The sequence below is a fragment of the Uliginosibacterium paludis genome (assembly GCF_039631355.1).
Taxonomy (GTDB): Bacteria; Pseudomonadota; Gammaproteobacteria; order Burkholderiales; family Rhodocyclaceae; genus Uliginosibacterium; species Uliginosibacterium paludis.
Window position 1 is genome coordinate 566,318 of the sequence record NZ_JBDIVF010000003.1, and the last position, 54,454, is coordinate 620,771.

Sequence of the window (54,454 nt, forward strand, 5' to 3'; positions counted from 1 at the left end):
AACGTTTTGGTGAATACAGCCTGAAACTCAAACGCAAACCAGAACCGTGGATTGAGGATGCTACGTTCCAGCAGGCTGCCGCGTCGGTGCAAGAAATGAGACGACCAACACGGAAGGCATGAGCATGAAGATCCCCGCTCCTGACTTTGCTATCACGCCTTATGGTGATGTCGATGCCGCAGCGCTCACGCGTCTGCGGCAGGATTTCGATACGGCGCTGTTGTTGGAGCTCGTAGAACGCTTGACGCCTGTTGCACAACGCTTCAAGGCGCTTGGCGGTCTTAGAGATGACATGCTCCGCTTGCATCGCATGGCTCACACCGTGCTCAATGGCGCCAATTTGAGCGAGCCGGCCTCTGAAGATTTGTGGGAAGTCGCTGCGGAACTCATTGATGAGCTGCGGCAAACGGCCGAGACCTGTCTGGAGATCGCTTCAGCGCTGCAGCCCTTGGCAGATCTGCAGCCGAATCAGGAGTGAGCTTGCCCTGACAAAGCCTGCTCGATACGCTGCTGTCCAAAGGAGTCTGCCGTGTCGATGTAGCGCATGGCTGACTTCATATCCCTCCAGCCAACATACTCCATCAGGCTTCTCACATCCCAGCCGTTGTCATTGGCCCAAGTTGCGAAGCCTCGGCGTAAGGAATGGCTGCTGAAATCTCCTGAGGACAACAATCCGGCCTGCTCCAGGATGCTGCGTAGCAGCGGCGTAATACTGTTGGCGTGCAGGCCTTGGGCACTGATGTGGCCCCAGCGATTCACCCCACGAAAAACTGGTCCATCCTCAATCTCGGCCAAGTCTGTCCATGCAGTGTAGGCCGTGACAGGACACAGACGGGACAAGGCCGGGACTTTGAAGTGCTGCCCGGCCAACTGACGATCAGCCTTTGTGCGTGGCAAGAAACAGGTCATGCCTTGCCCAGGAACGAGTTCGACGTTTTGTGCTTCCAGACTGATCAGTTCATCGCTGCGGAACCCCCGCCAGAAACCCAGCAGCAGCAAAGCCTTGTTTCGCGTGAAACGTAGTCGTTCCGCTGGATCGCACGTAAGCATGGCCGTGTCCAGCCAGGCTACGGTGTGGGTCAATTGGTCAATCTGCAGCGGCACGGCCTGCTGTGGCTTTGCAGGATGCAGTGCCGAAATCCCCTTCAAGGTCTTGCGTACCAACGGAGTCTTGGTCGGATCAGCGAATCCCTGATCCTGATGCCAGTGTGACAAGGCCGCCAGACGGTGGCGTAACGTGGCAATGGACAGCTGTTCGGCATGCTGGGCCAAATAGCGGGCAATACCATCGGCGCTCGCGGGTAGAAACCCGCCCCATTCAACCTCGAAATGACGCAAGGCTGATGCATAACTGCGACGCGTATTGGCACGCGTTGCTGCCAGCACATAGACGTCGACATCGTTCATGGGGCTCTCGTAATAAAGACATGCTTAGCGTAACTTTGGCATGAATCTATTTCGAGAGCCACCAAGCCCAAATGAATGCCGGCGATAAGCACTTCATGGCAGCTCAAAATCGCTGACCCGCATGACGCTTGGCGGAGCAGCCAGAGCTGAGAAAACACTCCTCATAAGATGTTATTTCGGGCTTTCTTTCCGCAAGCCATATTGCTTGACCAGGCCATAGATCGCCGGAATTACGCACAGCGTCAGCAGGGTCGAGGAGATCATGCCTCCGACCATGGGCGCTGCAATGCGGCTCATGACTTCCGAACCAGTGCCCGTGCTCCACATGATCGGGAGCAAGCCCGCCATGATGGCCACGACCGTCATCATCTTCGGGCGAACGCGTTCCACGGCGCCTTCCATGATGGCTCCGTAGAGGTCGGGCAGCGTGGGTGTTTGTCCTTGAGCCAGACGCTTGGCGCGGACTTCCTCCCAAGCATGGTCAAGGTAGATCAGCATGATCACGCCAGTTTCAGCGGCCACACCAGCAAGCGCGATGAACCCTACAGCCACAGCCACGCTCATGTTGTAGCCCAGTGCCCACATTAGCCATACGCCACCCACCAGGGCGAAAGGCACCGAGAGCATCACGATCAGTGTTTCGGTCAGGCGTTTGAAGTTCAGGTAGAGCAGCAAGAAGATGAGCAGCAGGGTTACCGGTACGACTACTTTCATCTTGGCAATGGCGCGCTCCATGGATTCGAACTGCCCGCTCCAGGTGGCGTAGTAGCCGGCCGGGAACTGGACCTGTTCAGCTACCGCCTTGCGAGCTTCATTGACATAGGAGCCGATGTCCCGATCACGAATGTCGACATAGATGTAGGCAGACAACAGCGCGTTTTCGGTACGAATACCGGGGGCGCCTTTAGCCACCTCTACCTTGGCCAGCTGGCCAAGCGGAATCATGGCACCGTCCATGGTGGGAACCAGTACATTGGTGGCAATCGACTGCGGATCGGATCGCAATTCGCGCGGATAGCGCACGGTAACGCCGAAGCGCTCACGCCCCTCCACTGTTGTTGTCACCATTTCTCCGCCCAGGGCTGTGGCAATGACATCCTGCACCGCGCCCACACTCAAGCCATAGCGTGCCAGCTGCTGCCGGTCGGGTTCGATGTTCAGGTAGAACCCGCCGGTAATGCGTTCAGCAAAGGCACTGGTGGTGCCGGGAACGGTCTTGACGACGGCCTCGATCTCCTTGGCCAGACGCTCCATTTCATTCAGGTCTTTGCCGAAAACCTTGATCCCGATGGGGGTACGGATACCCGTAGACAACATGTCGATGCGCGCCTTGATCGGCATGGTCCAGGCATTTGAAACCCCGGGGAATTGCAATGCCTTGTCCAGCTCGGCGATCAGTTTGTCGGTCGTCAGCCCTTCACGCCACTCCGACTCTGGCTTGAGATTGATGACGGTCTCGAACATCTCTGTTGGCGCTGGATCTGTCGCAGTGTTGGCGCGTCCCGCCTTGCCATACACGGAAGCAACCTCCGGGAAGCTCTTGATGATCTTGTTCTGCGTCTGCATCAACTCGGCGGCTTTGGTAATCGACATGCCCGGCAAAGAGGCCGGCATGTACAGCAAGGTGCCTTCGTTGAGGGTGGGCATGAATTCACTGCCCAGCTTTGAGGCGGGCCAGATGGTTGCCAGGAGCGCCAGGGTGGCGATGGCGATGGTTGTTTTCTTCCAGCGCATCACCAGCGCGATGACCGGGCGATAGATCCAGATCAGGAAGCGATTCACCGGATTTTTTGACTCCGGCATGATGTGCCCGCGAACGAACAGCATCATCAGCACAGGCACCAGGGTCACGGAAAGAAAGGCAGCGCCCGCCATGGCAAAGGTCTTTGTGTAGGCCAGCGGCGAGAACAAACGTCCTTCCTGAGACTCCAGCGTGAACACGGGCAGGAACGATACGGTGATGATCAGGAGCGAGAAAAATAGTGCCGGACCGACTTCCTTGCAGGCCGCAATCAAAGCTTCCGCACGGGACTCGCCGGGCTTGAGCCGTTCGATATGTTTGTGCGCGTTTTCGATCATCACGATGGCCGCATCGATCATCGCGCCAATGGCAATCGCGATGCCGCCAAGACTCATGATGTTGGAGTTCATGCCCAGCAAGCGCATCGCTAGAAACGCAATCAGAACGCCCACCGGCAGCATGAAAATCGCGACAAGTGCCGAGCGGACGTGGAGCAGGAACACTATGCAGACCAGCGCAACAATGATGCTCTCCTCTACCAGCGTTGCTTTGAGCGTTTCGATGGCACGATGGATCAGGTCGGAGCGGTCATACACGCTTTGAACGCTGACCCCCTCCGGTAGCCCGCTGGAGACTTCGGAAATTTTCTGTTTGATGTTGTGAATGACCTCCAGGGCGTTCTGCCCATAGCGAGACATGGCGATGCCAGAGACGACTTCACCTTCGCCGTTGAGTTCGGTAACGCCCCGGCGCTCGTCAGGCACCAGCTCGACGCGCGCGATGTCGCGGATCAGAACTGGGGTTCCTTTTTCACTCTTGACGACCAGGTTTTCGATGTCGGAAATGCCACGCAGGTAGCCTTTGCCCCGAATCATGTATTCGGTTTCGGCCATTTCAACTACCCGACCACCGACATCCCGGTTGGATTCCCTGATTACCTTGGTAATGGTTTCCAGCGGAATACCGTATGAGCGCAGCCGGACAGGATCTACGGTGACCTGGTAGGTCTGAACGAAACCACCGATAGAGGCTACCTCCGCCACGCCGGGGGCCTTGGCGAGCTGGTAACGCAAATACCAGTCCTGAATCGTGCGCAGTTCAGCCAGTGACTTGTTTTTACCTTCCAGTGCGTACTGATATACCCAGCCTACGCCCGTGGCGTCAGGCCCGAGTTGCGGGGAAACATCTTTGGGCAGACGGCCGGAAGCAAAATTGAGATATTCCAGCACACGGGAGCGTGCCCAGTAGATGTCCGTACCGTCTTCGAAGATCACGTAGACAAAGGACGCCCCGAAGAAGGAGAAGCCCCGAACCACCTTGGATTTCGGCACCGACAGCATGGCGCTGGTCAGCGGATAGGTCACCTGATCCTCGACCACTTGCGGCGCTTGGCCGGGGTATTCGGTATACACGATGACCTGAACGTCGGAGAGGTCAGGCAAGGCGTCCAGTGGGGTTTTGAGGACAGCCCAGGCGCCCGCCACGATGATGAACAAAGTGCCCAGCAATACCAGGAAGCGATTGCGTGCCGACCAGTCGATAATGGATGAAAGCATGCTTGCCTCGCCTTAGTGAGCGCTATGGGAATTGCTGGGGGTCGCCTGAGGGCGCTTGGCTTGCGCCTTCATTCCGGTAATGACGTATTCCCCCGGCGCGCGCTCCACGAACTCAAAACTCACGCCTTGGCCTGTCTTCAAGCCTTGGGCAAGCGCTGTATTGGCAAGCTTGAATTCCATGCTCATAGCCGGCCACTTGAGCGAAGCAATCGCATCATGTTTGAGCATCACAGTCGCATTCGCCGGGTCCATCGACTCGATTTCGCCGACGGCCTGATGGACAACGGCTTTGGTTTGTCCGGTCGGCTTGGCTGCGTCAGCAGGGGCGTTCACCGCACCAGGCGCCGCGGCTCCGTGCGCTGCATGACCAAAACCACCAACAGCCGCCTTGAGGTTGCTTTCTGCGTCGATCAAGAAGTTCGCTGCAACCACGACTTCTTCGTTCGCTTGCACGCCTTCGAGCACCTGAATGTATTGCTCGCCTCTGAGCCCCAGCTTTACTTCGCGGGGCTCAAAGCGTCCTTCAGCACGCTGTACAAGTACGAGCGCCCGCTTCCCGCTGTCGATCACCGCGCTGTTGGGCACTGTCAGCACGGGCGTACCTGCGCCCGTGCTGACCTCTACCTGGGCAAACATGGCGGGCTTGAGCAGCAATTGTGGGTTGCTCAGCTCCACCCGGACCGGGATGGTGCGGGTTTCTGCATTCAAGCTGGGATAGATGTAGGACACAGTCCCCTGGAAACGCTTGTCCGGGTAAGCCGGGATGCTCACGGACGCCTTGCTGCCAAGCTTGAGCTGGCCGATATCCTGCTCAAACACATCGGCAATGACCCATACCGAAGACAGGTCGGTAATCTGGTAGAGCGACTCGCCCGGCTCGAAGCGCATGCCCTGGATGGCTTTCTTCTCCGAAACGATGCCCGACACCGGGGAGCGGAAGGTCAAGGTACGGCGGCTCTCTTGCTGACTGGCCAGTGACTTGATCTGCTCTGCCGAAATATCCCAGTTTTTCAGGCGTGTGAGGCTGGCGTCAGCCAGTGACTGCATCCCGCGCCGGGTCTCTTCGTTTCCCCCCTGGAGGGCCTGCACGCCTTGCGCGGCAATCGCGTATTCACGCTGTGCCGATACCAACTCAGGGCTATACACCTCAAACAAGGGCTGTCCTCGGCTGACCGCTTGCCCTGTCACATTGACATGCAGTTTCTCGACGTAGCCCTCGAACTTGGGGGAAATGGAGAAAGTCTTGCGTTCATCCGCTTCCACCCGGCCTGCCGCGCGTAGCTGTCGATCCAGCGCACGCATCGCAGCCGCTTCGGTGCGCACGCCCAATTTCTGGACTTTCTCTGTGCTGATCTTCAGTTCAGTGGAAGATCCCGCCGGCTCTTCCCCGTCATAAACCGGGATGTAATCCATACCCATAGGGTCTTTTTTGGGGACGGGAGATGTATCCGGCAGCCCCATGGGGTTGCGGTAATACAGGATCTTGCGCTGAGCCGTGGCGGACGTGCCTGCGGCAGTCTGGCCGATTTCTGCTGCGGGTTGCCCGTGTCCGGCAGGGCGAGCCCCCAGCCAATACCCCGCCCCCAAGGCGGCGAGCGTCAAAGTGGCAACACCAAACGTAAGCGTGCGATTCATAGTGCTTCCCCAATCAGTTTCTCGATATTGGTCAGTCTGAGGTGCTGCTCTGCCTGTGCTTTCAGCATCGAAACGCGGGCTTGGGTGATCTGGCGCTGCGCGTCCAGCAGTGTGGCGAAATCCACCTTGCCGTTTTCATAACCCGCCAATGCGGACTTGAAGGAGAGTTCGGACTGCGGCAGTACGCTGCCGCGCACCAGCGCTTCAGAACGCTCGGCGGTTTCATAAGCACTCAGATTCTCGGCCAGCTCACCAAACAAACGCTGGGTAGCCGCTTCCTGCCGAGCCCGCGCTGCGGCCAGCATGGCGTTCGCCTCGCGCTCCTGGCTGCGACGTGCGCCTTGTTGCAGCGGGATATTGACCTGCAGCATCAGCTCCCATTCATTGATCCGGTTGCCGGATTGAATGGGGGAAACCCCGAGACTGATGTCGGGGTAACGATTTTTGTATGTCAGCTCCCGGTTCTGCTCAGCGGCTGTGATGCGATGACTTTCGACAGCAACCTGCGGATTGTTGCTGCGCAGTCGCTCGATCAACTCGCCCATATTGAGCTTGTCGCGGCCTGGAATGGCGGGCAATTCCTCCGGGGCCTCCAGAGGGGACGCTGTTGGCCGGTTGAGTACTGCGTTGAGTTTGGCGCTGAGGGCGCGCCGCTCCCCGCTGACGCCAATGAGTTCGGCCCGCATGGCGTTCTGTTCAAGCTGAGCGCGAATCACATCCTGCTGCGGCGTCAGTCCTCCGGCGTAACGCGCCTGGGCGATTTTCTCCAGTTGCGACATCAGCGCCAGTTGCTCTTGCAGGAGGCGCTCGTTGCTGTCCAGAAAATAACGCTGGAGAAAAGTCTGCCGGATCAGCGCGGAAAGCTCGGTCCAGTTGCTTTGCACCAAGCCCTCAGCCGCGCGAGCCTCAGCCGTTGCCACACCCGTGCGCAGATCACGCTTGCCGTACCAGGGGAAGTCCTGCATGAGCAGGTAGCGGGTGCTGCCAACCCGGGAAGGATCGAGCGTCGGATTCTGCTCACCCATCTTGGTAATGTCGCGCAACTCGACTTGCAGTTTTGGATCAGGCAAGGCGCCTGCGGAGCCGATCCGTTCTGCGGCAGCTTCCGCCTCATGACGCATGGCGGAATATTCAACATTGTGGGATTTCGCGTACTCAAGCAAACCGTGCAGGTCCGCGCCGACCGGTTTTTCTTGAGCCTGCACATTGAATGCCAGCGCTTGCCAGAACAGCACAATCAGCAAGGCCAGAGGGCGAACAGGAAATGAGTGTTTCACGCCATGCTCCACTTGATTCAGTGCTTGGCAAAAACGGAGGTACTGCCATCCGCTTTGACCAGCAGCGAGTTATAGGGAATGGATTGAGACCCCTCCATGCCGGGCGAACCGGGGGGCATCGACGGAACGGCCAAACCGAGTGCGGCCGGCTTTTCGGCCAACAGACGCTTGATATCCTCGGCAGGGATATGACCTTCAAGCACATATTTTCCCACTTGGGCGGTATGACATGAAGCCACCGAAGTGGGCATGCGCAGACGTTCTCGCTGTGCGATGACATCCTTGACTTCCGTGACCTTCATCTTGAATCCAGCCTGGCGCATGTGTTCGACCCATTTGCCACAGCAGCCACAGTAAGGACTCTTGAAAACCTCAACTGTTTCGCCGGCAGCCTGGGCCGGCAAACTGCCGATCAAACTCATCGTGGCCAGTGCGGCAAGTAGCAATTTGCGAGCGCCTGTGTTTCTGATTGCGTTTGTCATGGTGAACTTCCTTTGAAAGTGATGGGCTCATCATGCGCGGCACTCTCTGTCAGCAAGCTGTCCTGAAGATTACGGACTTGTAAGGAAGTAGCTGAATGAATCGATGTTGACGGACGTCAAACCAAAGAACTTGCGACAGAGAGAAAGAATGCAAAAAAGGCCTGCGAAACATCCCGCAGGCCTCCATCAATCCTTTTTTCAATGGATGTGTTTCAGGTGTTGCCAGAGCTCGCGCGTTGATAAAGCATCGTGCGGCTCACTTTTCCATCCGTGCCGAAATCCACGTCGAAACGCTGCGTCCAGTCATCCGTATCGTAGGTCCAGGTTGTCGTGCCATTGAGCCAGACTGGCTTGCTGGCAGGTTTGCCCAGCGCATGTTCGACCTCCGCCGCGCTCACGCCAGATTTCACCACGGGCAGTTGAGTGAGTCTGATGGTCGGCGCGGGCGTTCCATCCTTGGCAAACAGTGCGGGGCTTGTTGCGAGAAAACCGGTGGCTACCAAAGCGGCAACACTTGAACGGATGAGGGTTGAGGCATTCATAATGATCTCCTATGGATATTGGGGAGGCTTGTGGGCAAATGCCCTCAAGCACACGATCAGTATGGAGTTCATGAACTGACGATGCGGTGACCCGCGCATTACATTCATGTCACTTCGTCATGCGGTGACGAAATACTTTTCAACGCTCACCCGAAGCTGGGCGCTCAATGCGTCTCCCGTCAGACAGGCCGTCTGCTCGTGCCACGCTTTAGCATCCTGCTCGAAGACAGCGACGATGTCAGGATCAAAATGCGTACCGGCATCTTGTGTGATGATCGCCAGGGCGGCATCAAAGTCCATGGCGGCTTTATAAGGGCGCTCGGAAGTAAGCGCATCAAACACGTCCACGACAGCAAAAATTCTCGCCAGGATCGGGATGTCGTTTCCGGAGAGTCCATCCGGATAGCCACTGCCATCAAAATGCTCATGGTGGGATCGAATGACTGCTGAAGCCCCTGTCAGCCAAGGGTTGCCGGCCACGATTTCAAGACCTAGCAGAGGATGGCGTTTCATGACCTCGAACTCTTCCGAATTCAGCTTCCCGCGCTTAAGCAGGATGGCGTCAGGAATTCCGATTTTCCCGACATCGTGCAGAAACGAGCCCACGATCAGATCCGCCATCCTGACGTAGGGCAGACCCAGTTTTTCAGCAAGTGCCACGGCATAAAGCGTGACTCGGTAATTATGCAGATCGGTATCGGAATCCCGCTTTGCCGTAGCGCTTCCCAGTGCGTGCAGCAGAGACAGATTGGCATCCAGAATACGCCGGGATTGCTGGGCCGCTTGCTTCAGCAAGGTCAGGAATATCGGGAACAGCAGCACCGAGGTGCCGAAGACAGCGGCTATAGCCAGTAAAACACTGCGCCATATTTCCCGCTCCAGTTTTGAAGCATCGAAGTGATAAACCCCCTCCACATACCCTGAGAGAGTTCCGTCCAAGCCTGGCAAGGGCAAGACAATCAGGATTTGACGTTCGTTGCCGGCACCGACCCAACGTGCCACCCGCTCTCGCTGAGCCGGCCATGAATGGGCTTGCAAGGAAACCGTTCTTTGCGCAGAAGACGAGGCCGCTGCCCAGGATTCGTAAAGCAGCAATTTCTGGCTGCTTAATACGCGAACCCCGAGCAATTTTTCCGGATCAAGCAAGCGCTCAATCTCCGGGTGACTCGTCGTGGAAGGCGCCAGCAGCGCGGCCTGCATCGAGGGCGATTCAAAGTGCCTCACCCCTTCGAGAGCCCGCTCCAAGGCGGCCTGTTCGCCTTGACGGGTGCCCATGACATACACCATGGTGCCCGTCAGCACGCTGATCGAGAGCGCAGCAACACTCAACCTTAGCGCAAGTGAGCGCCGGAGCTGTCGAGGGGATTGAAGGCCTATACCAGCAGCGTCGGACATGTTCAGTGCGCCGGGAGCAGGCTACATAGCCGCTCCGGCGTTGCATGGGTCACATGTCATTCATTTTCCATCGCGCGGATGGTAATGCTTGCTCATGTCTTTGGCCGGATTGGATTGCCCAACCTTGGGCTCGGCAGGCTTGGGGGCCATTCCGCCTTTTTCTTCCATGTGAGAATGCTTCTTCATGGCGGGCGTGGCTTTCTCGGCAGGCGTGCTGGCGGCAACTTTGGGCTCCTGCGGCTTGTCCGCGTCGGCTGCGTTGGCTCCCATGGAGATCGCCATTGCAGCAGCCACCAAGGCCGGGTAGAGGATGGTTTTCCGTGTCATGACAGTTCCCTTCGTGATGAAATGAACGCGCAATGCGTCCGGATGGTGATTTGAAAGCTCAATTCGCCCCGATCTTGGGACGTTTTGTAGCAGCTCCCGCTGGTGCGTGTGAGCAGCATCCGCCACCCTTCGCGTTAGCGTGAGACTCCGCGTTGGCGTGTAGCCAGGCCCGGAAGCCGGAAGCCCATTCCTTCATCACGGCCCGGGCCTCATGCCAGAATCTAGCGATGGCCATGGCGTTGCTCCGCCGCCCGTGAGCTGGCGCTTGAGTTTTGCTCTGCCGGCCGCTCTTCGCTGTTTGCACAGCCGGCCAGAAATGCGGCCATGAGCAGCGCCGCAATCCAAGATTTATGTTGGCTCATGACAACTTCCTTTTCCGTGATTGAAATTGTTCGGGTTTCGCGTGCCTCACCCTCTCGGGGAAATTTCACACTACCGCCAGTCCGTTACTTGGCAGGCTGAATGTCGGTGACGATCATTTTGCCGGCCTCATTCACGACCATGAACTTGACCTTGTCCCCCGGTTTCAGGTTGTTCAGAAGGCCTTTGTCCTTGACTGCAAACACCATGGTCATGCCGGGCATGTCCAGGTTTTTGATCTCGCCATGCTTGAGCGTCAGCTTGCCGGCGGCCGGGTCGATCTTGCGCACCTCACCATCAGTCATCATGGATGCCTCTTGAGACATGCCCATCTTGCTGTGATCCATATTGGCCTGTGCCAATGCCGGCATGGAAAGGGCAATACCCCAGGACATGGCGGTCAGTGCCAGAACGGTTTTGATGCTGTTCATATCTACCTCGCGAACTAAAGAAAATACGTTTAACGATGGATGGGATGGCTTCGACATTCAGGAAATGTGCGCCTTGGTCTGCTTAACGCTTGCCAACGCTCACCGCGCCTTTCATCCCTGCTTCGTAATGGCCCGGCATCAGACAGGCAAAGTTCACAACGCCCGCCTTGGTGAACTGCCAGATGATTTCGCCCTGTTTGCCGGGGGCCAAGGTCACCTTGCCGGGCTCGTCGTGTTCCATGTCCGGGAATTTCTTCATCACCTCCAGGTGCTCCAGCAACTCCTTTTCGGTGCCAAGGCTCAGTTCGTGTTTGATCTGCCCCTTGTTCTTGACCACGAAACGGACGGTTTCACCTTGTCTGACCTGAATCTCGGCAGGCGTATAACGCATGTTGTCGCCCATCTCGATGGTGATCGTGCGATTGACCTTCGTTTTCACGCCCGGCTTGCCGATGGCTGTTTCTTCAGCACCGTGACCGCCGGCATGACTGCCACTGGCCAAAGCTGTGCTCGACATGAGCAGGGCTGCCAGCACGGCGATAACTTTTTGACCGACAAACTTTTTGTGCTGCATAACAAGATCTCCTGACTTTGTTGGGGAAAGAGGCTCAGTGGCCGGTATGCGCATTCGGTTTGCGCACCCGAACCTCTGTGGGGGAGCTGGCTTGGGTGGCACGTGGCATGGCCTGGTTGCCGGCGCTGCTAGCGCGTTGGGGTTCAGCCATTGAGCCCTTAAATTCATAAGCCACCGTGCCTACCGGATGTTTGAACCAGCCCGGGTCTTTGTAATCTCCCGGTTTCTGATCCCGACGCACCTTGAGCGTGGTGAACATGCCGCCCATTTCAACCGGGCCAAACGGCCCCTGGCCCGTCATCATGGGCAGCGTGTTATCCGGCAAGGGCATTTCCATCTCGGCCATGTCCGCCATGCCGCGCTCGCCCATGACCATGTAGTCCGGGATGAGCTTGCGGATCTTGCTGGCGATACCGGAATGGTCGACGCCCACCATGGTCGGCACGTCATGCCCCATGGCATTCATGGTGTGGTGGCTCTTGTGACAGTGAAAGGCCCAGTCGCCTTCTTCGTCCGCCAGAAACTCGATCTGGCGCATCTGGCCGACCGCGACATCGGTCGTCACTTCATACCAACGGGTGCTCTTGGGCGTCGGGCCGCCATCCGTGCCGGTCACCAGAAACTCGTGACCATGCAGATGGATAGGGTGATTGGTCATCGTCAGGTTACCAATCCGGATTCTCACCTTGTCATTCAAGCGGACATTGAGCGAATCAATGCCTGGGAAGGAGCGGCTGTTCCAGGTCCACAGATTGAAATCGAGCATGGTATTGACCTTCGGCGTGTAGCTGCCGGGCTCCACGTCGTAGGCATTGAGCAGGAAGCAGAAGTCGCGATTCACTTCGTCGATCAGCGGGTTCCGGGTCTTGGGATGGGTGACCCAGAAACCCATCATGCCCATCGCCATCTGCGTCATTTCATCCGCGTGCGGGTGGTACATGAAGGTGCCGGGGCGCCGAGCGACGAACTCGTAGACAAAGGTCTTGCCCGGCTGGATTTGCGGTTGATTGAGCCCGCCGACACCATCCATGCCATTGGGCAGACGCTGACCATGCCAGTGAATGGTGGTGTGCTCCGGCAGCTTGTTGGTGACAAAGAGCCGTACCCGGTCACCTTCCACCACTTCAATGGTCGGGCCGGGACTCTGTCCGTTGTAGCCCCATAAGTGCGCCACCATGCCCGGCGCAATTTCACGTACCACCGGCTCCGCAACGAGGTGGAATTCCTTGACTCCGTTATTCATGCGCCAGGGGAGCGTCCAGCCGTTGAGAGTGACCACAGGGTTGTAGGGGCGACCGCTATTCGGAACCAAGGGCGGCATGGTGTCCGGTGTCGCCTGAATGACCGGCTCCGGCAATGCGGCCATGGCCACTCGGGAAACACTCGATGCCGCGACCACAAGACCTGCGCTGGCCAGGAAATCTCTTCTTTTCATCATGATCTGATCCTCAGGTCTGCAATCAATGTCCGCCATCGCCACCCGCGACACCCGCCACGGCGGGTTCGCGAGAAGAGGAGGCATTGAGGGGGCGGCCAAGCACGGCGGCTTGCAACTGGGCATCGGCCAGCCAGAAGTCGCGTTCAGACTCTGTTGCCGCCAGCACGCTAGCCACTTGTTCGCGGGCATCAGCCAGCAGCTCAAAAACGCCAATCAACATGCCGTTGTACTTGCGCATGCGCTCGTCGGAGATGGTCTTGCGCAGAGGCACGATTTCATCCCGATAATGGCGAGCCAGTTCGTAGGCGGTTCTGTATGCCGAATACTGCTGTCGCATTTGCGAGGCTGCGCTGACAGCGGTCTGCTGTGCACGATGCACTGCGGCCATGTACTCAGCCTCGGCTTGCGTGCGTCGAGCCCCCCCGAAGTCAAAGATCGGGATCGGGAACTCCACTTCATAACCGCGTTGCGTGGGTTTGCCACTTTCGGAATTGCTCACCAGGCCCACGTGAAGTCCATCGACAACGCTTTGCACACGAGTCAGGCCGCGATTACGTACCACGGTGTCGAGTTCGAAACGTGCCATGCGCACATCCAGCCTTTCATCCAGTCCTTGCTGAAGAATCGGCTGCTCATCCTTGAGCGCCTTCGGAAGGTCCGGCAATCGATCCGGCAACTTCAGCTTCTGCGCTTGCGAGGTGGTCAGCCCCAAGGTTCGTACCAGTGTTTCCCGCGTTTCCACATTGCGTTGTCTTGCACGCTTGAGCTGAGCAGCAGCCTCGGCGTAGAACTCATGCTCATGCGCCCGCTGCAACCGGCTGAAGTTACCAGCGGCCTGCATCCGGCGCGCCAGTTCTGCTCCTGCATCGGCGGCTTCGTACACCCGCTCGAAGTACGCGACAGACTGCTGCGCCGCCACCGCATTGACCCAGGCCTGGCGCGTTTCGCTGATGGCCTGCACGACATCTCCGGCCGATTGCAGACGCAGGCGCTCCTGCGCGCTCTTGGCAATTGCGATCCGGCTCGGCAGGAACACCAGATCGAGCACGGAAAACGCCAGTGTTCGACCAATGTCCAGATCCCGCGCGCCCTCTTCATTGCGCACCAGTTTTTCAAAGGAAAAAACGGGATTGGGCAGACGCGCTGATTGCGTGACCCGCGCCGAAGCAGCGGCATTCTCGGCTAACAGAATCTGGAAGCCTGAGCTATACGCCAAGGCCAAACGCTCTGCATTCGCTTGTGTCAGCGTTTGCTCCAGAAGGGTATCTACCTCAGTCTGAGCCTCACGCCGGGCCTCATCAGAGTCGAGCCTGCGCAGCGCTTTCTCATAATTTTTTTTGGCAAACGTCGAGGTGTCCGATACGTTGCGATCCACTTCGAGGCTCGCGCAGCCCGACAACACAAGAACGCCAAGCAGCACTCCCAGGCGGCCGAGGGGCATCATTGCCGGGCTCCGGAGTTTGCAGGCTTTGCATCTTGCGAAGTGGCCGGCGTTTCGGCGGACAGCTGTTCACGGGCATACACCTTCCACCCGCCAATGCGCTCAACCGCATCATTGAGCGCCCGCCAGTTCCCTACAGGCTCGTCCTGAAATGCTTTATAAGACCGCGAAGCACTCTCTGCCGGGCGGTTTGAAACGTTCGAGGGGGATTGAGCCTGAGCCAACATTGGCAGCATCAAGCCCAGTGCCGCGATATCAAAAATCCTCATGTAGATTCTCCTGCCGGGGTTGAGGGATATAGCCTTTTTTGTTAAGTGCTTTTGCAGGATGTTGCAGCTTCGCGCCCGTCAGTCTGCTGACGCCCGGATTACATGTTTGTAATCTGCAGGCCCGGGCATGCTGCGTGGCGCACAATTACATCCGTGCCAGTAAGGAGCCAACATGAAGATCCTTGTCGTTGAAGATGAAACCAAAACAGGTGACTACCTGCGCCAGGGCTTGATGGAGGCCGGCTTTGTGGTCGATCTGGCACGCGACGGGCTGGATGGCCTACATCTGGCCATCTCCGAGGAATACGACCTGGCGATCCTCGATGTGATGCTTCCGGAACTCGATGGCTGGAAAGTTCTGCAAGGAATACGCAAGGCTGGCAAGCAGATGCCGGTGCTTTTTCTGACGGCTCGTGACCAGATTGATGACCGGGTCAAAGGCTTGGAGCTGGGCGCCGATGATTATCTCGTCAAGCCTTTCGCGTTTGCCGAATTGCTGGCACGCGTCAGAACCTTGCTGCGCCGTGGCAAGGGCAAAGAGCCCGAGTTGCTTGAAATCGGTGATCTGTCCCTGGATTTGCGTCGGCGCCGAGTCACGCGCGCAGGGGTGCGTATCGATCTGACTGCCAAGGAGTTCCTGCTGCTGGAGCTGCTGATGCGCCGTCAGGGAGAGGTGCTGCCGCGCTCCCTGATCGCTTCTCAGGTCTGGGACATGAATTTCGACAGTGACACCAACGTCATCGAAGTCGCCATGCGGCGCCTGCGCGCAAAGATCGACGATGGATTCGAGCCGAAACTGATCCGGACTGTTCGCGGTATGGGATACGTCGTGGAGGTCGGCGAGTGAAGCACTTGCTGCGCAGATCCCTGACGATCAGACTCACGCTGCTGTTCTCTTTGTCCGCAACCCTGGTGTTGCTAGCCTTGGGCTTCACCGTTGCCAGCGCCGTTGATCGCCATTTCGTCGAGCAAGACCTCGATGCCTTGAATGGGAAGCTGACGCTGGTCAGTCACGCTTTCTCCCTGGTCCGGACAGAAGAAGATCTGGCCAAACTTCCTGCGCTGCTCGACAGCTCTCTGGTTGGACACCACGGCTTGGCGGTGGCAGTAATTGATCCTCAAGGCGAAGTCTTCTTTCGCACCTCCGGAGTGAGCTTTCCCAATACCCTTCTAGAGAAGCCACTACCGGCAGACGGTCGCGGGCCTGTCGTCTGGCAGGCAGGAGAGGGGCACTTCCGAGGCATTGCAGGCCAGCTCACGACTCAACTCCCAGGGTGGCCTGCGGGTATCGTTGCCGTCAGCACGGAAATATCGAATCACGAAGCCTTCATGCAGGCGTTTCGGCAAACCATGTGGATCATCGTCGCCCTGGCCGCCGTACTGCTGGGATTTCTGGCCTGGGTTGCAACACGGCATGGCTTGAACCCACTGCGGCAGTTGATTGCGGGCGCTTCAGAAGTGACGGCCAGTCGGCTGGATTACCGGCTACCGACTGAATCAATTCCTATCGAAGTGGCGGAGCTTGCCAGCACCCTGAATGACATGCTCGCCAGACTTGAAGATTCCTTCAAACGCCTGTCTGATTTCTCCTCTGATCTTGCTCATGAGCTGAGAACGCCGATCAGCAACTTGATGACGCAGACGCAGGTTTCCTTGTCTCGTGTTCGCAGTCCTGAGGCATATCAGGAAGTTCTCTCCTCCAACGCAGAAGAGCTGGAACGTTTGGCTCGAACCGTTTCAGACATGTTGTTTCTGGCCAAAGCCGACAACTGTTTGATTGTGCCGACGCAAGAGCCCGTCAGGATGGAAGATGAGGTTCAGGATTTGTTTGATTTCTACGAAGCCCTGGCCGAAGCCAAGGGCATCCGGCTGGCTCGACAAGGACACGGTCAGGTTCTCGGGGACAAACTGATGCTGAGACGTGCAATCAGCAATCTGTTGTCCAATGCCGTGCGCTACGCAGACGCAGAAAGTACCGTTTCAGTCACGATCAGTGAAAAAACAGAAGCCATCGACGTATGCGTGCAAAACACAGGCCCCACGATCCCTCCGGCGCAACTTCCAAGGCTGTTTGATCGTTTTTATCGAGCCGACACTTCACGTCATCGCACGACAGAAGGCGCTGGATTGGGATTGGCAATTGCCGCATCAATCGTTCGTGCGCATGGAGGCTCTGTTGATGCCTGGTCGGAAGACGGTACGACGCGTTTCTCCTTGTCGTTCCCTGTGCGTTCTGGCTCAACGGTTCAAAGCTAAAAACAGGAAGCCGTTATCCGTCAGCTTGAGATCACAAAGTCACCTCAAGCACGCAACAATCGCAAGCCATTCGCCACCACCAGGAGGCTCGCCCCCACATCGGCAAACACCGCCATCCACATGGTGCCGGTGCCCGTCAGGGTGAGGACGAGAAACACGGCCTTGATGCCCAGTGCCAGCACGATGTTCTGCACCAGCAAGTTGTGGGTGTGGCGTGACAGGCGCACGAAGCGTGGCAGCTTGCGCAGGTCGTCGTCCATAAGCGCAACATCAGCCGTTTCGATGGCGGTGCCGGTGCCTGCGGCGCCCATCGCAAAACCGATGTCGGCGCGGGCAAGTGCGGGGGCGTCGTTGATGCCGTCGCCGACCATGCCGACTGCCGCGCCTTGCGCCAGGCGCTCTTCGATCAGGCGGAGTTTATCTTCCGGCAGCAGGTCGCCACGGGCTTCGTCGATGCCGACTTGCTGCGCGATGGCGCGCGCCGTGTGGGCGTTGTCGCCGGTCAGCATCAGGGTCTTGATGCCCAGAGCGTGAAGTTCCGTGATGGCCTGACGGCTGCTGTCCTTGACCGTATCGGCAACAGCGAAGAGCCCGTGCACGCTGCGCTCGTCTGCCAGCAGGATGACGGTTTTGCCTTGCTCTTCCAGAGCGCCCAGGCGGGTTTCCAGTGCATCGGAGCACAAGCCTCGCTCATGAATCAGGCGATGGTTGCCCAGGCAATACCGTTTGCCATCGATCAGGCCTTGCGTGCCACGCCCCGGCAAAGCTTCAAACCCTTCAACTTCCATGAGCGGAATGCCATCTCGTCCGGCGGCTTCGCTGAGCGCGCGGGAGACGGGGTGGTCCGAGCGTGCAGCCAGGCTCGCGGCCAGGCTGCGTACCGTGGCGGCATCCCATTCATTCAGGGCAGCAAAATCAGTCTGCGCCGGTTTGCCGTGCGTGAGGGTGCCGGTCTTGTCCAGCGCCAGCCAGGCGAGCTTGCGGCCTTCCTCCAGATACACACCACCTTTGACGAGGATACCGTGACGCGCAGCGGCGGCCAGGCCGCTGACGATGGTGACGGGGGTCGAAATCACCAACGCACAAGGGCAGGCAATCACCAGCAGCACGAGGGCCTTGTAGATCCACGCGAACCACTCACCGCCGAAGAACAATGGCGGCGCAATCGCCACCCCTAGCGCGATGGCAAACACGATAGGCGTGTAGACGCGGGCGAACTGGTCGACGAAGCGCTGCGTCGGTGCGCGCGCGCCTTGTGCGGCCTCGATGGCGTGGATGATGCGCGCCAGCGTACTGTCGTTCGCCACAGCGGTGACGAGGTATTCGAAGGAGCCAGATTCGTTGATGGTGCCGGCGAAGACCTGATCGCCTTCGGCCTTTTCCACCGGCAAGCTTTCGCCGGTAATGGGCGCCTGGTTGATGGCCGAGCGTCCGCTGACAATGCGCCCATCAAGCGCGATGCGTTCGCCAGGCCGTACTCGTACGCGGGCGTCGAGCGGCACCGCGCGGGCGGGCTGTGCCTGCCAGCTTCCATCCGCCTGCAGCACGTTTGCCTGCTCTGGCGTCAGCTTGAGCAGGCCTTGAATGGCGTTGCGTGCCCGGTCCAGTGACTTGGCCTCGATCAACTCGGCAATCGTGAACAGCACCATTACCATCGCGGCTTCTGGCCATTGGCCAATCAGCAAGGCACCTGTGACAGCAATGCTCATCAGCGCGTTGATGTTGAGGTTGCCGTTGCGGACGGCAATCCAACCCTTCTTGTAGGTCGTGATACCGCAGGCCAGCACCGCGACGACGGACAGCAAGGCAGTGACCCACACCGGCAAGCCGGCCCAGTGTGCGGCCTCCGAACCCACTGCCGCCATGCCCGCCAGTAGCAGCGGCCACCACGGGCGAGCGGGTTCTGCCGACGAGGCGGCGGCAGTCTCCGGTCCATTGGCCAGCTCCGGTGTGAATCCCAATGAACGGATGGCAGCCAGAATGTCGTCCAGCACAGCCGGGGTATGGGTGACGGTCAACACCCGCTGCATCAGGTTGAACTCCATGCCTGCCACACCGGTCATGCCGCCCAGTTTTTTGCGCAGCAGCCCTTCTTCGGTAGGGCAGTCCATCTGCATGATGCGGATGGGAGTCCGGGTGCCGTCTGCGTGGGCTACAGGTTCGGTCAAGGGGCTTGAAAACGAAGCCTGAGCGCCGCCACAGCAGTTGCTTGAACAAGTGCTGCTCACAGGTGGTTTAGCGGGAGCACAGCAAGCGTCACTGGCGTGCTCGCTGTCGTGAGGGTGCTTATGGCTATCGTGTTGAAGCTGCGCAGACATGCTGTACTCCAGAGCTCGTATAGGTGTATTGCACAATCTGAAGCTACTATAGAGTCAAGCTCTTTCTGGAGTACAGCATGAAAATCGGCGAACTGGCGCAGCTTGCGCAATGCACGGTCGAAACCGTGCGCTACTACGAGCGTGAAAACCTGCTGCCCGCTCCTGCGCGCACGCAAGGCAACTTCCGGTTGTATGGGCCGCTGCACGTCGAACGCCTGCGCTTCATCCGCAATTGCCGCGCGCTGGACATGAGCCACGACGAGATTCGCAATCTGCTGGCACTGGCCGACCGGACTGCCGAAGGCTGTGGTGCAGTCAATGCCGTATTTGACCAGCACATCGCCCACGTGGATGAGCGCATCCGCGAGCTGGCGCAGCTCAAGGAGCAGCTCAGCGCTTTACGTCAACGTTGTGCGGGAGAGCATGCAGTCGCGGCCTGCGGCATCCTGCAGGGCCTGGCTGCGATGGAGACAGAGGCCCGACACGAGCGGCATACGCATCTGGGTTGAGCGTGTGCAAGTGCGCGCTTGATGCTCGCCAAATGTTTCTGTAGGCTCCGGCCCCGATGAAGCGCTTTCTGCTGATCCTCTTTGTAATGTTGTTGCCGCTCCAGTCCGTCTGGGCAGCGGTGGATATCTATTGTCAGTCTGAGGTTGCAAGCAATGGCGCGCACTGCGCCGACGACTGCCTGCTGAAGCAAGCGTCGGATTCATCCAGTCCTGATAGCAAGAACACCGTCTCTCACGACGGAGATTGCTCCCCCTGCCATGCCGGCCATCCCTTAGCCTTATCCGGCTCGTATGTGCAGGGCTTTGCGGCAGCAGGGCCATTGCCCATTGCGTTGGCGCACTTCCCCAGCCTCCTTTCTCCTGCCACGCGGCCTGAACGGCCCAAGTGGTTCGCGCTCGCCTGAAGCGGGCGCACGGTTCCTTCTCGTAGCGTCCCTTGAAAAGTTGGCTTCCAGCCTGGTGCTGGAAGGTCTGCATTCATCTGCACGCGCTGCATGCAAGAGGTGGGAATGAATCGTATAGAGAATTTGTCGCAGGCCTTGGCTGCTGCGATACACAGAGCACGTACTGCGCACAATCCAGCCGTGCCGCGCACGACATGGCCGTGGTTTGCCTTGGCGGGCTTGGTATTGCTTGCCGATCAGCTCAGCAAGGCTTTGATCGCATCCAGTCTGATGCTGGCCGAGCGCATTCCGCTGACCAGCTTTTTCAATCTCGTACACGTGCTCAACCCCGGTGCAGCGTTCAGCTTCCTTGCCGATGCAGGAGGCTGGCAACGCTATGCGTTTTCGGTGCTGGGCATCGCAGTGAGCGTCTGGATGGCGCGTGAGATCCGGCAAAGCAAGACGAGTCGCACGGAATGTTTCGCCTACGCCATGATCATTGGCGGAGCGCTGGGCAATGTGGTGGATCGTGTCTTGCGTGGCGCGGTGACGGACTTCCTCGATTTTCACTGGCAAGGCATGCACTGGCCCGCGTTCAACTTTGCCGACATTGCGATCAACATCGGTGTGCTGTTGATGTTGCTGGGTCTCTGGCGCCAGAGCCGGTCTGCACAAGCGCGTGACGGGAGGCCTGCATGAGCAGACATCTTTCCTGGCTTTTCGTCAGCCTCTGCCTGCTGACCAGCATGCCACTGAGCGCAGCACGCGACGTGCTGGAGGAGCCGGTGTCCTTGCGTGCGGAAGCTGATCTGATCAAGGCCGTCGCGCTGACCTTGCAGCATGCCATCACCACTTCGGAGCAGTTTCAGGGGCGCAGCCCGGCACTGCGGAAGTTTGCAGACAAAGAGCTCAAGAAAAGTCGTTCGCGCCTGCAGCAATTAGGCAAACGTATCCCCGAGCAAGTCCCGCCGGTACGTCAGCTGGCCATTGCACCGGATAACGAACAAAGCTACGTGCGCGCGATGCTGCGCAACCATGCGCGGTTAGTTGAGCTGATCGAGCACGGCCTCGGTCTGCCACTCTCTGAAGATATCAAGCACGCCATGGAAGCGCTGTCGTCCAACGCGATTGCCGAGCGCGCCTTCCTGAACAAAATGGAGCAGTCATGAGCACTGCCGATGAGATGGAACCCATCTCCAGACCCTTTCGCTGGAACCTGCTGTTTGCCGCCTGGCTGATGGCCAGCGTGGCAACCCTGGGCGCGCTGTTTTTCAGCGAAGTCATGCAGCGCACACCCTGTGTGTTGTGCTGGTATCAACGCATCTTCATGTTCCCGCTGGTTTTTGTTCTCGGTGCCGGCCTGTTGCCATTTGATCCACGCAGCGTGCGCTATGCCTTGCCGCTCGCCGTCACAGGCTGGGGCTTCGCGCTTTATCACTGCCTGCTCTACATGGGCTTCATCCCAAAGAGTTTGCAGCCCTGCACACAAGGTCTGTCGTGCGCCGACGTGAAGCTGGAACTGTTCAGCTTCGTCACCATTCCCCTGCTGTCCCTTCTCGCTTTCACTCTCATCATTGCGCTGCTGTGGGCAGTGCGGAAAGGCATCAAACAATGAAACGCTCTCTCATCGTCATCGGCGCAGCTGCGACCCTGATCGCCGCATTTGTCGCCGGCGCCTACTTCTACACGGCCCGGCAGAACGCTGAAGTGACCACGGCAGCGCAGTCGGTCGATTCGCCATTCAAACGCGTGGGCACTCCTTCGATGGGCAATCCTGACGCAAAGGTTGAAATCACCGAATTCTTCGATCCGGCCTGCGAAGCCTGCCGGGCCTTCTATCCGCATGTGAAGCGTCTGCTTGGCGAACACTCCGGCAAAGTCCGGCTGACCCTGCGCTATGCGGCTTTTCACGAAGGTTCTGACTACGTCGTAAAGCTACTTGAGGCTGCGCGTCTGCAAGGCCAGGAGATCTACCTGAAGACACTGGAAGCAACGCTCAGCGCGCAGCCGATGTGGGCGGAACATGGACGCCCGCAGCCGCAAAAGGTGTGGGATGCACTCGCAAGCACCGGCCTTGATATCGAACGTGCGCGGCGGGATATGGAACGCCCGGAAATTGCTGCAAGGTTGCAGCAGGACACTGCGGATATCGTAGCGCTCAAAGTGCGCCAGACGCCCACTTTTTTCATCAACGGTAAACCTCTGCGTAACTTTGGCCAGGATGGCTTGAGCTTCCAGCTGCGCGAAGAAATTGCTGCAAGTTACCCGTAATGATCGATACAGGACGACAGCACTCAGGGCTGTCGCCTGCATCAAAGGCCCTGCACGCAAGCAGAGCCTGCAGGTTGTGAAACTGGGCGTGGCGAGATTGAATGACGCCACGCCCGACACTTCCTCAGCTCTGCACAAATTACTCCGCTACACGCCGAATCATGGGCTCGGCACACTGCTTGATATTTGCGTACACGAGATCATCCACCTTGAAGTCGGCCTTGTCGGTTTTCTCCTTCTGATCGGTTTTGTCCGACAACAGCATGAGCTGAGTGCGCTGCCGACCGCTCCCTTGATAATTCACGACAGCAACCGGCGTCTTCTTGTCCGCCTTATCGGCCTGGGGGCAGGTATAGCCGTATGTGCTTTCCAGTCGCTCAAGTGAGCCGACCGCCTGAACGCGCGCCTTGCGCCAGCCGTCTTCGTGGCGGTATTTGCCCTCGTAGGGAGCGATGGAGCACGCACTGAGCAGTGCGAGTGACAAAGCTGCGATGAGGCCTAAGGTCGAGTTACGGGGTTTCATGTTCATTCTCCTATTCAATCAATACGCACCGCCGAAGCGATATCCACGACATAAATCCAGCCGGCCTGCCGACTGCCTGTGTGAGCGGCTTGCCGGATAACAGTGACGAGTGCATCAGCGTGCTCGTCTTCGCACAGCATTTCGAGCTTGTATTCGTTGATGACTTCCTCCCCCAGCGCCATCGAGTAGTGGCGCTCGCTGGCGTCCAGCGCCAGCAGCGAGCCCTTCACAACGTAGGCAGTGAGGTTGTGGCGGCAGGCGCCATCGTCGCCGCCGAACGCCTCGGACTCCTTCAGTGCCTGAATGACCGCCGCTACGCGGTTGGCATGCACATAGGCCTTGATCTCCTTCATTACTCTTCTCCTTCCGGGTGGTTTTCAAATGCGGATTTGCGTGCGGCGCGGGTTTCAGCCCACTCATACATAAGTGGCAACAACAACAGCGTCAGCAAGGTAGAGGTGATGAGGCCGCCGACGACGACGGTCGCAAGCGGGCGCTGCGTTTCAGCGCCCACTCCGGTCGAGATCAGCATCGGCACCAGGCCCAGAATGGCGACCGAGGCCGTCATCAATACGGGGCGCAGGCGCAACGCTGCGCCTTGGCGTACCGCATCGCGGATGCTCAAACCTTGCCTTCGCAGGTCATTGAGGAAGGACACCATCACGATGCCGTTGAGCATCGCCACGCCAAACACTGCGATGAAACCGATGGCTGATGGCACCGACAGGTATTGCCCGCTGATGAACAGCGCGACGATGCCGCCGATGATGGCGAAGGGCACGTTGGCGATGATCAGCGTGGCATGCCGCACGGAGTTGAAGGCGGTGTAGAGCAGGATGAAGATCAGCCCTATGGTCAGCGGCACGATCAGCCCCAGCCGGGCCATTGCGCGTTGCTGGTTCTCGAAGGCTCCGCCCCATTCCACCCAGTAGCCGGGTGGCAATTGCACGCTTTGGCTCAACGCGGCGTTGGCATCCTTGACGAAGCCATCCACGTCGCGCCCCTTCACATCCATCTGCAAGACGGCATAACGTTGCAACTGCTCGCGACGCACGAAGGAGTAGCCTTCATCCGTCTCGATTTTCGCGACCTGCGAGAAGGGCACCAATACTCCGGAACTGGTGCGCAACGGGATGGCGGCAATCGCATCCGGGCTGGCGCGATAGCCTTCGGCCAGACGCACCGCGATATCGAATCGCCGTGTGCCGTCGATCAGCGTGGATACCGCACTGCCACCAATGCCGGCCTGTACGACCTCCAGAATCTCGTCGGCATTGATGCCGTAGCGTGCTGCGGCTTCGCGATCCACCTTGATGATGAGCTGCGGTTTGCCCTTGTTCGCCTCTGCCGACAGATCGGCCACACCTGGCACCTTGTCGAGCACACCCTTGATCTGGCCGGAGAATCGATCCAGCGTGGCGAGATCTTCGCCGTAGAGTTTCAAGGCCAGCGTGGCGCGCACGCCGGAAATCAACTCTTCGACACGCATCTGGATCGGCTGGGTGGCCCCGAACACGGCTGTTGGCACAGCCTGTTCCAGCACCTCCTGCATTTCACCGGAGAGCTTGGCGTAGGAGATTTTCTCCGGCCACTCGGATTGCGGCTTCATGTCCAGCAGCACTTCCATGTAGTTCACGTCCGCCGTTTCGCCGCGTTCGGCACGCCCGATGGTGGACAGCACGGAATTGACCTGCGGGAATTTCGCGCGCAAGGCGGTTTCCGCTTCGTGCGAGACACGAATGGATTGGGCCAGCGAAGTCGAAGGAATGCCCGTGATGCGGAACATGATCGCGCCCTCCTGCAACTGCGGCATGAACTCCTTGCCCAGCAGCGGGAACAGCGCCAAAGCCCCTATCAGCAGTGCGACAGCCGAGCCGACGACCCGTTTCTTGCGTGCCAGTGCCCAGTCCAGCAAGGGCAGATAAATCCGCTTGGCATGCCGGACAAGGAAGGTGTCGCGCTCTTCCTTGGGCTTGAGGATCAGGGCCGCCAGCACTGGCACCAGGGTCAGCGAGAGCAGCAAGGAGCCGGCCATGGCGAAGGTAATGGTCAGCGCCATCGGTTTGAACAACTTGCCTTCCAGCCCCGTGAGCGAGAACAGCGGCAGGAACACCACGATGATGATGAGGATGGCAAAAGCGATGGGGTTCGCTACCTCGCGTGCGGCTTGCAGGATCACATGCGTCCTGTTGATCGGCTTGCCACTCTCGCGGGCGTGCGACAACAGCCGGAAGGCGTTTTCGACCATCACCACTGCGCCATCTACCATCATCCCGGTGCCGATGGCGAGCCCGGCCAGCGACATGAGATTGGCTGACAAACCGAACTGATCCATCAGCAGGAAGGCAATCAGCATGGCCAGCGGCAAGGTGACGATCACTACGATGGCGGAACGGATCTCGCCGAGGAACAGGAACAGGATCAGGGCCACCAGCAGTGCGCCTTCCAACAGCGCACTTTCAGCGGTCTTGAGCGCTTTCTGCACAATGTCCGTGCGGTCGTAGATCGGCTTGAGCGTCACGCCCTTGGGCAGCGCCGCTTGTGCCGTGGCGAGCTTGGCCTTGACGGCATCGACCACGTTCTGCGCGTTCTCATTGACCCGCGCAAGCGCCATGCCCAGCACCGCTTCCTTGCCATCGCGCGTGACCGCGCCGAAACGCAGGGCGGGCGCTTCCTTCACGTCGGCCACATCGCGCACGTAGATTGGAGACCCTTCACGCTCGGCCACCACGATACTGCCGATGTCCTGTGTGTTGCTGACCAGTCCCAGGCCACGCACGAGATACTGCTCGGCCCCCACATCGATGTACTGACCCCCGACCTGACGATTGTTGGCTGTCAGCGCCTCCATGACCTGCTTGAAAGACAGGCTGTACTTGATGAGACGACGCGGGTCGATCTGCACCTGATACTGTTTTTCTTCCCCGCCCCAGGAGATCACATCATCGACACCGGGTGCGGTGCGCAAGATCAAGCGCACCGTCCAGTCATGCAATGTGCGTAAATCCATGGCCGACAGTTTCTTGTCCGCAGACTCGACGGTGTACCAGAAGACCTGCCCGAGCCCCGAGCTATTGGGGCCGAGTACCGGTTCGCCGTAGCCTTGCGGCAAGCGTTCCTTGGCCTCCTGCAACTTCTCGCCGACCAGACGGCGTGCGAAGTAGATGTCGACCTTGTCCTTGAAATAAACGCCGACATACGACAAGCCGAAGAGCGAGACGGAGCGTACTTCTTCCACGTCCGGCAGGCCTGCCATAGCCCCTTCGATGGGCGTCGTCAGCAGTTTCTCGACATCTTCCGCCGCGAGGCCGGGCGATTCGGTATAGATGTTCACCTGAATCGGCGTGACATCCGGAAAGGCATCCACCGGCACCTGACGGAACGCTTGAACGCCAAGCCCCACCAGTACGGCAAACGCCACGATGACCAGCACTTTATAGCGCAGGGCCGCATCAACAATTACATTGAGCATGTTTGTGATCCCTTCTCAATGTGCGTCGCCAATTTGCGACTTGAGCATGCGTGCTTTGAGTTCATAACTACCGGCCACCACGACTGAATCACCTGCGACCAGCCCCGATTTGATGACGCTGCGTCCACCCAGCTTCTGGCCCGGCTCGACAGCCTTGGGCTCGAAACCCCCATGCTCGGACACGAATACCGTCGGCTGCCCTTGCAGCAGCACGATGGCTTCGTCTGGCACGATGAGGGCCTGGCCGGACTTGGCGCCGGTTTCAATCATCGCGGTGGCAAACATTTCGGGCTTCAGGCGGCCATCCTTGTTCAGGATTTCGATGCGAGCCTGAACCGTACGGGTTTCCTTGTCGAGCACGCTGGCGATATAGGTCACCTGGCCCTGAAACTTTTCGCCCGGATACGCCGTCACGCTCACGCTCGCCTTGTTGCCTGTACGTACCTTGGCCAACATCGCTTCGGTCAGGTTGGCCTCGATCCACAGCTTCGAAAGGTCGGCCACCATAAACAGCGCATCGCTGGGCGTTGCCAGCTCTCCTTGTGTAGCTTTTTTCTCGATGATCGTGCCGCTAAACGGCGCAACTATCGGGAAGACCGACGCTGCGTTTGCATCCCCGGGCTTGGGTGCCGCGCCGAGCAGACGCAACTTGCCCTCAGCCGCGCGCAAGTCTGCCGATGCTTTTTCAAACTCAGCCTTCGCACGCAGGAAGTCCTTTTGCGAAATGATTTCGTCCGCGTTCAGGGCTTCGGCACGCTTGAAATCGGCTTGCGCTACGCGGTGCGAACTCTGTGCCTGCATCCAGGCTGTCTGTGCTTCGCCCAAGGCGATGCTATCGAGTGTTGCCAGCGTCTGGCCGGCGCTGACCTGCTGTCCCAGACTGGCCGCTACGCTGACCAGCCGACCTTCAACGCGGGGCGCCACGCGGGCGATGCGATCCTGATTGGGTCGGATCGTCGCAGTCACGGTGAGGGTTTCAGCCAAATCCTCCGGCTGGATCGTGGCAATACGCAGCCCCGCGCGTTTGGCCTCGTCATCGGAAAGCTTGAGTCCGCCTTCCTGATGCTCGGCGGAGGCTTCAGTGCCGGCTTTGTCTGCTACGGCTTCGTTCTTGTTGCAGGCGCTCAGCGTTAGCACACATGCGCCAAGAACCAAGCAGCGCACCAGAGCGGAAGTCGTGAGCAGGGACTGGGGAGATTGGGGTTTGATGTTTTTCATGGTGAAACGCCTCATGGCTGCACGCCCGCAGCTTGTTCCAGCGCGGTACGGGTCGTGATGTAGTCGGATTGCGCGTCCAGCAGATCGCGGCGCGCATCAAGGGTTTGGCGGGTGACGACAATCATTTCGAGCAGGCCGATTTCACCCGCCCGTTGCGATTTGCCCGCGAGTGCCTGATTGCTTTCCAGCGCAGGCAGCACCGTGCCCTGCAGGCGTTTGACGCGAGCCTCCACGCTTTGAAGCTTTGTCCAGAGCGCACGCACCTGCGCAGCACTGTCGCGAACAGCAGCCTGCTGCTCGATCTGCGCTTGGCTCAGCTCGCTGGATGCCTGACCGATGCCACTGGCGTTGCGCCGGAACAGCGGCAAAGGAAGCGAGACGGAAAGCGTGGTGACTTTCTCGCGCGCATCCACTGCGCCCTCACGTGCGACGCCTAGGCCAACGGTCAGGTCGGGATACACACTGGCGCGCTGGAGCTTCAAACGGGCTGTTGCGCTTTCCGTGCGCGCCGCGAGTGCTCGCAAACGCGGTTGCGACGGCAGTTGCTCCAAGAGATGGGCCAGCGTGAAGGGCATGGCTTTCAGGACGAACGCTCCCTGCGCCTCCGGCGCGCTGCCTGCTGGCAATTGCAGACTGGCGGCCAGTTCATCGCGTGCGCCAGAAAGCTCTTCCCGCACTTGCGCCAGTTGATTGCGCGCGCGTTCAGCCTCGACCAGTGCCACGTTGGCATCCAGACGTGTGTCCTCTCCTGCCGCCCGGCGTTTTTGCATGGCATTGGCGGTGCTCTCGAACAGACGCAAGGCCTGCGTTTCGATGTCCAGCCGCTGCTGCAAGGCCAGTACCTTGAAGAAACGTTGTGAAACCTCGGTACGCGTCTGGCGTTGAGCCTCGTCAATCTCAGCCTGCAAGGCATTCAGGGCCGCTTCGGCTGCATCACGGCGATGAGTACCCTGACCTGCGATTTCGAAAGTCTGGGAGAGGCTTGCCGCCCATTCCTTCTGCCGGTCTGCGGGTGACTCAGCTGACGGAACCTGCCGCTTGGAGCGCTCCAGCGATAGCGTGGGATTGTTGTAGAGCCATGCCCCGGCATCGCTTCGCTCTCCCTGCGCCGCGTCCAGCAAGGCACGCTTGCTGCGCAAAGCCGGGTTGGCCTTTTCTGCCAATTCCCAAGCTTGGGACTCGGTCAGGCGAACGGTAAGGGTATCGGGAGCCAGGCTTCCCGCTGATGAGGTATCGGCCGGTATGACTGGCGATTGAGCCAATACGGGCGTGACGAATAGTGCGCCTGTTGCCAGTGCGCAAGACAAAATGAGTCGCATCGAACATTCCTTGCATATTGAAAAATCAAGCGAGGTAATGTCCGGCGGAGTGTGCCGTGTCAGAAACTACAGGAAAGAATACAGGGCAGCCGCCGGACTAGCCGACGGCGTACCAATTGGGCTTCTCTGGTCCTGCATGAAGGACGGATTGCGGATCAGGCGGAGAGGAGCTGCTGACAAAGAAGAGTTGCATGCCGGCATGCTGAGACAATTCAGAGATCAGCAGGTCGGTCAATTGAGCGTGACAGGCTTCGCAGTCTTGGTGCTTCACGCCTGGAGACGAGCCATCCGGAAACTTGCTGTCTACCGAACGATGCTGATGCGAATGATGGCCCAGATGATTGGCCGTCTTGCCAGTTTCATGTTTGCAATAGCTACTCGCCATCGCCCAGGTGGACTGGAATGGCAGGCAAACCAAGAGAAAAATGAAAAGCAAGCTACGCATCAGGCGGCAGTCTAGTGATGAGATCTAATCACGGCAAGGTCGAATTCAATCCAGATTTTGAGCAAATCAATGTTGCAAATCGATTGCACGGGCACATTTAACAACCTGAAGTTGCTACAGAGTCAAGGGCTTTTTGACGGAGTAATGAAGGTCATTGAACTAGCGCTGGTCGCTCAATGCTCGGTAGAGACAGCGCCCTAAAATGGCGCACAGCAGGCGATTTCCTGTTGTCAAGCGCAACCATCCATGTGCGCCCAATATGCGGTTGGCCGCGAAGCTGAACCCCTAGCAATGTGTACCGAGAAGTGTTTTAGATCCAACAATTCATGCCTTAACGCGTGATAACTCCCTATTATCGTGCTTCATGATTTCCCGCAACTTAGGCCCGTCTTGACTTATAAATAGTATGTACTAGCATGGTACGTATCAAGTATGAAATAAACAGCAGGGGATCAGTGCAATGGCGAGAAGCGGGCTATACAAGTCAGAGGTGAAGAAAGCGCGTGACGCACTGATCGTTCAAGGGAAATACCCCTCAATCGATGCGGTACGGGCTGAGCTAGGAACGGGCTCCAAAACCACCATTCATCGATATCTGAAGGAGCTGGAAGAGGAGGAAGGGGGCGGCGTCGGAGGAGGAATCGCGATCAGCGAAGCCCTGCAAGATCTCGTGGGAAGGCTGTCAGCACGGCTGAACGAGGAAGCGGATGCTCGTGTCGCCGAGGCTCGTGCAACATGGGATGGTCAGCGTCAGCAACAAGCGAGCGAGATAGAAAAACTCCAGCAAGAACTTGGCGCCACCAAGGCTCAATTGACGGAAACCGTCCAGTTACTTGCTGATGAACGCGAAGCCCACTCGAAGTCTGGCCAGCTATTGATTACCGCACGCATGGAGGGCGAAAGGCTGACGCAGCAAGTCCAAGACATGGCAGAGCGCTTGTGCGACAACGAAGCGCACCGGCAGTCACTTGAAGAAAAGCATCTGCACGCTCGCACAGCCCTGGAACACTACCGGGAATCCATCAAAGAGCAGCGCGATCAGGATCAGCGGCGCCACGAACAACAGGTTCAGCAACTTCAGGCTGAACTTCGGGCGAGCAATCAATCACTGTCAGCGAAGCAGGGCGAAATCACAAAGCTCTACGGCGAACTAGCCAAAACCACAGCCGAACTGGCCGCAGCCACAAAATCTCTGCATCAGGCAGAAAGCCAGTTGCATCGAGCTGAGAAGCTAACGGACGAACTTCGTCGGGCTATTTCAGAGCGTGAACATGCCGTAGCCACGCTGACGGAGCGCGCTGACCAGGCCGCTACTGCCAAGCAACAGCTTCACGAGGCGCTGGGACAGCGTGATGAGCAATTGCGGCAGCTGGACATCGAGCGAGCTCAGCTTCTGGCCATTCGAGACGGACAGGACACTTTACTTGCCGGGTTGCGCACGCAATTGGCCGAGTTACAGCAATTCAAGAGAGAGTCGTGAGGTTGCATGAGAGTTCATATGCGTGACTAACAGCCAAACCACATCCAATAAATCAGACACTTAGGGTTGTGTGTGGTGGAATTCCGGCTTTATCCCGGTCATGCCCCAGTTACAAATAACAACAGTTAAAACAATTAGTTACGAGCTGAAAGTCCTAATTTTTGCTTCATCCCGGTCACACCCCAATACGGCGTGTTGCGGGCCCATCTGGCACGGGCCAACACGCATTGGAGGGATCTGTCCGGTATCGAGGAATGCCTGGTTGTGTTTCAGGGGCCGGAAAACTATGTGACGCCCGGCTGGTATCCCGGCAAGGCCCGGGATCCGCGTGCAGTGCCGACCTGGAACTACGCCAGTGTGCAGATCAGGGGGCGACCATGCGTGCGGGAAGACGCGGCTTGGCTCGCCCGTCAGCTCGCGGATCTGAGCCGCCATCACGAGCAGATCCGGCCGCAGCCATGGTCGATTGAAGATCTGCCGCCCGACTTTCTCGAAGCTCAGCTCAGGGCGATCGTGGGGATCGAGATTCCGATCGGGCGCATCGACGGCAAGTTCAAGATGAGCCAGAACAGGCAGGACGAGGACCGCGCGGGCGTCATCCGCGGTTTGCGCGACGCGAACGATCCGCATCACAACGACGAAGTCGCCGACGTGGTCGAGCGTGCTGCGGCCCAGCGTCCGGCCCGATGAAGTCGAGCGTGTCGCCCCGCTGATGCGGCCCCTCCCTTGTGAGCGGAGACCCCGGGACTGAACAGTCGAAGGCGACAAAAGTCACATTGCACACAGCCTGGTCTGTTCCGTGTCGCTCAAGGTGTTCCCGGAGAACGCGGCAAGTCATTGATTAACAATCGAAAGACTCTCAGGCATGGTCCTTGCGAAGCTCCTTCCGGGAAGGAGTTTCGCCATGAATCCAGCATTCACGATCAACGACACGACACTGCGCGACGGAGAGCAAACGGCTGGCGTGGCGTTCACGGCTGCCGAAAAATGCGCCATTGCCCGTGCGCTGTCGGAAGCAGGCGTTCCGGAGCTCGAGATCGGCATTCCCGCAATGGGACTGGCGGAAATCGAAGCGATCAACGCGATCACGCAGGGAGGCATCCGCGCCCGCACGATGGTCTGGGGCCGCATGGTGGAAAGCGATGTCCGGGCGGCACTGCGCTGCCGGGCAGACATCGCCCACCTCTCGATTCCCGTTTCCGATATCCACATCGAGGCCAAGCTCCGGCGCAGCCGTGACTGGGTGCTCGCCCAGATTGCGCCGCATGTCGGCATGGCGCTTGAGGGTGGCATGGAAGTCAGCGTCGGCATGGAAGACGCTTCCCGTGCTGACACCGACTTTCTCTGCCGGGTCGCCGAAGCTGCGCAGGCTGCCGGCGCACGACGCATCCGCTTTGCCGACACCCTCGGCATACTCGACCCGTTCAGCACCTTTGAAACCATCAGCCGCCTGCGCCGCCACTCGGACATCGAGATCGAGATTCATGCTCATGATGATCTCGGGCTTGCCACGGCGAACACCCTGGCCGCCTTTCGTGCCGGTGCCACCCATGCCAACACCACCGTCAACGGCCTTGGCGAGCGCGCCGGCAACGCGCCGCTTGAAGAGGTGGTGATGGCTCTGCGCCACATCCACGGCATCGAACCGGGCGTCGACACGCAGGCCCTGCTGCCGATTTCACGGCTGGTGGCCAAGGCGTCCTGCCGACCGGTGGCGGCGAACAAGAGCATCGTGGGGGACGCGGTCTTCAGTCATGAATCCGGTATCCATGTTGATGGCTTGCTGAAAGACCAGCGCAACTATCAGGGCTTCGATCCCGTCGAGCTGGGGCGTTCGCATCGACTGGTGCTCGGCAAGCACTCGGGCTCGCATGCCGTCATGGCAGCCTGCGAACGGCTGGGGCTCAAGCCCACCCTGCTGCAGGCCGCGCAGATCGTTGAACGCATTCGCGACTATGCGATGCAGACCAAGACCGAGCCGGGCTCGATCGAACTGACCCGCTTCTTCATGGAAGCGTCCCGCACGGTACGGGAGGCATGATGAAATCCGAGACCGCGCTGATCCGCGAAAGCCTGGCCGAGGCCTTGCCGGCCCCGGGCCTGATCGCCATGCTGCGCGAGGATGTGGCCTGTGTCTTCCAGCGTGACCCGGCTGCGCGCAGCACGCTGGAGTTGCTGACCATCTACCCGGGCATCCAGGCGCTCGTTGCTCATCGCCTTGCCCATGCCTTGTGGAAGAAGGGCCTGCGCTACCTGCCCCGCCTGCTCTCCTTCATCAGCCGGATGATGACCAACATCGACATTCATCCGGGCGCCACCATCGGCCGGCGCTTCTTCATCGATCACGGCGCCTGTGTCGTGATCGGCGAGACCGCGGTGATCGGGGAAGACGTCACGCTCTACCACGGCGTGACACTCGGCGGCACTACCTGGCGGGCAGGCAAACGCCACCCGACGCTGGGCGACGGCGTCGTCGTCGGCGCCGGCGCCAAGATCCTTGGCGCGATCACCCTCGGCAATCGCGTTCGGGTGGCTGCCAATTCCGTTGTCATTGACGACGTGCAGGATGGTGTCACGGTTGTCGGCATTCCCGGGCGAGCCGTCACGCCGCGCGAGCAGCGCCGTGTAGCCCCCGGCGGCATCGATCTCGACCATCACCAGATCCCCGACCCGGTCGGCAAGGCGATTGCCTGTCTGCTCGAGCGGATCGGCGATCTTGAGCGCGAAGTGCAAAGACTCAAGGGCGACCCGCTCCCCGATCAGGGCGTGTGTCGCGACTGCGATGACACCTGTTCCCAACCTGCCTTCGAGGGCAGCCTGAAAGCGCCAAAGCAAGGAGTACGACATGGATGAACTGACCCAGAGACTCGCGAAGCTCTCGTCCGCCGAAGACTTCCTCGAGTTTTTCCAGATTCCGTTTGACCAGAATGTCATCAACGTCAGCCGTCTGCACATTCTCAAGCGCTTCTATCAGTACCTGCGCCGCGACGAGGAAATCACCCGGCTTGCCAACGGTGCGCTCTATGCCCGCTATCGCCAGCTGCTGGTTCAGGCCTATGACGATTTCGTGAGCTCCACACCCGCCCAGGAAAAGGTCTTCAAGGTCTTCCAGGATACGGACGGCAAGCAGAGCGTCTCGCTCGACAGCCTGCGCGCCACCCTGCCCTCGGCCGCCTGATCGCCATGAAGGAAACCCGCCGTTTCCTCGCCAACATGATCGTGCTGGAAGAGGAAACGGCCGCGCACTGCAAGCGGCTGGCACAGGTGGCGCTGGACGCCGGCGACGATGAGCTCGAGGCCTTCTTCCAGAGTCTGGTCGAAACCGCACAGCTCGATGTTACCGAAGCCCTGGCCGACGGCATCGAACGGAAGCATGCGACCTTCAAGCCGACGCCGGTCAGCGAATGCCTGCTGGCCGGGCCGGCGCGGCAGATGCGAACGGGATATTCGGCGCTGCTTGGCGTGCATTGTGCGGTGTCTTGCGCGCTGGCCCTGGTTCGCCGCAATCACGGCTACTACGCCAGCATCGGCGCGAGTGCGAAGGATGCCGGCCTGCGCAGCTGTGCTTCCGGCTTCGAGCGCGAGCGGGCAGGCCACATCAGCGCACTGGAACACTGGATCCTACGTTTGACCACCTGAAAACACAGAGAGAACATCATGAGCAAGCCCGCCCGACACGTCTTCGTCTGCTCCCAGAACCGCCCCGCCGGCCATCCGCGCGGAGCCTGCCAGCACAAGGGGGGCGGAGAAGTGCTCCAGGCCTTCTGGGGCGAACTGCAGAGTCGCAACTGCTGGGACAAGGTAGCCGTCACCTATTCCGGTTGCCTGGGCCCCTGCGATCGCGGGACCAACGTCGTGGTTTATCCCGAAGGCGTGATGTACAGCAATGTCACCACCGCGGATGTAGGCGAGATATTCGATTCGCATCTGCTGGGGGGCACGCCGGTCAGTCGTCTGCTCACCCCGGAGGGCGTGTGGTGAATCTTTTCACCGGCGAATCCTCGGATGCCTTTTTCGGTGGCGAGGTGCCGCCGCTGGTGCGTCGCCTGCTTGACCAGGCGCGCACCGCAGCACCGCATGAAATGGAATCCCTGCTTTGGACGGCGCAAGTCAGCGCGCCCGAGTGCCTGCCGATCTACTACCTGCTCTACAAGTTCCACGCCCGACTGCGCCAGTACGAGCAAGCCGAGCGGGCGGCACTCAAGGGTGTCAGCGTCGCGGCGCGCCAGGCGGCGCTCAGGGATGACTGGCGCGCGGTCGCAGCCGGAGATGCCGACTTTGCCGCACCCGGGCCGGCGCGCTTCTGGCTCTTCAGCCTCAAGGCGCTCGCCTTCATCTACCTGCGCTCGCACCGCGCCGACGCTTCGCGCGAGCTCGTTGAAAAACTGCGTGAGCTGGATCCTGACCAGGGGCTGGGCGGTGAAGTGATCGCAGCCCTGCTTCAGGGTTCCGACAACGCCCGCTGACTGACCTGAAGGAGCTTGCAATGCCGCTCTATGATTTTCTCTGCGCCGATTGCCACACTACCAGCGAACTGCTTGTGCGCAGCAGCGACGCGACACCGCTCTGCCCACGATGTGGCAGCACGCAAATGAGCAAGCAGATGGCCGTGCCTTCGCCGCCCGGCAAGTCGAAAGGCATCATCGCACGCGCCCGTGCGCGGGCCGCACGGGAAGGACACTTCAGCAATTTTTCGGCCTCCGAGCAGAAAAAACTGCTCAAGACCTGAAGGCGTGTCTGCCCGGCAAGTGCCGGGCAGTCCTCTGGGGCATGGCGTGTGGTGCAGCACCGCGAGGCGGCTTGCACCGGACCTGCTTAATCGGCCGCTGCGGGGGCTACGCTGGCCGCGGGAACGCGTTCGATCTGATCCTTCTTGCCGAAGGTCGAGGCCAGGAGATGATTCATCTTGCTGATCGCCCCCTTGAGCGCGTCAGCGGTGTTGGCCGCTTCATGCGTCACCGCGAGCGGCGGCAGGCCGGCAGGCCGCGCTTCCATTGCGCAGCGGTGATCGTTGCCCGAGCGCGGGCCATTCACGTCACGCATGTGTACTTCGACCCGGGTCAGCCGGGTCCGGTAATGCCTGAGTCCGTTTTCCACCTCGGCGGCAAGGCTGGCGATCACGCCGTTGCGGTCTGCTGCGCGGGTATCGATGCTGATTTCTACTTTCATATAACCTCCTGGACTCACTTCAGTTCGGTTGATACACCCTCACACCGGACTGGATCCGCCGCGGCCTTGCGACCCTGGCGAGCAGCGCCGGTATGAATGTGATAACGGATTGCGCCCGGAGTTCCTTTGGGGGCGTGTTCTTTTTTGCTGCAGTTGCGGCGTTCGCTCCGTGCCGGCCGATTGGCCAACCTCCGCTCCTCCAACTTTGGAGCGCGCAGGTCAGCCATTGCGGAAACTCCCAATCCGGCCAGAAGGCTGTAAGGGCTTCAGCCCGTCCGGAGAAATGCCGTTTCCCGCCCCACGGAAATCATGGGAATCGCCCGCTCGCGCTGCCTGCCCCCTCTGCGGTGGCAGCCCGGGCGCTTGCCCGAAACAGGAAAGGCCCGTCATGAAACTGCTTCGATCGCGTCAGGAAACCCTGGGTGCCACCGTGCTTGCCGGCACGCTCAGTCAGGTGAGTACGCAACTCGCGTCACTGCCCGGCCGCCCGAGCTTCATCTCGGGCTATGTGTCTCCCGATCTCGATATCAACGCTGCCGCGCGTGCCATTCAGGCGGCGCACGGAACCCTGCCCGTGCTGCTGTGCTCGACCGCTGGTGAGCTCTGCGGCACGGGGCCGAACCTGTATTGTCCGACCGAGGGGGCGCGGGACCATATCGTGCTGCATTGCTTTGACGATTCGCTGATCGAGCGCGCGGAAGTCTTCGCGATCCCGCTCGGATGCGAGGACCTGCGCCGCGGCAGCATCGAGACCGGCGTGCGCGAGCGTGTCGCACGGATCGCGGAGTCGCTGCGCAGACAGCAGGTGACGATTCCGATCGACTATCGCGACACCTTTGCCTATGTGATGTTTGACGGGCTCTCCTCCTCCGAATCCTTTTTCATGGAAGCACTCTATGAGTCCGGCTGCTTTCCCTGCCTCTTCGTGGGCGGCTCGGCAGGCGGCAAGCTCGACTTCAAGGCCACCTGGCTGCATGACGGCCGTAACGCGCTGCAGAACCATGCAGTGATTGCCTTCCTCAAGATGGCACCGGATGCCCGCTTCGGCGTGTTCAAGAGCCAGAACTTCGAGCCTGCCAACCTGAGTTTTCATGTGATCCACGCCTCGGTCGAGCAGCGCACCATCAGCAATGTGCTTGCGAAAGACGGCCGCGTGGTCTCTCTCGTCGATTCGCTCTGCGAAGCGCTGCATTGCGAACCGCAGCAACTGCTCGATCGCCTTGCGGATTATTCATTTGCCATTCGCGTCGGCAAGGAGCTGTTTGTCCGCTCCGTTCACAGCATCGATGTCGAGCAACGCCGGATGAACTTCTACTGTGACGTGGCCCCGGGCGAAGAGCTCCTGCTGGTCAAGCGGACGAGCCTGGTCGACTCCACACGCCGGGATCTGCAGAAGTTCCTCCAGGGAAAACCCGCTACGCCGGCAGCAGCGATCCTGAACGACTGCATTCTGCGCCGCCTGTGCAACACCCGAGAGCTGCCGGAAATGCAGTCCGTGCTGGGTGGAGCGCAGACGGCGGGATTCTCGACCTTCGGTGAAATCCTCGGGCTGAATCTCAACCAGACACTGACCGCGATTTTCTTTTTCAAGCTGCGCAAGGGCGAAAGCTTCCGTGACGACTATGTCGACAACTTCGTCATCCACTACAGCGAGTTCAAGGCCTTCTTCATGCGGCGCCAGATCGGCAAGCTCTCCGGGCTTTCGCGCCTGATGGGCCAGCTGATCAACAACTACAAGCAGCAGGACTATTCGATCCAGCTCGACGCCGAACTCTTCGATGGTGACATGGTGACGGTGGCGGGCGACCTCAACCAGCTCGGACACATCCTGCAGGCCGCGCAGCAGCAGCGCAGCGACATGTCGCGCCGGGTCGAGGCCTGTGTCCAGGAACTCTACGCATCGATGCAGGATCTTGGCCAACATGTGAGCGACCAGGAACGACTGGCGCATAGCGCGGGCGACACCACCAACACCCTCCGTCAGGGGGCCGAGCAGGCCGCTGGCAATGCGCGCCGGCTGGCCGACGCCAGCAGCCGGATCCGCGGGGTCGTCGAGGTCATCCAGCAGATCGCGGACCAGACCAACCTGCTTGCCCTCAACGCGGCAATCGAGGCGGCGCGCGCCGGTGAAATGGGCCGGGGCTTCGCGGTGGTGGCTGACGAAGTACGCAAGCTTGCGGAAAAGTCGCGCAAGAGTGCGGGAGAGATCGGGCTGGATATCGCCACGCTCGCCACGAACATCGGCAACGTGGCCAACGAGATCGAGCATCAGTCTAAAGAGGTGAACACGATCTCGAGCATGCTCGGCGAAATCATGAACCTCACCGATGGCACCTCCAGTACGGCCCAGCAGACCCGCGCCATTGCCGACACGCTCAAGCAGATGACCGAGGGTTGAGGCCGGATCGATCCGCGCGCACGCTCGCCCGGCCTGCCAGTTGAAACGCCGGGCCTTGTGCGCGGCCATCACGATCATGCCGTTTGCATCATCTGGACGCCCGGCGTGAGGGCCTCCACATCGCCGGGCACTTTCTCGCGACCCCGCTTGAGGTATCACCCGGAATCCCGTGCTGACAGCCGGCACTCGGCAGCGCTACAGTGGCGGCTCCGCTTCGATCTTTTCGCCACCGCATGTCCGACATTGTCGCTGTCATCGACTTTGAAACCACTGGACTCTCTCCTGCGCACGGGGCACGCGCCACCGAGATCGCAGCGGTGATCGTCGAGAACGGCTGCATCGTGGATCGCTACCAGAGCCTGATGAATGCCGGCGTACGCATTCCGACCGATATCGAAGCCTTCACCGGCATTACCAATGCCATGATCCGGCAGGCTCCGTCGGCCGATGCAGTCATGGAAGCCGTGGCCGATTTCGTCGGCGACTATCCACTGGTAGCGCACAACGCGGCCTTCGATTCGAAGTTCTGGGATGCCGAACTCGCCCGCATCGGTCTTGCCCGGCAGCAGGGCTTCACCTGTTCGCTGCTGCTCTCGCGCCGCATCTTCCCCGATGCGCCCAGCCACCGGCTCGAAAGCCTGATCCGCCATCTGCACCTGCCTGTGAGCGGGCGATTCCACCGTGCGCTGGCGGATGCCGAAATGACAGCCGGGTTGCTGGGCCGTCTGCGCGAGGAGTTCTGCCGGCAGCACGCCTACCCCGACGCTCCCTTCGAAATCTTCGAGCATGCACAGAAGATTCCGGTCAGAAAACTCGGCGCCTTTGTGGCCGACGCACGCCGCAAGGCGCGCTGATGACAGGGCACGTCCGCCGCTTGCGCATGCCCCTTGTACGCGACCCGCTCGAACATCGCCTTCTTGAAATGCTTCGAGCCAGCGCCTGGTTCATGGACGCCCTGGTCACGGTTCGCGATCTGGAACTCGGCAGCTGGTGCATCGGTGCTGGTGCGATCCGGAATCTCGTCTGGGATGCCCTGCACGGCAAGGCTGAACCCTCTGCCCTCTCCGATGTGGACGTGGTGCATTTCGATGCCAGCGATCTCTCCCGCGAGCAGGATCTTGCCCTGCAAGCCAAGTTGTGCGAGCGGCGGCCGGCCATCCCCTGGGAAGTCACCAATCAGGCCGGCGTTCATCTGTGGTTCGAAGCCTGTTCGGCCATGCCGTCGATCCGCTCGGCTCGCTGCACGAAGCGGTAGCCTGCTGGCCGGAATACGCAACAGCACTCGGCGTCACGCTTGCCAAGGACGACAGCCTGAGCCTCATCGCGCCCCATGGCCTTGAAGATCTGTTCGGCATGATGATCCGCCGCAACCCGGCCAGAGTCAGTCTCGACACCTGCCACGAGCGGATCCGGCAGAAGCGTTACACCGAGCGCTGGCCGCGCGTTCGCATCGTTCCGTGATGAGGCCCCTCTGCTCAGCGCGCGCTGATGTTATGCGGCACAATTCATCGCTATAGCAAGTAGCGCCCATCAGCCAAAAGGAGAACCGCTATGGAACTGTTCACCGCAATCCTGAGCATTGCCTTTGCGCTTGCTCTTGGGGCTATGAGTCCCGGCCCGAGCTTCGTCATGGTTGCCCAAACCTCTCTCGCCTTGTCCCGGAGGGACGGACTTGCTGCTGCACTTGGAATGGGGGCCGGTGGCGTTCTCTTTTCCAGCGCCGCGCTTCTTGGGTTGCTGGCCCTGCTGGCAGCCGTTCCTCTGCTCCATATCGCGCTGAAGGTTCTCGGTGGCGCTTACCTGCTCTACCTTGGATATCGTATTTGGCGGAGTGCTCACCAGCCATTGGTCCTTGGAGATACTTCTCTGCAAGGCCAGCCAACCCGCGTTTGGCGTTCCTTCGCACTCGGCCTATCGACTCAAGTGAGTAACCCCAAGACTGCTGTCGTGTATGCAAGCGTATTCGCATCGCTCCTGCCAGTAGAGGCTCCGCCGCTTGTACTCATCGTTCTGCCGATCATGATCTTTGTCATCGAAACCGCGTGGTACTCCGTGGTCGCGGTCGCGCTGTCTGCACCGTCGCCGCGCGCGCGCTATCTCGCCTCCAAGGCGTGGCTTGATCGTACCGCGGGGGCCATCATGTCCTTATTGGGCATCAAGCTCATTTTCGAGGCTCGGTAACCGTGAGCCTGGGTGCTAACAAACTCTTCGAGAGGAATGAAGGGCGATCCCCCTTTACGCTGGAGTGAGTCAAATAGCCCTACTTTTAAATACCAGGACCGACATCCGTTCGCAGGAGGCTCTTCTCACTACGCTCTATACTTCGAAGATCCAAATGGCATCAAAGTCGAAATCGTAGCGCCGCCGGAAGCTTGACTATTCCAACCAAAGCGTCCGCACGCCAGCCGAGTTTTCGGTTTTCATTCCCGGGTTTTTCGCTTCAGATAACCTCCACGCAAACCTCATGAATATCCGCCCTGCCGTGCCAGCAGACGCTGAAGCCATCGGCCATATTCGAGTGAACGCGTGGCGAGCTGCTTATGGCGGTCATATGCCTACCGAGTATCTGGCAAGCCTTGATCCGCAGGCAAACCTCGCTGGCTTGCGGGAAGCTCTCGCGTCACCAAAGCCTCCCTTCGTGCTTGCCGTTGCGGAATGCGACCAGAAGCTTGTCGGGTTTTCCATATCCGGCAGTCCGAGGTACGAAGCTGCACGTGACACGCTTGAGCTATGGGCGCTGAATGTTGATCCGCGCTACTGGCGCAAGGGCGTGGGCAAGCGACTGGTTCAGGAGATGCTTCACTCGGCCAGCGCTGCCAAGGCATCCTGCGTGGAGCTTTGGTGCCTTCATGGCAACCTGGCCGCTATGGCTCTGTACGAGTCTTGCGGTTTTGTCCGCACAGGTGCCGAGCGCACTACAACGGCCTTGACCGGCATGCCGCTGAATGAAGTGGCGTATGCGCAGGCGCTCAGCCCCATCCATCGAGCGGAATGATTTTTGAAGCGAGGCGGGACCGCCTTTTCACAGACCTTTCTTCAATGCATCAAGGGTGAGAGGCATGGAGAAATCGAGGCGGGTATGACATAAGGATCCAGTTTCCGATCGCCCATTCGGTCTGGCCACATGCGCCCCGCCTCGCGGGGGCAAGCTGAATCTTCCCTGGGTGCCGAGCTCGCCCCCCCTTCACACCTCCGCCGGCGCGTGGGTGTAGCACTTCTTCGGGCACACCTTTGAGCAGGCCTGGCAGCCGATGCAGTTGGCCTGGGTGGCGATGGTCATGACCTTGCGCTCGAATTCGTCATCGTCGTCCTCGTTCTCGGGGTCGACCAGCACGATGTCGCCGTCTTCGGTCATGCCGGCCAGCGCCAGTACATTGTTGGCGCAGACCTTCACGCAACGGGCGCAGCCGATGCATTTCTCCTGATCGAGATCGGCAACAAAATGCGGGGTCCAGATCGCGCCGCTGGGCAAGGTGATGGAATAGGTACTCATGACAGGGCTCCCGGGGCGGAGAGGCCCGTCATGCCTCGGGATGACGGGCGGGTTGATCAGTCGGGGTTCAGGCCGTTGCCGCGGCGAGTTCCTGCCGGGCCGCGGTCAGCGATTTGTGGGCGTCGTAGGCGATCTGGGCGACCTCCATGATCTTTTCCCAGTTCGTCGGCAGATCTTCGGAGAGGTCGTGCAGATCCATCTTGGCCTGCGTCGCCTTCGCGTTGAGTTTCTTGACCTGTGCCTTCAGGGTTTCGATGTCTTCCATGTCTGCTCTCCACTCAGCTCCAGTCCGCCACTTCGCGGAACTTCTCGATCATCGCGACGCCTTCATCCACATACTTGGTGCCGGCCTCAGCCAGCTTGGTCAGCGATGGGAAGCCGAAGCGATGCACGTCGCGCAACTGCTTGTTCACTACCACCAGGCGACCGGCGAGCAGCACCTGACGGCCAAAGCCCTCGTGCGACATCTTCATCATCGGGGTCACCATGACCTTGGTCGCGCGCTCAATGCAGAGGCCCACGGCGTTGAAGAACTGCTCCATCCGCCACAGCGTTTCGGGGTCGGGGTCGCCCATGATCGGCAGTGCACGGCGCGCTTCCGGCGTCAGGATGAAGGCTTCGAGCAGCTTGGCGTCGCTCTTGCCGTCCCACTGGCCGTGGGTGTCTTGCGCGCGAAACTGCTTGGCGAGCTGGCTCAGGTAGGGGGTCGCCAGCGCGGCGGCGTCTTCTGCCGCGGTGTCGGTCTTGTCCACAATGGTTTCAGTCATTTTCAGGCCTCGTCTTCAAAGTCGAATTCGCGCTCCTGGTCTTTCATCATGACCTTGCGCAACCAGGGGGGCGGCGTACCGTTGAGCACGTCCTGCAGTTTTTCAAGGATGTCCATGATCGGCTCCGGGCCGCTCACCTTGATCGGATGGATCTTGCTGGCCACCACCCGTGCGGCGGCCGATCCACCGATGGCGGCGACATAGACGATGGACACGTCCTTCAAGGCGTCGAGCTTGGGGGCGAGCTTGTCTTCGTCACCGTCTTCATCGAGCTTTCCCCCGAAGTCGAAGGTCTCCAGATAGGTGGAGCCATCTTTCGTGACGTCATAGATAGCGATGTGCTTGGCCCAGCCGAAGTGGGCGTCGACGCGTTGTTTGTCCTGCGTGGCGAATGCAACTTTCATGGCTGGAGCTCCTTCGGAAGTTGAATGACGGAGACATCGGTTTCCGTGCTGCCCGAGCAGCCGCAGCCACCGCTGCCACATCCACCTGCAGGCGCACTGCCCTGCGCAGCGGCAAGACTCTCTGGCGACAGGGGCCAGTCCCCCGGCTTGGCCTGATGCTCGGACTCCAGCAAGGTGTTGGCCCAGAGCGTGATCAGCTCGCGCGTGCCGCGATAGCCTGCCATCAGCACATGGGAGGCACCGAGCCGGTCGAACATTGGCAGACCGGTACGCAGCAGCGGAATGCCCAGGCGCTCCGCGGCCTGCCGGCCATGCGAATGCGTGAGCAGGATTTCACAGCGCTCGGCCTTCGCCCGCAGTTCGAGGTCTTCCAGATCGCCCAGCAGCACTTCATCGACGGGCAGGCCGGCGATCACGGTCGACTGGGTGGTCGTGACCGCTGCCTTCACTTCAGCACCCATGTCATGCGCGACATGGACCAGCGTCGCCAGCAGATCGGGCTCGGCACCGATAGCGAAGCGGCGTCCGCCGATCCAGAAGTGTGCGTCCAGCATCACGTCCTGCAGCTGGCCGCGCTGACGACGGTATTTCATCGCCACCGGCTGGCCGGAAAGTTCTGAGAGGCACTGCATGAACTCATCCACAGCACCCAACCCGGTGATGCGCTCGAACAGCCGGAAAGGCACGCCGGTGCGGTCTTCCAGCGCCGTGGCCGCGCCGCGCATCTGGCTGCCGATCGCAATGGTGGCGATGGAGGCGCCCATGCGCTGCATCTCGGCCAGCGTGGTGCCGCCCAGCGTGGTGGGCGTGAAGTTCTCGGGAATGTGGCCGTCGAGCGAGCCGGAGATATCCGGCAGTACCACGGCGCGCAGACCGAAGGACGCGATGATCTCTCGCAGCTCGTCGATATCGGCTGCAGTGAGATGACATCCGGGTAGCAGGTTGATCTGCTTCCGGTCTTTCTCTTCGACCGGCTCGGCGAAGGCGTCGATCACCGCCATCACGGCCTTGCCCCAGCCATCTTCGAAAGCGCCCACATAGTCCGGCGTCGACACGTAGACGATCTTCGTGCCTTCCAGCGTTTCGCCATGCTTGCGGTGGATCAGCTTCAGGTAGCCGTCGACATCGTCACCCTTGGTTTCGGTGAGCCCGGTCGAGGCGATCGCTATGAAGCTGGGGTTGGCCCGCTTCTTGATGTTGAGCACTGCCTGCTCGATGTTTTCAAGCCCGCCGAGAATGGTGCTGACCTCGTTCATGGCGGTGGTCTGCAGCGGGATTGCTTCCTTGAAGTGACGCACCAGCAGCACCAGGCCGAAGGAAGTGCAGCCCTGTGAGCCGTGCATCATGGGCATGCAGTTGTCCATGCCCATGAACGCGAAGCACGCGCCCAGCGGCTGGCTCATCTTGAGCGGATTGACGGTGCAGGCCTTGCGGGGTTCGACGAGGGTGGCCATCAGTGTGCTCCCCTGCTCTGGCGGGCGACGGTCACGACCGCGGGCTGCCAGTGATGTTCGTGCGCCGCGGCCTGTCCGTGATGAAGGCGGACGAGTTCGCGCAAGTCAGCTGCCAGCCGCACACACAGCGCGCCAAGCCCGAAGAGTGTCAGCACACATCCGGCCAGCTGAAGGAGAGGGGTATGTTCCATGTCGCTCTCCTCAGGCCTCGACTGCAAGGTCCCAGGGCGCCGGACGGCGCACCTGTTCCCAGATCGGGTTGTAGAGCGCCTTGTCGATTTCCTGAACCAGTTCCACCATGCCCTCGTAACCGGCGTAGGCGTGGTGGCGTTCCTGATTGATGTCCAGCCAGGGCATCTTGGCCTTGAGCGCGATGAACTGACTGCGCCCGCCAGAGAGCATGATGTCTGCCTGCGCATCCTTGAGCATCCTGTACATCTCGCGCGGCGTCATGTCGTCGATCATGTGGGCGTCCTGGCCCATCAGTTCGAGGATCTTTTCCTTGTCTTCCTTGGTCGACTTCTTCACGCTGGTGCCGACGATTTCCAGACCGGCCTCCTGCAGCGCCGCCACTACCGACCAGCTCTTCACGCCGCCGGTAATCAGCAGCACCTTCTTGCCTTCAAGACGAGGACGATAGGCGGCAATGCGATCGAACGCACGCTTCTCTTCGATGGCAATCAGCGCCTCGGTGCGATCACGCAGGTCTTCCGGCGCACCCTTCAGGATCAGCAGACGAGCGATTTCACGCAGCGTTTCACTCATGTCGCCAATGCCGTAGAAGCTGCCCTCGAAGAAGGGAATGTCGTAGCGCTCTTCCATCTTGCGCGCGATGTTGATCATCGACTTCGAGCAGACCATCATCGCGGCTTTGGCGCGGTGCGAGCTGGCGACCTCCTTGTAGCGGCCGTCGCCCGAGATGCAGGAGAGGATGCGCACGCCCAGCGCGTCGAGCAGCGGCTTGATCTGCCACAACTCGCCGGAGAGGTTGTACTCGCCGATGATGTTGATGTCATACGGCGTGGTGTATTCGGGCTCTTCGGTACCGATCACGTAATCGAGCAGCGCCTCGGCACCGAGCTTGTTGCCCAGATTCTTCGGCCCGACGAAACCGGGTGAATTCACCGGAATCACCGGCTTGTCGAACTTTTCCGTCGCACGTTTGCAGACCGCTTCGATATCGTCTCCGATCAGCGCGGTCACGCAGGTCTGATAGACGAAGATCGCCGGCGGATCGTATTTTTCGATGATTTCCTTCACCGACTTGAAGAGCCGCTTCTCGCCGCCATAGATCACGTCGAGTTCGTTGATGTCGGTGGTGAAGCCGGTTCGATAGAGCTTCGAGCCGCTGGAGAAGGACGTGCGGTTGTCCCAGGAATTGCCTTCGCAGGCGATCGGGCCGTGTACCAGGTGCGCCACATCCACGATGGGCTGCAATGCAATCTTGGCGCCGTCAAAGGCACAGCCGCCTGCAGCCGCACCGGGCGAGAGCTGCTTGGTGCAGCCCTTCTTCTTTTCCTTGGCGGACTTCTGCTGGTTGTGCTCGCAGGCCGGTTCCTCGAACACGTCCTGGATCTTGGCTGATACTCGCGCATCCATTTTGCACCTGCCTCTCTTCGCACCTGCTCTCTGAAGCTCTCACAGCAGGATTGATGCCATTCGACTGAAACCCGCACCGCACCGAGCTTCCCGGTTTTCGGTCCCTGTCATGACCGGGCGCTGCTGCGCGATTTGAATGCTTTGTCGCGTTCCGCTTTGTCCGGTTTGGCAAACCGGATTTCCAGGCGACCATCGCGGCAGGACCGGGAGCCCCGAAAAGCGCCGCGGCCAAGGCGCAGGCGCCGCAGACAGTGCTATTGCACGGCAAGGCGCCAGCAACGCAGGCCCCGGCGCTTTCTCGGGGCCTCCCCTTATTCGACGCCTTCCATTTTTGCTCTATGCAACATCACATCCTGCATCCGCCGATGCAGCGCCGCAGGGGAAAGATCCAGTTCCCGGCGGGCTTCGGCGAGCAGATCCTGGATCTGGTTGGCTTCTTCCATCGTGAGGGCGAGGCGGCCGGCCATGTGGGTGGCGCGGGGCAGTACGCGCAGGATGGCCTGACGATTCGGATGCTCGATCAGGGCCACCAGCTCACGTGCCTCGATGCGGCCATCGAGGCAGACGGCGCCGTCGATGACCTCGATGCGGCGGCCGTCGGATGTCGTGCGGATGAAGGTCGTGCTCATCGTCTTCTCCTTCTCTCTGTTGGGGGCGTGCGAGACATTGATAGCAGCTTGCGTGCCGTGCCGACACAAGCACGCTGTCATGCGGGCATCCGCCTTCCTGGGTCGTCGTTCGGCAGTGCGAAGCGTCACACCGGATGACGCAGCCGGAACAATCCCGACACAGCGAACAAGACAAAACAGACAGGTGCTTGCGCCGAAAGCCCGGTATTGCGGGCTTTTGCACGACGGGAACGAAGCTTGCTGAATAGCCTGCAGCCCCCAGCCCGGGTGGGCCACCCAGAGCAAACGCGAGGTGCAGCATGCAGATCGGTGTTGAGTCCCAGCGTGCGGTCGAGAACCGCCGAGTCTTCGTCATCGATGGGGATGACGTGGTCAGTGCGGGCCTGCAGTTCATGCTGGCCGACGAGATGGAAACCCATGTCTTCGCCACATCGGCCGAAGCGCTGGCAAAGGCAGTGGCCTGGCCGCCGGAACTGGCAATCGTCGGGATCAGCGTGCTGGAGCAGGAAGGTGCCGCCGTCATCACCCGGCTGCGTGAAGCCATCCCGGAGCTGCGCATCCTGATCGTCTGCTTTGACGCCGACGAGCCGCTGGTGAAGGAAGCCATCGAGCGGGGAGCCAACAGCAGCCTGCTCCGCCCGCTCAAGCTGGAGAACGTGCGGCGCAAGGTCGACGCCCAGCTCGGCCGGCGCGCCCCGCTCGCCATTCCCGTTGTCGTCCGCTGAGTGCCATGAACGCCAATACGAAAACCGCTTCGATGCAGCCCGACCACGCCTGTGGCAGCACGCCTGCGGCGCCAGCCCCCAAAGCACCGACGGAACCGGGCCCCGCGATGAAACTGACGCTGGACCGGCCGCATGCCGAATCCCTCGTCAAGTCGTTTCCGGAGCTGCATTTGCTCGCCGAGCAGCTGCGCTTCTCGGAGCGCGCGGAGATTCCGCTGAGCATGGTGCCGGCCGCCGCGCTGGATCATCTTGCGGGGCTCTATGAGGCGGGCGGCGAAGCCTTGCGCGAACAGGCGCTGCGCCTCTCGACCCTGCGCGAGACCTTCAGCAGCGACAGTGGCCCGCGTTTTGCGGAAGGCGAGCTGGAAGCGGCTGTGCCGGCGATTGCACGCTACATCGCGAAAGGCGCGATCCGGGGCTGGCTCTTCGGCATCCAGATGAGCCGGCACGCCCTGCCCTATGTGATTACCCGGCTGGACTTCACGCCGCAGACCAACGAGGAAATCGCCAAGGTCTTCATCGAGATCAAGGCCAATGCCAAGGGCACGGTCAGCACGCAGACGATCCGGCTTTACGCCAGCGATGTGGTCGGCAAGACCGTGCCCGAGATCTTCGCCGCCAAGGGCTTCGTGCGCGAAACACCGGCCCTGATCGAGCACTACGACCGAACCATCGCCCGCTACTACGAGTGGCGCAGCGATTATGGCGCGCAATACTCGGGCTCCGGCACCGGCTTCTATGCCGAAGATCCGAATGCGGCCCGCCGCGACACGGACTGGTCTCGCAAGGATGTGGTCGTGCTCTCCAGCAGCGGCAGCCCGGCACGGCTGGTCAATGACGAAAGCATTCTGGCCTCGCGCGCGCTGACACTCGATGCGCCCGGCGACATTCTCGGTCCCTATCTTCGCCGCGCTGCGCGAAGCGACAAGTATGAAGCCGGCGACGAAGTCGAGATCGAGCGCGCTGCCCTGCCGCCGGATCTCTTCTGCCAGCTGCCGATCCATCCCTACATCCTGATGTTCCACCTGGATCTGCATCACTACCTGTGGGTGCATGTGGACGACATCAAGCCCTATGTCTATCAGCCCGAGCTGAAGGACAAGCTGGTGCTGCCCGAGGAGCAGACCGAGCTGATCGACCTGCTGACCGCCGAAATGGACCTCTTGCTCGACGACATCGTGGCCGGCAAGTCAGGCGGTACCACGGTGCTCTGTGCGGGCCCGGCCGGCGTCGGCAAAACACTCACCGCCGAGGTCTATTCCGAAATCATCCGGCGGCCGCTCTACCGTGTTCACTCCGGCCAGCTCGGACTCAGTGTCGCCACCATGGAAGCAGCCCTGAAGGAAGTGCTGACCCGCGCGCAGCGTTGGGGGGCGGTGGTGCTGATCGACGAGGCTGACGTCTACATCAAGCGGCGGGACAACGACATCACCGCCAATGCGGTGGTGGGCGTTTTCCTGCGCGTGCTCGAATACTTCAATGGCCTGCTCTTCCTGACTACCAACCGGATGGACGACATCGATGAAGCGATCATCTCGCGCTGCATCGCACTGATCCGCTATGCCGCACCGGATGCCGCTGCGCGACGCCGCATCTGGCAGGTGATGGGGCAGCAGTTCCGGCTCGGCCTGGATGACGCCCTGCTCGATCACCTCAGCACGCAGTTTCCCAGCGCCACCGGGCGGGACATCAAGGGTCTTGCCAAGCTCGCGGCAAAGTTCTGCCATCACAAGCAACTAGCGGCCTCTCCGGAAGTCTTCAAGCGCTGCGCGATCTTCCGCGGCATGGAGCCGCACACGGTCTCCGCCGGCTGACTCGGCACACCTACTTCACCCTCACCGACAAGGAAAGCACCATGGCACGCATCGGCATCTTCTTCGGCACCAACAGCGGCAGCACCCGCAAGATCGCAAAGCAGATCAAGAAGCGCTTTGACGACGACACCATGGCCGATCCGGTCAACATCAACAAGGCCTCGGTCGATGACCTGCTGAAGTACGACTATCTGATCCTCGGCACGCCCACCCTGGGCGATGGCCTGCTGCCCGGCATCGAAGCCGAATGCGATGAAGAGAGCTGGGCCGAAGCCCTGGAGAAATTCCAGGGCACGAGCTTTGCCGGCAAGACGGTGGCTTTCTTCGGACTGGGGGATCAGGAGACCTACGGCCATGAGTTCGTCGACGGCCTCGCGCTGATTTATGAATTCTTCGTCGACGCAGGCGCCACCATCGTTGGCCAGTGGTCCACCGAGGGCTACAGTTTCAGCGCATCGCAGGCGGTCGTGGATGGCAAGTTCGTCGGGCTCGCGCTCGACAACGACACCCAGCCCGACCAGACGGCCGAGCGTCTGGATGCCTGGCTGGCGCAGATCGCTCCGGTCTTCGGTCTGACCGTCGCGGCCTGAGTGACGCGGGGCTTCTTCTCATGGGCTGGACCCCGCTCTGCAAGAAGCGCCTGCTCTCCCCCGGCGAGGCCGTGCCTTGCCGGGCCGATGGGCAGGAAATCATCGTGCTCTGGCCGGAGGGCGGCCGCCCGCGGGCGTTTGACGCGCGCTGCCCGCATGAGGACGTTTCGCTCAACAAGGGGATCTTCAACGGCCAGACGCTCATCTGCGCGGCGCATGGCTGGGTGTTTGACGCTCACAGCGGCGAAGGGCTCTCGCCCACCGGATGCGGACTCGACGAGTTCCCGATCCGGGTGAATGGCGAGATGCTGGAGATCGAGCTGGACGAAGACTGAAGCACACCTGCCCGGGTGTGCGCTGCGGGAAATCCCCCTGCCTGAAAGCCTTGCGCCACGGCCGATGCTGACCTTTGATGGAAATTCATTCCCTGTTTTCCGGAATGGGAGGTCGCCATGCTCAGGTTCGTATTGGCCGCTGCCTGCCTGCTGGGCAGTCATGTGCTGACGGCAGCCGCTGCCGGGTCTGGCACGGCACTGCTTGAGATTCGTCCGAACACCAACTGGCAGGATCGCCTTGACCTCGATGACGCCGGCATTGCAGGCGACACCGTGGCGCGGGCACGAAAGCTGGGCCTCTTCGGCTGCCGGCGCTACTGCGCATTGCTCTCGGACGTCTTCGGAAAGATCCGCGCGAGCGCTCGCAGCCAGATGCCGGAGAGCGCGGCCCCCGTCCTCGAACTCATCGTGACGCGCCTGCCGGACGACGCAGCCTGGGCCCTGTCCGACGGACACGTCTTCATCTCGGAAGTCTTCATTCATGACGCGCACCTGAACCGGGACTCGCTGGCCTTCGTGCTGGCGCATGAAGTGTCCCATGCGCTCGCACGAGACCAGGCCGATACCCTGGAACTGGCGCGTGCCATGGTGCCGCTGGGTGTGAACGCCTCGGTAGAGGATATCTACGCCACCATGGATTTCGATCTGGGTGTACTGATCCGCATGGCACCGCTGCTGCAGGACATGGAAAACGAAGCGGACCGCAATGGCCTGATGCTGGCCGCGCTGGCCGGTTTCGATCCGGATGCGGCCCTGGGCTATCTGCGCCACCAGGCCAGATCGGCTTCGCGCCAGGTCGTGATGGCCACCCATCCGGCAGACGCTGCACGCCTCGCGCGGATGGAATCCATGCTGCCGATGGCACGCCGGATCCGGGCCCTGAATGCCGTCAGTGGCCTGCGGGCGATCCGCTACCTGCCGGATCGGCGCGACCTGCCCCGCAGCGGTCTGGCGCCCTGAGAAGCGGTTCTCGATCCGCAGCGAGAGCTTGTCAGCAGAGTGAAGCGCGGCGCAGCACGCGGCGCTCAGGAGGATGGGCAGCGCTCGAGCCCTGATCACGACCTCGCAACAAACTCATGAGCTGTCTCCTGAGCGCGGGAGCGATCACTCGTCGTCCTCGTCCTCACCGGCATTCTTGCGCGGCACGGTGGCCGGGTCGCAGATGATGGGCCGGTAGATCTCGATGCGGTCGCCCGGGCGCAGGCCCGCGTCGAGCTTCACCGCCTTGCCGAACACACCGACCTTCTGCGTTTCAAGCCTGATGTCCGGACACAGCCCGAGAATGCCCGAGCGCTCGATGCCCTCGGCCACTGTGCAAGGCTCCGGCACATCGAGCCGGAGCCAGTATTTCTTTGCCAGTCCGGCATACGCCACGGCTATCTGCATGATCTTCTCCTTCGCAAAAATGCCCGCTGCGCGTCGCCGGGCTACTGCGCGTGCGCGCCGGGCACACAGCCAGCTGACTCTGCCGCCACCCGCTCACGCCAGGCCTCAATGCGCCGGCGTCCGGCGATCAGCATGCCCAGGGTCAGAAAGCCGCCGGGCGGCAGGATCATGAACAGGGTGTTGGCGGATTCGGGCAGGAGCTTGAGCTCCAGAAACGCAAAGTGCGCGCCCAGCAGCACATGCGCATTGGCGAACAGCGTGCCGGCGCCCAGCACCTCGCGGATGCCCCCCATGACCACAAGTGCTGCGGTGAAGCCCAGGCCCATCATCAGCCCGTCGAGTGCGGACAGTGCCACCGTGTTGCGCGAGGCAAAGGCTTCGGCGCGGCCGAGCACCGCGCAATTGACGACGATCAGCGCGATGTAGATGCCGAGCACCTTGTAGAGCTCATGCAGCCAGGCGTTGAGACAGATATCCACCAGGGTCACCAGTCCGGCGATCAGCGCGATGAAGATCGGAATCCGCACCGTGTCGCTCACCCAGTTGCGCAGGCTGGCGATCAGGGCGTTGGAAACGATCAGCACCGCCATCGTCGCCAGCCCCATGCCGAGCCCGTTGGTGGCGCTGCTGGTGACCGCCATCACCGGGCACATGCCCAGCATCTGGCCCAGCACGACGTTGTTGTCCCACAGGCCGTCGCGGATCACGGTACTGCTTTTCGGGCCGCTCACCGCCTCGGCACTTGCCACGGCTTCATCACTCATCACTGGCCTCCCTTCGGCTGGCTGCCATCGAGCAGCTGATCGCGGTGTTGCGCAAAGAATTCCAGCCCGCCCTTTACCGTGCGGACGACTGCGCGCGGGGTGATCGTGGCGCCGGCGAACTGGTCGAACACGCCACCGTCCTTCTTCACCGCCCATCGCTCGGCGCCGGTCGAGGCGATCGATTTGCCCTCGAAGCGATGAATCCAGTCGTTCTTGGTTTCCTCGATCTTGTCGCCCAGTCCCGGCGTTTCGGTGTGATGCGTCACGCGCACGCCCTGCACGATGCCCTCGGCATCGACTGCCATGATCAGGTCGATGCGCCCAGAGTAGCCATTGCCGTGCTGCGCGAAGAGCACGGCGCGCACCTTGCCGGCTTTTCGTGCGCGATACACGCTCACGGCCTCACCGGAGGCATCGCGGATCTCCATCACATCCTTCAGCAGGTTGTTGTCCGAGTAGCCCGGCGGCAGCACCTGCTCCAGGGTCTGGCGGGTGTCGTTCTCGATCGCCGAGGCCACCTGCTCGCGGGAGGCGGTGTAGGCCGCGGCCAGTGCCACGGTGATGCTCACCGCGACCAGGCCCAGAGAGGCCCCCTGATACCAGACTGCATTGAGTCGTTCGGCATGCGCGCTCATTGAAGTTCCTCCCCGACACGGCGTGCGGGCAGCGATTTGCCGGTCAGGCTGCGCCCGAAGATCCGGGGCCGCAACCAGAGATCCAGCAGCGGCGCAACGGCATTCATCAGCAGGATCGCGAATCCCACGCCTTCCGGGTAACCGCCCCAGGTGCGGATCAGCCAGGTCAGCAGGCCGGCGCCGACGGCAAAGATCCATTGCCCCATTGGTGTAGAAGGCGAGGTCACATAGTCGGTCGCAATGAAGAATGCTCCCAGCATCACGCCGCCTGAAACAAGATGCGTTGCTGCGGGCAGGAAGCGCTCGGGCGCGAATTCGTGCCCCAGCAGTGCCGGGATGCCTACGCCGAGCAGGAAGCCCAGCGGAATGCGCAGACCGATGATGCGCTTGGCGAGCAGGAAGACACCGCCGAAGAGAATCAGTAGCGTGGAGGTTTCACCCAGGCTGCCGGTGCGGGAGCCGGTGACGGCCGAGTCATTCACATAAGGCTGGATCGCGTCGAGCAAACCGATGCCGCGTCCGAGCTCGGTTTTCACATGTCCCAGCAGCGAGGCGCTGGTGAGCGCGTCAGGCACCGGCATGCCTTGCAGGCTGATGGCCAGCGCCTGACTCAGGCTCAGGCCGTGGGACAGGGCCGGCGGGTCGATCCATTGCGTCATGCTGACCGGGAAGGACACCAGCAGCAGCGTGCGCCCCACCATGGCCGGATTGAAGAGGTTGCAGCCCAGCCCGCCGAACACCTGCTTGGCCAGCACGATCGCGCAGAATGCTCCCAGCATGCAGAGCCATGCCGGCAGGAAAGGCGGGAGCGACATTGCCAGCAGCGTTCCGGTGAGCACGGCGGAACCGTCCCACAGCACCGGCCCTGCCGGCTTGCCGGACCACGCTACGCAGAGCGCTTCGAAGACCAGACAGCTGCCGACGCAGACGAACCAGGTGATGAAGGCCGGCCAGCCGAACTGCCAGAATCCGGCCAGCACGGCCGGTGCAAGGGCCAGCAGCACGAGGCCCATGATCTGGCCGCTGGTGCGGCTGGTCACCGCATGGGGGGATGCGTGGATCATGCTTCAGTCTCCTGTGCGGCGGCAACTGCCGCCTTCTTCGCTGCGGCCTCGGCAGCGGCTTTTTCGCGCTCGGCCTTGCGGCGGGCATTGGCTTCCGCTTTCTCGCGGGCTTCGCGCTCGACGCGCTCGGTCTTCGCTTCGGTGAGCGCCTTGATCGTG

64 protein-coding genes and 1 pseudogene (2 of these 65 cut by a window edge) are annotated in these 54,454 nt (G+C 60.5%); 32 read left to right on the forward strand and 33 right to left on the reverse strand.

What is annotated here, in order from left to right; translation table 11 throughout:
• Both ABDB87_RS11360 and tnpC read left to right on the forward strand, forming a co-directional pair.
• Positions 1-122: the 3' end of a Tn3 family transposase gene (locus tag ABDB87_RS11360; RefSeq protein ID WP_345927028.1), read on the forward strand. 2,899 nt of this gene lie to the left of the window's left edge; 122 of the gene's 3,021 nt are visible here — the last part of the coding sequence; its start codon lies off the left edge, out of view; its stop codon occupies positions 120-122.
• Positions 119-478, forward strand: coding sequence for a Tn3 family transposase post-transcriptional regulator TnpC (tnpC, locus tag ABDB87_RS11365; protein ID WP_345927030.1), 360 nt, complete (start codon positions 119-121; stop codon positions 476-478). The genes ABDB87_RS11360 and tnpC overlap by 4 nt, the downstream gene beginning before the upstream one ends.
• Here the strand turns inward: tnpC and ABDB87_RS11370 are convergent.
• The 13 genes from ABDB87_RS11370 to ABDB87_RS11430 form a co-directional block, all read right to left on the reverse strand.
• Positions 469-1,407, reverse strand: a complete 939-nt coding sequence (locus tag ABDB87_RS11370) for a site-specific integrase (RefSeq protein WP_345927032.1) — start codon at positions 1,405-1,407, stop codon at positions 469-471. The genes tnpC and ABDB87_RS11370 overlap by 10 nt on opposite strands.
• Before the next feature lie 171 nt (positions 1,408-1,578).
• Positions 1,579-4,704, reverse strand: coding sequence for an efflux RND transporter permease subunit (locus tag ABDB87_RS11375; protein ID WP_345927034.1), 3,126 nt, complete (start codon positions 4,702-4,704; stop codon positions 1,579-1,581).
• A 12-nt stretch (positions 4,705-4,716) separates the two neighbouring features.
• Positions 4,717-6,339 carry an efflux RND transporter periplasmic adaptor subunit gene (locus tag ABDB87_RS11380; RefSeq protein ID WP_345927036.1) on the reverse strand — a complete coding sequence of 541 codons (1,623 nt, stop codon included), beginning with the start codon at positions 6,337-6,339 and terminating at the stop codon, positions 4,717-4,719.
• Complete coding sequence (locus tag ABDB87_RS11385) at positions 6,336-7,616, reverse strand: TolC family protein (RefSeq protein WP_345927038.1); 1,281 nt, start codon at positions 7,614-7,616, stop codon at positions 6,336-6,338. Before ABDB87_RS11385 ends, ABDB87_RS11380 begins: the two co-directional genes overlap by 4 nt.
• Before the next feature lie 17 nt (positions 7,617-7,633).
• A complete protein-coding gene (locus tag ABDB87_RS11390; RefSeq protein ID WP_345927041.1) occupies positions 7,634-8,098 on the reverse strand; it encodes a DUF411 domain-containing protein in 465 nt (154 codons plus the stop codon).
• A 212-nt stretch (positions 8,099-8,310) separates the two neighbouring features.
• Complete coding sequence (locus ABDB87_RS11395; RefSeq protein WP_345927044.1) at positions 8,311-8,640, reverse strand: hypothetical protein; 330 nt, start codon at positions 8,638-8,640, stop codon at positions 8,311-8,313.
• Between the two features lie 117 nt (positions 8,641-8,757).
• Positions 8,758-9,915: an HD-GYP domain-containing protein gene (locus ABDB87_RS11400; RefSeq protein ID WP_345927046.1), complete on the reverse strand. Its 1,158-nt coding sequence runs from the start codon at positions 9,913-9,915 to the stop codon at positions 8,758-8,760.
• Between the two features lie 180 nt (positions 9,916-10,095).
• Positions 10,096-10,362 (reverse strand): hypothetical protein, encoded by a 267-nt coding sequence (locus tag ABDB87_RS11405; RefSeq protein WP_345927048.1) that lies wholly within the window; start codon positions 10,360-10,362, stop codon positions 10,096-10,098.
• Between the two features lie 446 nt (positions 10,363-10,808).
• Positions 10,809-11,153, reverse strand: coding sequence for a copper-binding protein (locus ABDB87_RS11410; protein WP_345927050.1), 345 nt, complete (start codon positions 11,151-11,153; stop codon positions 10,809-10,811).
• Between the two features lie 82 nt (positions 11,154-11,235).
• A complete protein-coding gene (locus ABDB87_RS11415) occupies positions 11,236-11,727 on the reverse strand; it encodes a cupredoxin domain-containing protein (protein WP_345927052.1) in 492 nt (163 codons plus the stop codon).
• Positions 11,728-11,761: 34 nt separating this feature from the next.
• A complete protein-coding gene (locus ABDB87_RS11420) occupies positions 11,762-13,165 on the reverse strand; it encodes a multicopper oxidase family protein (RefSeq protein WP_345927054.1) in 1,404 nt (467 codons plus the stop codon).
• Positions 13,166-13,187: 22 nt separating this feature from the next.
• A complete protein-coding gene (locus ABDB87_RS11425; RefSeq protein WP_345927056.1) occupies positions 13,188-14,609 on the reverse strand; it encodes a TolC family protein in 1,422 nt (473 codons plus the stop codon).
• The gene (locus tag ABDB87_RS11430) at positions 14,606-14,875 is read right to left on the reverse strand and encodes a hypothetical protein (RefSeq protein WP_345927058.1); all 270 of its coding nucleotides are present in this window, start codon (positions 14,873-14,875) and stop codon (positions 14,606-14,608) included. Before ABDB87_RS11430 ends, ABDB87_RS11425 begins: the two co-directional genes overlap by 4 nt.
• A gap of 172 nt (positions 14,876-15,047) precedes the next feature.
• On the opposite strand from ABDB87_RS11430, the gene ABDB87_RS11435 reads away from it, so the two are divergent.
• Both ABDB87_RS11435 and ABDB87_RS11440 read left to right on the forward strand, forming a co-directional pair.
• Complete coding sequence (locus ABDB87_RS11435) at positions 15,048-15,722, forward strand: heavy metal response regulator transcription factor (RefSeq protein WP_345927061.1); 675 nt, start codon at positions 15,048-15,050, stop codon at positions 15,720-15,722.
• A complete protein-coding gene (locus ABDB87_RS11440) occupies positions 15,719-17,131 on the forward strand; it encodes a heavy metal sensor histidine kinase (protein ID WP_345927063.1) in 1,413 nt (470 codons plus the stop codon). The genes ABDB87_RS11435 and ABDB87_RS11440 overlap by 4 nt, the downstream gene beginning before the upstream one ends.
• Positions 17,132-17,175: 44 nt before the next feature.
• On the opposite strand, the gene ABDB87_RS11445 is transcribed toward ABDB87_RS11440, so the two are convergent.
• Complete coding sequence (locus ABDB87_RS11445; protein WP_435433662.1) at positions 17,176-19,242, reverse strand: heavy metal translocating P-type ATPase; 2,067 nt, start codon at positions 19,240-19,242, stop codon at positions 17,176-17,178.
• 284 nt (positions 19,243-19,526) lie between these two features.
• On the opposite strand from ABDB87_RS11445, the gene cadR reads away from it, so the two are divergent.
• The 6 genes from cadR (at position 19,527) to ABDB87_RS11475 (ending at position 22,612) form a co-directional block, all read left to right on the forward strand.
• The gene (gene cadR, locus ABDB87_RS11450; protein WP_345927067.1) at positions 19,527-19,958 is read left to right on the forward strand and encodes a Cd(II)/Pb(II)-responsive transcriptional regulator; all 432 of its coding nucleotides are present in this window, start codon (positions 19,527-19,529) and stop codon (positions 19,956-19,958) included.
• 56 nt (positions 19,959-20,014) lie between these two features.
• Complete coding sequence (locus ABDB87_RS11455; protein ID WP_345927069.1) at positions 20,015-20,362, forward strand: hypothetical protein; 348 nt, start codon at positions 20,015-20,017, stop codon at positions 20,360-20,362.
• A gap of 105 nt (positions 20,363-20,467) precedes the next feature.
• Positions 20,468-21,040, forward strand: coding sequence for a signal peptidase II (gene lspA / locus ABDB87_RS11460; protein WP_345927071.1), 573 nt, complete (start codon positions 20,468-20,470; stop codon positions 21,038-21,040).
• Positions 21,037-21,510, forward strand: coding sequence for a hypothetical protein (locus ABDB87_RS11465; protein WP_345927073.1), 474 nt, complete (start codon positions 21,037-21,039; stop codon positions 21,508-21,510). The genes lspA and ABDB87_RS11465 overlap by 4 nt, the downstream gene beginning before the upstream one ends.
• Positions 21,507-21,956 (forward strand): disulfide bond formation protein B, encoded by a 450-nt coding sequence (locus tag ABDB87_RS11470; protein WP_345927075.1) that lies wholly within the window; start codon positions 21,507-21,509, stop codon positions 21,954-21,956. Before ABDB87_RS11465 ends, ABDB87_RS11470 begins: the two co-directional genes overlap by 4 nt.
• Complete coding sequence (locus tag ABDB87_RS11475) at positions 21,953-22,612, forward strand: DsbA family protein (protein WP_345927077.1); 660 nt, start codon at positions 21,953-21,955, stop codon at positions 22,610-22,612. Before ABDB87_RS11470 ends, ABDB87_RS11475 begins: the two co-directional genes overlap by 4 nt.
• A 139-nt stretch (positions 22,613-22,751) precedes the next feature.
• On the opposite strand, the gene ABDB87_RS11480 is transcribed toward ABDB87_RS11475, so the two are convergent.
• From ABDB87_RS11480 to ABDB87_RS11500, 5 genes are read right to left on the reverse strand one after another with little or no spacing between them, the layout of a single operon-like run.
• Positions 22,752-23,135: a hypothetical protein gene (locus ABDB87_RS11480; protein ID WP_345927079.1), complete on the reverse strand. Its 384-nt coding sequence runs from the start codon at positions 23,133-23,135 to the stop codon at positions 22,752-22,754.
• 14 nt (positions 23,136-23,149) lie between these two features.
• On the reverse strand, positions 23,150-23,488 hold the full coding sequence (locus ABDB87_RS11485) for a P-II family nitrogen regulator (RefSeq protein WP_345927081.1): 339 nt from the start codon (positions 23,486-23,488) through the stop codon (positions 23,150-23,152).
• Positions 23,488-26,607, reverse strand: a complete 3,120-nt coding sequence (locus ABDB87_RS11490; protein ID WP_345927083.1) for an efflux RND transporter permease subunit — start codon at positions 26,605-26,607, stop codon at positions 23,488-23,490. Before ABDB87_RS11490 ends, ABDB87_RS11485 begins: the two co-directional genes overlap by 1 nt.
• Before the next feature lie 15 nt (positions 26,608-26,622).
• Positions 26,623-27,825: an efflux RND transporter periplasmic adaptor subunit gene (locus ABDB87_RS11495; protein ID WP_345927086.1), complete on the reverse strand. Its 1,203-nt coding sequence runs from the start codon at positions 27,823-27,825 to the stop codon at positions 26,623-26,625.
• Positions 27,826-27,836: 11 nt separating this feature from the next.
• Positions 27,837-29,144, reverse strand: a complete 1,308-nt coding sequence (locus ABDB87_RS11500) for a TolC family protein (RefSeq protein WP_345927088.1) — start codon at positions 29,142-29,144, stop codon at positions 27,837-27,839.
• On the opposite strand from ABDB87_RS11500, the gene ABDB87_RS11505 reads away from it, so the two are divergent.
• The 10 genes from ABDB87_RS11505 to ABDB87_RS11550 all read left to right on the forward strand — a co-directional run bounded on the left by ABDB87_RS11505 (position 29,134) and on the right by ABDB87_RS11550 (position 35,798).
• Complete coding sequence (locus ABDB87_RS11505) at positions 29,134-29,604, forward strand: hypothetical protein (protein ID WP_345927090.1); 471 nt, start codon at positions 29,134-29,136, stop codon at positions 29,602-29,604. The genes ABDB87_RS11500 and ABDB87_RS11505 overlap by 11 nt on opposite strands.
• A 475-nt stretch (positions 29,605-30,079) precedes the next feature.
• Positions 30,080-31,069: a DNA-binding protein gene (locus ABDB87_RS11510; RefSeq protein WP_345927091.1), complete on the forward strand. Its 990-nt coding sequence runs from the start codon at positions 30,080-30,082 to the stop codon at positions 31,067-31,069.
• A gap of 192 nt (positions 31,070-31,261) precedes the next feature.
• A complete protein-coding gene (locus tag ABDB87_RS11515) occupies positions 31,262-31,759 on the forward strand; it encodes an FMN-binding negative transcriptional regulator (protein WP_345927092.1) in 498 nt (165 codons plus the stop codon).
• Between the two features lie 214 nt (positions 31,760-31,973).
• On the forward strand, positions 31,974-33,110 hold the full coding sequence (gene nifV / locus ABDB87_RS11520; RefSeq protein ID WP_345927094.1) for a homocitrate synthase: 1,137 nt from the start codon (positions 31,974-31,976) through the stop codon (positions 33,108-33,110).
• Positions 33,107-33,922, forward strand: a complete 816-nt coding sequence (cysE, locus tag ABDB87_RS11525; protein WP_345927095.1) for a serine O-acetyltransferase — start codon at positions 33,107-33,109, stop codon at positions 33,920-33,922. The genes nifV and cysE overlap by 4 nt, the downstream gene beginning before the upstream one ends.
• Positions 33,915-34,247, forward strand: coding sequence for a nitrogenase stabilizing/protective protein NifW (nifW, locus tag ABDB87_RS11530; RefSeq protein WP_345927097.1), 333 nt, complete (start codon positions 33,915-33,917; stop codon positions 34,245-34,247). Before cysE ends, nifW begins: the two co-directional genes overlap by 8 nt.
• Before the next feature lie 5 nt (positions 34,248-34,252).
• Positions 34,253-34,708 carry a hypothetical protein gene (locus ABDB87_RS11535; RefSeq protein ID WP_345927098.1) on the forward strand — a complete coding sequence of 152 codons (456 nt, stop codon included), beginning with the start codon at positions 34,253-34,255 and terminating at the stop codon, positions 34,706-34,708.
• Positions 34,709-34,726: 18 nt separating this feature from the next.
• Positions 34,727-35,050, forward strand: coding sequence for a (2Fe-2S) ferredoxin domain-containing protein (locus ABDB87_RS11540; RefSeq protein WP_345927100.1), 324 nt, complete (start codon positions 34,727-34,729; stop codon positions 35,048-35,050).
• Positions 35,047-35,535, forward strand: a complete 489-nt coding sequence (locus ABDB87_RS11545) for a hypothetical protein (RefSeq protein ID WP_345927102.1) — start codon at positions 35,047-35,049, stop codon at positions 35,533-35,535. The genes ABDB87_RS11540 and ABDB87_RS11545 overlap by 4 nt, the downstream gene beginning before the upstream one ends.
• A gap of 20 nt (positions 35,536-35,555) precedes the next feature.
• Positions 35,556-35,798: an FmdB family zinc ribbon protein gene (locus tag ABDB87_RS11550; RefSeq protein ID WP_345927104.1), complete on the forward strand. Its 243-nt coding sequence runs from the start codon at positions 35,556-35,558 to the stop codon at positions 35,796-35,798.
• 86 nt (positions 35,799-35,884) lie between these two features.
• Here ABDB87_RS11550 and ABDB87_RS11555 read toward each other — a convergent pair whose 3' ends face one another.
• Entirely contained in the window at positions 35,885-36,238 is a 354-nt protein-coding gene (locus tag ABDB87_RS11555; RefSeq protein ID WP_345927106.1) for a hypothetical protein, read from the reverse strand.
• 388 nt (positions 36,239-36,626) lie between these two features.
• On the opposite strand from ABDB87_RS11555, the pseudogene ABDB87_RS20560 reads away from it, so the two are divergent.
• The 7 genes and pseudogenes from ABDB87_RS20560 to ABDB87_RS11585 all read left to right on the forward strand — a co-directional run.
• Positions 36,627-37,769 (forward strand): annotated as a pseudogene (locus tag ABDB87_RS20560) (FIST signal transduction protein); the annotation flags it as partial.
• Between the two features lie 372 nt (positions 37,770-38,141).
• Positions 38,142-38,636, forward strand: coding sequence for a methyl-accepting chemotaxis protein (locus ABDB87_RS20565; protein ID WP_428715123.1), 495 nt, complete (start codon positions 38,142-38,144; stop codon positions 38,634-38,636).
• Positions 38,637-38,869: 233 nt separating this feature from the next.
• The gene (locus tag ABDB87_RS11565) at positions 38,870-39,490 is read left to right on the forward strand and encodes a 3'-5' exonuclease (protein ID WP_345927109.1); all 621 of its coding nucleotides are present in this window, start codon (positions 38,870-38,872) and stop codon (positions 39,488-39,490) included.
• Between the two features lie 26 nt (positions 39,491-39,516).
• A complete protein-coding gene (locus ABDB87_RS11570; RefSeq protein ID WP_345927110.1) occupies positions 39,517-39,891 on the forward strand; it encodes a nucleotidyltransferase family protein in 375 nt (124 codons plus the stop codon).
• Positions 39,831-40,097, forward strand: coding sequence for a nucleotidyltransferase family protein (locus ABDB87_RS11575; RefSeq protein ID WP_345927111.1), 267 nt, complete (start codon positions 39,831-39,833; stop codon positions 40,095-40,097). The genes ABDB87_RS11570 and ABDB87_RS11575 overlap by 61 nt, the downstream gene beginning before the upstream one ends.
• Before the next feature lie 90 nt (positions 40,098-40,187).
• On the forward strand, positions 40,188-40,817 hold the full coding sequence (locus ABDB87_RS11580; RefSeq protein ID WP_345927113.1) for a LysE family translocator: 630 nt from the start codon (positions 40,188-40,190) through the stop codon (positions 40,815-40,817).
• A gap of 283 nt (positions 40,818-41,100) precedes the next feature.
• Positions 41,101-41,631, forward strand: a complete 531-nt coding sequence (locus ABDB87_RS11585) for a GNAT family N-acetyltransferase (protein ID WP_345927114.1) — start codon at positions 41,101-41,103, stop codon at positions 41,629-41,631.
• A 189-nt stretch (positions 41,632-41,820) separates the two neighbouring features.
• Here ABDB87_RS11585 and fdxB read toward each other — a convergent pair whose 3' ends face one another.
• The 8 genes from fdxB to ABDB87_RS11625 form a co-directional block, all read right to left on the reverse strand.
• Positions 41,821-42,129, reverse strand: a complete 309-nt coding sequence (gene fdxB / locus ABDB87_RS11590) for a ferredoxin III, nif-specific (RefSeq protein ID WP_345927116.1) — start codon at positions 42,127-42,129, stop codon at positions 41,821-41,823.
• A gap of 67 nt (positions 42,130-42,196) precedes the next feature.
• On the reverse strand, positions 42,197-42,394 hold the full coding sequence (locus ABDB87_RS11595) for a CCE_0567 family metalloprotein (RefSeq protein WP_345927118.1): 198 nt from the start codon (positions 42,392-42,394) through the stop codon (positions 42,197-42,199).
• A gap of 13 nt (positions 42,395-42,407) precedes the next feature.
• A complete protein-coding gene (locus tag ABDB87_RS11600) occupies positions 42,408-42,896 on the reverse strand; it encodes a NifX-associated nitrogen fixation protein (RefSeq protein WP_345927120.1) in 489 nt (162 codons plus the stop codon).
• Between the two features lie 2 nt (positions 42,897-42,898).
• Complete coding sequence (gene nifX / locus ABDB87_RS11605; protein WP_345927122.1) at positions 42,899-43,300, reverse strand: nitrogen fixation protein NifX; 402 nt, start codon at positions 43,298-43,300, stop codon at positions 42,899-42,901.
• Positions 43,297-44,754 carry a nitrogenase iron-molybdenum cofactor biosynthesis protein NifN gene (gene nifN, locus ABDB87_RS11610; protein ID WP_345927124.1) on the reverse strand — a complete coding sequence of 486 codons (1,458 nt, stop codon included), beginning with the start codon at positions 44,752-44,754 and terminating at the stop codon, positions 43,297-43,299. The genes nifX and nifN overlap by 4 nt, the downstream gene beginning before the upstream one ends.
• On the reverse strand, positions 44,754-44,945 hold the full coding sequence (locus ABDB87_RS11615) for a hypothetical protein (protein WP_345927126.1): 192 nt from the start codon (positions 44,943-44,945) through the stop codon (positions 44,754-44,756). Before ABDB87_RS11615 ends, nifN begins: the two co-directional genes overlap by 1 nt.
• Positions 44,946-44,955: 10 nt before the next feature.
• Positions 44,956-46,353 carry a nitrogenase iron-molybdenum cofactor biosynthesis protein NifE gene (gene nifE / locus ABDB87_RS11620; protein WP_345927128.1) on the reverse strand — a complete coding sequence of 466 codons (1,398 nt, stop codon included), beginning with the start codon at positions 46,351-46,353 and terminating at the stop codon, positions 44,956-44,958.
• 311 nt (positions 46,354-46,664) lie between these two features.
• Entirely contained in the window at positions 46,665-46,982 is a 318-nt protein-coding gene (locus ABDB87_RS11625; RefSeq protein WP_345927130.1) for a hypothetical protein, read from the reverse strand.
• Between the two features lie 299 nt (positions 46,983-47,281).
• Between ABDB87_RS11625 and ABDB87_RS11630 the strand changes: the two genes are divergently transcribed.
• The 5 genes from ABDB87_RS11630 to ABDB87_RS11650 all read left to right on the forward strand — a co-directional run bounded on the left by ABDB87_RS11630 (position 47,282) and on the right by ABDB87_RS11650 (position 51,406).
• Entirely contained in the window at positions 47,282-47,707 is a 426-nt protein-coding gene (locus ABDB87_RS11630) for a response regulator (RefSeq protein WP_345927132.1), read from the forward strand.
• A 107-nt stretch (positions 47,708-47,814) separates the two neighbouring features.
• Positions 47,815-49,521 (forward strand): AAA family ATPase, encoded by a 1,707-nt coding sequence (locus ABDB87_RS11635; RefSeq protein WP_345927135.1) that lies wholly within the window; start codon positions 47,815-47,817, stop codon positions 49,519-49,521.
• Between the two features lie 41 nt (positions 49,522-49,562).
• On the forward strand, positions 49,563-50,111 hold the full coding sequence (locus tag ABDB87_RS11640) for a flavodoxin (protein WP_345927137.1): 549 nt from the start codon (positions 49,563-49,565) through the stop codon (positions 50,109-50,111).
• A gap of 20 nt (positions 50,112-50,131) precedes the next feature.
• The gene (locus tag ABDB87_RS11645; RefSeq protein ID WP_345927139.1) at positions 50,132-50,446 is read left to right on the forward strand and encodes a Rieske 2Fe-2S domain-containing protein; all 315 of its coding nucleotides are present in this window, start codon (positions 50,132-50,134) and stop codon (positions 50,444-50,446) included.
• A 117-nt stretch (positions 50,447-50,563) separates the two neighbouring features.
• Positions 50,564-51,406 carry a M48 family metalloprotease gene (locus ABDB87_RS11650; protein ID WP_345927141.1) on the forward strand — a complete coding sequence of 281 codons (843 nt, stop codon included), beginning with the start codon at positions 50,564-50,566 and terminating at the stop codon, positions 51,404-51,406.
• A 144-nt stretch (positions 51,407-51,550) separates the two neighbouring features.
• On the opposite strand, the gene ABDB87_RS11655 is transcribed toward ABDB87_RS11650, so the two are convergent.
• The 5 genes in view from ABDB87_RS11655 to rsxC are tightly spaced (at most 41 nt apart) and all read right to left on the reverse strand, a layout consistent with a single transcriptional unit that may run on beyond the window.
• Complete coding sequence (locus ABDB87_RS11655; RefSeq protein WP_345927144.1) at positions 51,551-51,832, reverse strand: RnfH family protein; 282 nt, start codon at positions 51,830-51,832, stop codon at positions 51,551-51,553.
• Between the two features lie 41 nt (positions 51,833-51,873).
• On the reverse strand, positions 51,874-52,596 hold the full coding sequence (locus tag ABDB87_RS11660) for an electron transport complex subunit E (RefSeq protein WP_345927146.1): 723 nt from the start codon (positions 52,594-52,596) through the stop codon (positions 51,874-51,876).
• A complete protein-coding gene (gene rsxG / locus ABDB87_RS11665; protein ID WP_345927147.1) occupies positions 52,596-53,231 on the reverse strand; it encodes an electron transport complex subunit RsxG in 636 nt (211 codons plus the stop codon). The genes ABDB87_RS11660 and rsxG overlap by 1 nt, the downstream gene beginning before the upstream one ends.
• Positions 53,228-54,295 carry an RnfABCDGE type electron transport complex subunit D gene (locus tag ABDB87_RS11670; RefSeq protein WP_345927148.1) on the reverse strand — a complete coding sequence of 356 codons (1,068 nt, stop codon included), beginning with the start codon at positions 54,293-54,295 and terminating at the stop codon, positions 53,228-53,230. The genes rsxG and ABDB87_RS11670 overlap by 4 nt, the downstream gene beginning before the upstream one ends.
• Positions 54,292-54,454, reverse strand: the 3' end of a protein-coding gene (rsxC, locus tag ABDB87_RS11675) for an electron transport complex subunit RsxC (RefSeq protein ID WP_345927149.1). Its footprint extends 1,358 nt past the window's final position; the window shows 163 of its 1,521 coding nt (coding positions 1,359-1,521); the start codon falls outside the window, past its right edge; its stop codon occupies positions 54,292-54,294. The genes ABDB87_RS11670 and rsxC overlap by 4 nt, the downstream gene beginning before the upstream one ends.

Coding starts and splice junctions, on each gene's coding strand:
- tnpC (WP_345927030.1), top strand. CDS start 119: ATGAGCATGAAGATCCCCGCTCCTGACTTTGCTATCACGCCTTATGGT.
- ABDB87_RS11370 (WP_345927032.1), bottom strand. CDS start 1,407: ATGAACGATGTCGACGTCTATGTGCTGGCAGCAACGCGTGCCAATACG.
- ABDB87_RS11375 (WP_345927034.1), bottom strand. CDS start 4,704: ATGCTTTCATCCATTATCGACTGGTCGGCACGCAATCGCTTCCTGGTA.
- ABDB87_RS11380 (WP_345927036.1), bottom strand. CDS start 6,339: ATGAATCGCACGCTTACGTTTGGTGTTGCCACTTTGACGCTCGCCGCC.
- ABDB87_RS11390 (WP_345927041.1), bottom strand. CDS start 8,098: ATGACAAACGCAATCAGAAACACAGGCGCTCGCAAATTGCTACTTGCC.
- ABDB87_RS11395 (WP_345927044.1), bottom strand. CDS start 8,640: ATGAATGCCTCAACCCTCATCCGTTCAAGTGTTGCCGCTTTGGTAGCC.
- ABDB87_RS11400 (WP_345927046.1), bottom strand. CDS start 9,915: ATGGGCACCCGTCAAGGCGAACAGGCCGCCTTGGAGCGGGCTCTCGAA.
- ABDB87_RS11405 (WP_345927048.1), bottom strand. CDS start 10,362: ATGACACGGAAAACCATCCTCTACCCGGCCTTGGTGGCTGCTGCAATG.
- ABDB87_RS11410 (WP_345927050.1), bottom strand. CDS start 11,153: ATGAACAGCATCAAAACCGTTCTGGCACTGACCGCCATGTCCTGGGGT.
- ABDB87_RS11415 (WP_345927052.1), bottom strand. CDS start 11,727: ATGCAGCACAAAAAGTTTGTCGGTCAAAAAGTTATCGCCGTGCTGGCA.
- ABDB87_RS11420 (WP_345927054.1), bottom strand. CDS start 13,165: ATGATGAAAAGAAGAGATTTCCTGGCCAGCGCAGGTCTTGTGGTCGCG.
- ABDB87_RS11425 (WP_345927056.1), bottom strand. CDS start 14,609: ATGATGCCCCTCGGCCGCCTGGGAGTGCTGCTTGGCGTTCTTGTGTTG.
- ABDB87_RS11430 (WP_345927058.1), bottom strand. CDS start 14,875: ATGAGGATTTTTGATATCGCGGCACTGGGCTTGATGCTGCCAATGTTG.
- ABDB87_RS11435 (WP_345927061.1), top strand. CDS start 15,048: ATGAAGATCCTTGTCGTTGAAGATGAAACCAAAACAGGTGACTACCTG.
- ABDB87_RS11445 (WP_435433662.1), bottom strand. CDS start 19,242: ATGGACTGCCCTACCGAAGAAGGGCTGCTGCGCAAAAAACTGGGCGGC.
- cadR (WP_345927067.1), top strand. CDS start 19,527: ATGAAAATCGGCGAACTGGCGCAGCTTGCGCAATGCACGGTCGAAACC.
- ABDB87_RS11455 (WP_345927069.1), top strand. CDS start 20,015: ATGAAGCGCTTTCTGCTGATCCTCTTTGTAATGTTGTTGCCGCTCCAG.
- lspA (WP_345927071.1), top strand. CDS start 20,468: ATGAATCGTATAGAGAATTTGTCGCAGGCCTTGGCTGCTGCGATACAC.
- ABDB87_RS11465 (WP_345927073.1), top strand. CDS start 21,037: ATGAGCAGACATCTTTCCTGGCTTTTCGTCAGCCTCTGCCTGCTGACC.
- ABDB87_RS11470 (WP_345927075.1), top strand. CDS start 21,507: ATGAGCACTGCCGATGAGATGGAACCCATCTCCAGACCCTTTCGCTGG.
- ABDB87_RS11475 (WP_345927077.1), top strand. CDS start 21,953: ATGAAACGCTCTCTCATCGTCATCGGCGCAGCTGCGACCCTGATCGCC.
- ABDB87_RS11480 (WP_345927079.1), bottom strand. CDS start 23,135: ATGAAACCCCGTAACTCGACCTTAGGCCTCATCGCAGCTTTGTCACTC.
- ABDB87_RS11485 (WP_345927081.1), bottom strand. CDS start 23,488: ATGAAGGAGATCAAGGCCTATGTGCATGCCAACCGCGTAGCGGCGGTC.
- ABDB87_RS11490 (WP_345927083.1), bottom strand. CDS start 26,607: ATGCTCAATGTAATTGTTGATGCGGCCCTGCGCTATAAAGTGCTGGTC.
- ABDB87_RS11495 (WP_345927086.1), bottom strand. CDS start 27,825: ATGAAAAACATCAAACCCCAATCTCCCCAGTCCCTGCTCACGACTTCC.
- ABDB87_RS11505 (WP_345927090.1), top strand. CDS start 29,134: ATGAGTCGCATCGAACATTCCTTGCATATTGAAAAATCAAGCGAGGTA.
- ABDB87_RS11500 (WP_345927088.1), bottom strand. CDS start 29,144: ATGCGACTCATTTTGTCTTGCGCACTGGCAACAGGCGCACTATTCGTC.
- nifV (WP_345927094.1), top strand. CDS start 31,974: ATGAATCCAGCATTCACGATCAACGACACGACACTGCGCGACGGAGAG.
- cysE (WP_345927095.1), top strand. CDS start 33,107: ATGATGAAATCCGAGACCGCGCTGATCCGCGAAAGCCTGGCCGAGGCC.
- nifW (WP_345927097.1), top strand. CDS start 33,915: ATGGATGAACTGACCCAGAGACTCGCGAAGCTCTCGTCCGCCGAAGAC.
- ABDB87_RS11535 (WP_345927098.1), top strand. CDS start 34,253: ATGAAGGAAACCCGCCGTTTCCTCGCCAACATGATCGTGCTGGAAGAG.
- ABDB87_RS11540 (WP_345927100.1), top strand. CDS start 34,727: ATGAGCAAGCCCGCCCGACACGTCTTCGTCTGCTCCCAGAACCGCCCC.
- ABDB87_RS11550 (WP_345927104.1), top strand. CDS start 35,556: ATGCCGCTCTATGATTTTCTCTGCGCCGATTGCCACACTACCAGCGAA.
- ABDB87_RS11555 (WP_345927106.1), bottom strand. CDS start 36,238: ATGAAAGTAGAAATCAGCATCGATACCCGCGCAGCAGACCGCAACGGC.
- ABDB87_RS20565 (WP_428715123.1), top strand. CDS start 38,142: ATGCAGGATCTTGGCCAACATGTGAGCGACCAGGAACGACTGGCGCAT.
- ABDB87_RS11565 (WP_345927109.1), top strand. CDS start 38,870: ATGTCCGACATTGTCGCTGTCATCGACTTTGAAACCACTGGACTCTCT.
- ABDB87_RS11570 (WP_345927110.1), top strand. CDS start 39,517: ATGCCCCTTGTACGCGACCCGCTCGAACATCGCCTTCTTGAAATGCTT.
- ABDB87_RS11580 (WP_345927113.1), top strand. CDS start 40,188: ATGGAACTGTTCACCGCAATCCTGAGCATTGCCTTTGCGCTTGCTCTT.
- ABDB87_RS11585 (WP_345927114.1), top strand. CDS start 41,101: ATGAATATCCGCCCTGCCGTGCCAGCAGACGCTGAAGCCATCGGCCAT.
- fdxB (WP_345927116.1), bottom strand. CDS start 42,129: ATGAGTACCTATTCCATCACCTTGCCCAGCGGCGCGATCTGGACCCCG.
- ABDB87_RS11595 (WP_345927118.1), bottom strand. CDS start 42,394: ATGGAAGACATCGAAACCCTGAAGGCACAGGTCAAGAAACTCAACGCG.
- ABDB87_RS11600 (WP_345927120.1), bottom strand. CDS start 42,896: ATGACTGAAACCATTGTGGACAAGACCGACACCGCGGCAGAAGACGCC.
- nifX (WP_345927122.1), bottom strand. CDS start 43,300: ATGAAAGTTGCATTCGCCACGCAGGACAAACAACGCGTCGACGCCCAC.
- nifN (WP_345927124.1), bottom strand. CDS start 44,754: ATGGCCACCCTCGTCGAACCCCGCAAGGCCTGCACCGTCAATCCGCTC.
- ABDB87_RS11615 (WP_345927126.1), bottom strand. CDS start 44,945: ATGGAACATACCCCTCTCCTTCAGCTGGCCGGATGTGTGCTGACACTC.
- nifE (WP_345927128.1), bottom strand. CDS start 46,353: ATGGATGCGCGAGTATCAGCCAAGATCCAGGACGTGTTCGAGGAACCG.
- ABDB87_RS11625 (WP_345927130.1), bottom strand. CDS start 46,982: ATGAGCACGACCTTCATCCGCACGACATCCGACGGCCGCCGCATCGAG.
- ABDB87_RS11630 (WP_345927132.1), top strand. CDS start 47,282: ATGCAGATCGGTGTTGAGTCCCAGCGTGCGGTCGAGAACCGCCGAGTC.
- ABDB87_RS11635 (WP_345927135.1), top strand. CDS start 47,815: ATGAAACTGACGCTGGACCGGCCGCATGCCGAATCCCTCGTCAAGTCG.
- ABDB87_RS11640 (WP_345927137.1), top strand. CDS start 49,563: ATGGCACGCATCGGCATCTTCTTCGGCACCAACAGCGGCAGCACCCGC.
- ABDB87_RS11645 (WP_345927139.1), top strand. CDS start 50,132: ATGGGCTGGACCCCGCTCTGCAAGAAGCGCCTGCTCTCCCCCGGCGAG.
- ABDB87_RS11650 (WP_345927141.1), top strand. CDS start 50,564: ATGCTCAGGTTCGTATTGGCCGCTGCCTGCCTGCTGGGCAGTCATGTG.
- ABDB87_RS11655 (WP_345927144.1), bottom strand. CDS start 51,832: ATGCAGATAGCCGTGGCGTATGCCGGACTGGCAAAGAAATACTGGCTC.
- ABDB87_RS11660 (WP_345927146.1), bottom strand. CDS start 52,596: ATGAGTGATGAAGCCGTGGCAAGTGCCGAGGCGGTGAGCGGCCCGAAA.
- rsxG (WP_345927147.1), bottom strand. CDS start 53,231: ATGAGCGCGCATGCCGAACGACTCAATGCAGTCTGGTATCAGGGGGCC.
- ABDB87_RS11670 (WP_345927148.1), bottom strand. CDS start 54,295: ATGATCCACGCATCCCCCCATGCGGTGACCAGCCGCACCAGCGGCCAG.